Here is a 45,147-nt window from a genome sequence, read left to right as displayed (position 1 = left end):
GGCGAATGCGCCACGAAGTCCGTCGCCGGAATCCGCCACCGCAACACCTTGCGCGAAGCCAACTCACGCTCGAACTCCGACAACGCCTCCGGCTCACCCGACACCACCACCGCAGCCGGGCCATTCACCGCCGCCACCGACAGGCGCTCGCCCCAACCCTCGACGATCTCCCGCACCGCCTGCGACGGCATCACCACCGACACCATCGAACCCTGCACCGACAAACTCGTCAGCGCCCGAGCCCGCACCGCCACCACACGCGCACCGTCCTCCAGACTGAGCATCCCCGCGACCGTCGCCGCCGCGATCTCACCCTGCGAATGACCCACCACCGCATCGGGCGTGACGCCCGCGGCCTCCCACACCGCCGCCAGCGACACCATCACCGCCCACAGCACCGGCTGCACCACATCAGCCGCGTCCAGACCCGGCGCACCCTCGGCACCCGCCAGAACCTCACTCAACGACCAGTCCACATACGGCGCCAGCGCCGCCTCACACTCCGCCAACCGCGCCGCGAACACCGGACTGCACAAAGCCAGTTCACGGCCCATGCCAACCCACTGCGCACCCTGACCCGCGAACACGAACGCCGTCCGACCACCCGAACGGGCAACCCCCGACACCACCCCGGCCGCACCCGACCCGGCCACCAGGCCACCCAGCCCCGACACCAACTCCTCACGACCACCACCGACCACCACCGCCCGGTGCTCGAACACCGACCGCGTCGCCGCCAACGACCACGCCACACCCACCGGATCCACCGACGGCCGCGCCGACACCCACTCCCGAAGCCGATCCGCCTGACCCGCCAACGCCTCCGACGACTGCGCCGACACCGGCCACGCCACCGGCCCGGCCGGCTCCAGCACCGCCACCGCCCCGGCCTCACCGACCGGCTCGTCCAGGGCGTCCGCCTCCTCGGCGACCGCGGCCGGCGCCTCCTCCAGGATGACGTGCACGTTGGTGCCGCTCATCCCGAAGCCGGACACACCGGCCCGGCGGACGTGCTCGCCGGTGGGCCACGCCACCGGCTCGGTCAGCAACCGCACCTCGCCCGCCGACCAGTCCACGTGCGGGGTCGGCTCGTCCACGTGCAGCGTCTGCGGGAGCTGCTCGTTCTGCAGCGCCAGCACCATCTTCATCACCCCGGCCACACCGGCCGCGGCCTGGGTGTGCCCGATGTTCGACTTCACCGAACCCAGCCACAACGGCCGGCCCTCCGGCCGGTCCTGGCCGTAGGTGGCGATCAGCGCCTGCGCCTCGATCGGGTCGCCCAGCGTGGTCGCCGAACCGTGCGCCTCGACCACGTCCACGTCGGCGGGCGACACCCGGGCGCTGGCCAGCGCCGCGCGGATCACCCGCTGCTGTGAGGGGCCGTTGGGGGCGGTCAGACCGTTGGACGCACCGTCCTGGTTGATCGCCGAACCGCGGATCACCGCGAGCACCTTGTGCCCGTTGCGCCGCGCGTCCGACAGCCGCTCCACCACGAGCATGCCCGCGCCCTCGGCGAAGCCGGAGCCGTCGGCCGCCGCGGCGAAGGACTTGCAGTGCCCGTCCATCGAGATGCCGCCGGCCTTGGCGAAGGCCACGAACACCCCGGGGGTGGCGGTGACGGTGGCCCCGCCGGCCAGGGCGAGCGAGCACTCACCGGAACGCAGCGCCTGGGCGGCCAGGTGCAGCGCCACCAGCGAGGAGGAGCACGCCGTGTCCACCGTGACCGCCGGGCCCTCCAGGCCGAAGGTGTAGGACAGCCGGCCCGAGAGCACGCTGGTCGCGTTCCCGGTCACCAGGTGGCCCTCGACGACCTCGGTGCCCTCCAGTTGGACGTCGGTCGCGTACCGGGAGCTGTAGCCGCCGACGAAGGCGCCGGTCTGGCTGCCGCGCAGCGTCGCGGGGTCGATCCCGGCCCGCTCGAACGCCTCCCAGGAGGTCTCCAGCAGCAGCCGCTGCTGCGGGTCCATCGCCAGCGCCTCACGCGGCGAGATGCCGAAGAACCCCGCGTCGAAGGCGCTGGCGTCCTGGACGAAGCCGCCGGCCTGGGTGTACGACTCGCCGTGCGGGTCGGTGTCCGGGTAGAGGCTCTCCAAGTCCCAGCCGCGGTCGCGCGGGAACGGGCCGATCGCGTCCGAGCCCGAGGCCAGCAGGCGCCACAGCTCCTCCGGGCTGGCCGCGCCGCCGGGGAAGCGACAGGCCATGCCGACGATCGCGATGGGCTCGTCCGCGGCGCCGGTGGCCACCGGCGCGGCGGGCGCCGCGACGGCGGGCAGGTCGCCCGCCAGCTCGCCGCGCAGCAGCGTGGCGAGCGCGGTCGGGGTGGGGTAGTCGAAGACCAGCGTCGCGGGCAGCCGCAGGCCGGTCTCGGCGTTCAGACGGTTGCGCAGCTCGACGGCGGTCAGCGAGTCGAAGCCGACGTCGGTGAACGGGCGGCCGGTGTCGATCGCGTCCGCCGAGGCGTGCCCCAGCGTGGCGGCGACATGGGCGAGGACGAGGTCCAGCAGCACCCGGTCCCGCGCGGGGCCGGAGACCGCCGCGAGCCGGCGCCGGAGCGCCTCGGCCGCGTCGGCGCCGGTGCCGGTGGCGGCGGCCGAGACGGCCGTGCGCCGGACGGACACCCCGGCCAGCGTGCGCCACAGCGGCGGGACGTCCGCGCTGCCGGCGGCCTGCGCCCGCAGCGCCGCCAGATCGAGGCGGGCGGGCATCAGCACCGCCTCGTCCCGGGCCAGCGCCACGTCCAGGACGACCAGGCCGTCCTCGGCGCCGAGCGGGACGAAGCCGCGGTCGATCCGCGACAGCGAGGTCCGGTCCAGGTTCCGGCCGATGCCCGCCTCGTGCATCCACGGGCCGAGCTGCAGCGACATCCCCGCGAGGCCGGCGGCCCGGCGGTACCCGGCCAGGGCGTCCAGGAAGGAGTTCGACGCCACGTAGCTGGCCTGGCCGGCCGCGCCGAAGGTGGAGGCCGCGGACGAGAACAGGACGAAGCGCTCCAGGTCCAGCCCGGCCGTCAGCTCGTGCAGGTTCCAGGCCGCGTCGACCTTCGGCCGCATGACGGCCGCCAGCCGCTCCGGCGTCAGCGACGCGATCACGCCGTCGTCGACGACGCCCGCCGAGTGGACCACGGAGCCCAGCGGGTTCTCGGCCGGGATCCGGTCCAGCACCTCGGCCAGCGCGTCCCGGTCGGCCGCGTCGCACGCGACGATCCGGACCCAGACGCCCAGCTCCGCCAGCTCGGCCGCCAGCGCGGCGGCTCCGGCGGCGGCCGGGCCGGAGCGGCTGGTCAGCACTGCACCACCGGCCCGGCCGGTCGCCACCAGGTGCTTGGCGACCAGCCCGCCCAGCGTCCCGGTGCCGCCCGTCACCAGCAGCGAACGCGCCGCCGGGTCGGCCACCGCGTCGGCCGGCCAGATGACCGGCTCCAGCTCGCCCGAGGGGCGGGTCAGGCGCCGGCCGTAGGCGGCCTCGCCGCGGATCGCCAGCTCGGGCTCGTCGCCGCCGACCACGGTGGCCAGCAGCGCGCTTCGGGCGCCGGCCTCGACGGCCGGGAGATCGGCCAGGACCAGCCGGCCCGGGTTCTCGGCCTGGGCGGACCGCAGCAGCCCCCGTACGGAGGCCGCCGCCAGGTCCGTCACCGCCTCGCCGCCGGCGTCCACGGCGCCCCGGGTGACGACCACCAACCGCGCGGCGTCCAGGCGTGGTTCGTCCAGCCACTCGCGCACCAGCCGCAGTGCCTCGGCACCGGCCCGGCGCACCGTGTCCGGGAGGCCGGCGCCCTGGTCCGCGACCCCGCCGAGCAGGGCGTCCGCGCACAGCAGGACGGTGCCGGGAGCGGCCTCGCCCGTCTCGACGGCGGCGGCCAGCTCGGCGATGCCGGCGAAGGCGCGCACCGGCACAGCGGCGGCGCCCAGCTCGTCGACCAGCCCGAAGCGGTCGGCGCCGATCAGCGCCCACTCGCCGGCCGGGGCGGCCCCGGCTGGCACCTCGGTCCACTCCTGGACGAACAGCGAGTCGTTCAACTCGTTCTGCGCGGAGCGCAGTTGGTCCATCGCGACGAGTCGCTTCACCAGCGACCCCACCGACACCACGGGTGCGCCGGTGGCGTCCGCCGCGGTCAGCGACACACCGCCCTGGGCGTCCTGGCGCAGCCGCACCCGCAGCACCGACGCGCCACCGGCGTGCAGCTCGACCCCGGTCCACGCGAACGGCATCGGCACCTGGCCCGGCTCGGCCTCGACGACCGGCTCCGCCAGCAGCGAGGCGTGCAGGGCGGCGTCGAGCAGCGCCGGGTGCAGGCCGAACGCGCCGGCCTCGGCCGCCGCCTCCTCGGGCAGCGCGACCTCGGCGAAGACGTCCTCGCCCCGGCGCCAGGCGGCCCGCAGGCCGTGGAACGTCGGGCCGTACACCTCGGCGAGGTGCACCGCGTACACGTCGGTGATGTCCACCGGTGCGGCGTCCTTCGGCGGCCACACCACGAAGTCCTCGTCGGTCCGCCCGGCCGCGGTGGCGGGGGCGACCACACCGCTCGCGTGCAGGACCCAGGCCTGCGGGGCGGCCGTCTCCTCGGGGCGGGAGAACACCTCGACCCCGCGGCGGCCCTCGGCGTCGGGCGCGGCCACGACCACCTGGAGCTGGACCCCGCCGCGGTCGGCGGGCAGCACCAGCGGTGCGTGCAGCGTCAGTTCCTCCAGCAGGCCGCAGCCCACCTGGTCACCGGCGCGCACCGCGAGCTCCACGAAGCCGGTGCCGGGCAGCAGGACGACGCCGCCGACGGCGTGGTCGGCCAGCCAGGCGTGCGTGCGCAGCGACACCCGGCCCATGCACACCAGGCCCGCGCCACCGGCCAGTTCCACCACCGCGCCGAGCATGGGGTGGCCCACCGCGCCCAGGCCGAGCGACAGCGCGTCGCCGCCGCCCGGGCGCGCGGAGCGCAGCTCGCCCAGCGTGCCCTTGGGCCAGAACCGTTCGTGCTGGAAGGCGTAGGTCGGCAGGTCCACTCCCGGTCCGGCCGGGAGCACGGCGGCCCAGTCGACGGCCGCGCCGCTGACGAAGGCCTCGGCGAAGGAGGTGACCAGGCGGGTCGCACCGCCGTCGTCACGCCGCAGGGTGCCGCAGACGGCGGCGGGCACCGCGCCCGGCCCAGCCTCCTGGGTGACCTCCTCCAGCGACTCGGTCATCGCGCCGAGCAGCACCGGGTGCGGGGAGACCTCGACGAACACCCGGTGCCCCTGACCCGCCAGGGTCCGCACCGCGCGGTCGAAGTGCACCGTCGCCCGCAGGCTGCCGTACCAGTAGGCGGCGTCCAACTCCTCACCGGTCAGCGTCTCCCCGGTCATCGCGGACACCATCGGGATCCGGCCCGGGCGCGGTTCCACCGCGGCCAGCACGGACATGATCTCCGCTTCCAGCCGCTCGACCTGCGCACTGTGCGAGGCGTAGTCCACCGCGACCATCCGAGCCCGGACACCCTCGGCCTCGAACTCCGCCTTCAACTCCTCCAGGGCCTCCGGCTCACCCGAAACCACCACCGCCGAAGGCCCGTTGACCGCCGCCAGCGACAGCCGCTCACCGAACCGGGCGATCCGCTCCTCCACCACCGCGGCGCTCCGGCTCACCGACAGCATCCCGCCGAGCCCGGCCAGCACCTTCAACGACTTCGAACGCAGCGCCACCACCCGGGCGCCGTCCTCCAGCGACAGCATCCCGGCCACCGTCGCCGCCGCGATCTCACCCTGCGAATGCCCGACCACCGCCTCGGGCACCACCCCGGCGGCCTCCCAGACCGCCGCCAGCGACACCATCACCGCCCACAGCGCGGGCTGGACGACATCCGCCGCCTTCAGCTCCGGCGCGCCCTCGGCGCCCGCCAGGACCTCACCCAGCGACCAGTCCACATACGGCGCCAGCGCCGCCTCGCACTCCGCCAGCCGTGCCGCGAACACCGGGCTCGACCGCGCCAACTCCTGGCCCATGCCGAGCCATTGCGAACCCTGACCGGGGAAGACGAAGACCGGCCGCGCGTCGGCCCGGGCCACGCCCGCGACGACGGCGCCGCTGGGCACGCCGTCGGCCAGGCTCTCCAGCCCGGCCGCCAGCTCCGCGCCGTCCCCGCCCACGACCACGGCGCGGTGCTCGAAGGTCGCGCGCATGGTCGCCAGCGACCACGCCACGTCCGCGGGCTCCGCCTCCGGCCGCGCCGCCACCCAGTCCCGCAGCCGGCCGGCCTGCGCCGCCAGCCCCTCGGCCGAGCGGCCCGACACCGGCCACGCGCCGGCGCCCGAGACGACCCGCGGCGCGGCCTCCACCGGCTCCGCGTCCTCCTCGGCGGGTGCCTCCTCCAGGATCAGGTGGGCGTTGGTGCCGCTGCCACCGAAGGACGACACGCCCGCGCGGCGGACCCGCTCGCCGGCCGGCCACGGGACGGACTCGGTCAGCAGCTCCACCTCACCGGCGGACCAGTCGACGTGCGGGGTGGGCTCGTTGACGTGCAGCGTCCGCGGCAACCGGCCGTTGCGCAGCGCCATCACCATCTTGATCACGCCGGCCACCCCGGAGGCGGCCTGGGTGTGTCCGAGGTTGGACTTCACCGACCCCAGCCAGAGCGGCTGCCCGCCGCCGCGCTCCTGGCCGTACGTCGCCAGCAGCGCCTGCGCCTCGATCGGGTCGCCGAGCTTGGTGCCGGTGCCGTGGGCCTCCACCGCGTCGATGTCGGCGGCGGACAGCCGGGAGCTCTCCAGCGCGGCGCGGATCACCCGCTGCTGCGAGGGGCCGTTGGGGGCGGTCAGACCGTTGGACGCGCCGTCCTGGTTGATCGCCGAGCCGCGGATCACCGCGAGCACCTTGTGCCCGTTGCGGCGCGCGTCGGAGAGCTTCTCCACGACGAGCATGCCGGTGCCCTCGGCCCAGCCGGTGCCGTTCGCGTCGTCGGAGAAGGCGCGGCAGCGGCCGTCCACCGACAGGCCCTGCTGGCGGGAGAACTCGACGAACATGCCGGGCTGCGCCAGCACGGTCACACCGCCGGCGAGTGCCATCGAGCACTCCCCGGCGCGGATCGCCTGGCAGGCCAGGTGCAGCGCGACCAGCGAGGAGGAGCACGCCGTGTCCACCGTGACGGCGGGGCCCTCCAGGCCCATGACGTAGGAGACCCGGCCGGAGAGCACGGCGGTCAGGTTGCCGGTCATCATGTGGCCTTCCAGCCCGGCCGTGCCCCCTTCCGCCAGCTCCAGGTTCACCAGGTAGTTCGAGGTGAAACCACCGACGAAAACGCCCGTCCGGCTGCCCTTCAGCGTTCCCGCGTCGATTCCCGCGCGCTCCAGCGCCTCCCAGGCGACTTCGAGCAGCAGGCGCTGCTGCGGGTCCATCGCGACGGCTTCCCGCGGGCTGATCCCGAAGAACGCGGCGTCGAATCCGCTGGCGTCCTTCACGAAGGCCCCGGACTGGGTGTACGACCGGCCGGACTTCTCCGGGTCCGGGTCGTAGATGCTCTCCAGGTCCCAGCCGCGGTCGGTGGGGAACTCGCCCACCGCGTCGCCGCCGGCCGCCAGCAGCTCCCAGAGGTCCTCCGGGGTCTCCACGTTGCCCGGGTAGCGGCACGCCATGCCGACGATCGCCAGCGGCTCGTACTCGCCGGCCTCCAGCTTGTGCAGGCGCTTGCGCGTCTCCTGGAGCTCGGCCGCGGTCTTCTTGAGGTAGTCGAAGAGTTTCTCTTGGTTATCCACAGTGACCCCTTACCAAAACATGCCGTCAATTAGCGCGAAGTAACTAGTTGGACAGACCAAGTTCCTTGTCGAGAAACTCAAACACCTGGTCGGGTGTCGCCGATTCGAGTTCAACCTCGCCGCTGCCGGATTCCGCTTCGCCCTGCTTCTCGATCCACTTCGACAGAATGCTCTGCAGCCGCCTCGTGATTCGCTCGCTCGTGTCCTGGTCGGGTGCCGGACCGGACAGGCTGGATTCGAGCCGGTCGAGGTCGTCGAGCACCGGCACCGAGTCCGCCTCGTCCGGGGCGAGTTCGGTGCGCAGCCAGGCGGCCACCGCCACCGGGGTGGGGTAGTCGAAAATCAACGTAGCGGGCACCCGCAGTCCGGTCGCGGTGTTCAACCGGTTGCGGATCTCCACCGCGGTCAGCGAGTCGAACCCGAGGTCCTTGAAGGCCTGCTGGGCCTGGACGCCGTCCGCCGACGCGTGGCCCAGGACCACGGCCGCCTCGGCCCGTACGAGGTCCGACAGCAGCCGCTCCTGCTCGGCCCGGTCCAGGCCCGCCAGCCGCCGGCCCAGCTCGCCCTCCCCCGCGCCGGCCGCCTCGGCGGGCCGGGCGGCGGCGGTGGTGGCGATCCGGCGGACCTCCGGCAGGTCCCGCACCAGCGGGGCCTTCGGCAGGTCCACCGCGGTCTGCGCCAGCAGGGCCCAGTCCACGTCCATCACCGTCACCACGGCGTCGGGGCCGCGCAGCGACTCGTCCAGGGCCCGGACCGCCAGCTGCGGGTCCATCGCCGACATCGGGAGCTTCTTCATCCGCTCCCGGATCGCCTCCTTGGACTCCGCCAGGCCGCCGCCGCCCCACTGGCCCCAGGCCACCGACAGACCGGTCAGCCCGCGGGCCCGCCGGTTCTCGGCCAGGGCGTCGAGGTGGGCGTTGGCGGCCGCGTAGTTGCCCTGCCCGGCGGAGCCGAGGGTCGACGCCGCGGAGGAGAACAGCACGAAGGCGTCCAGGTCCAGGTCGGCGGTCAGCTCGTCGAGGTGGGCGGCGCTCGCGGCCTTGGCGGCCAGCACCGTCTCCAGTCGGGCCGGGGTGAGGCGGTCGACCACGCCGTCGTCCAGGACAGCGGCGGTGTGCAGCACCGAGGACAGCGCCGGACCGGTCTTCCCGATCCGGTCCACCAGCCCGGCCAGCGCCGCGCGGTCGCTCACGTCGCAGGAGACGACGTCCACCGCGGTGCCGCGCTCCGCCAGTTCGGCGACCGTGGCCGCGACCCCGGCGGCCGCCGGGCCGGAACGGCCCGTCAGCACGACGCGCGGCGCGCCCCCTTCGGCCAGCCAGCGGGCCACGTGCCCGGCGATGGCGCCGGTGCCGCCGGTGATCAGCACGCTGCCGCGCGGGGTCCAGCGGTCCTCACCGGCCCGCACCCCGGCGGCCCGGCTCATCCGGCGGCCCAGCATCCCGGCCGGGCGGATGGCGACCTGGTCCTCGCCGCAGCCGGCGAGCACCGCGACCAGCCGGGCGCCGGCCCGGTCGTCCAGCACCTCGGGCAGGTCGATCAGACCGCCCCAGCGGTCCGGGTGCTCCAGGCCGACGACCCGGCCGAGGCCCCAGACCTGTGCCTGCGCCGGAGCGGTCGGCAGCTCGCCGGGCGTGGCCGCGACCGCGCCGCGGGTGGCCGGCCAGAGCGGTGCCTCGATCCCGGCGTCGCCGAGCGCCTGGATGAGGGTCAGGGTGGCGGCCAGCCCGCCGGTCACCACCGGGTGGTCCGGCAGCGGTGTCCCGTCCAGCGCCAGCAGCGACAGCACGCCGGTCACGCCGGACGGCTCCGCGCCCGCCTCCCGGAGCGCCCGTGCGAGCAGCGCGGACAGGACGACGCGGTCCGTCGTCCCGGCCGGGACCTCGACCGGCACGACCTCGGCCCCGCGCACACCCAGCGCGACCGCGCAGCCCTGCGCCAGGTCGCCGGCGGCGTCCGCCTCGGGCACCGCGACGAGCCAGGTGCCGGTGAGCACGCCCGGGTCGGGCTCGGCGACCGGCGCCCAGCCCATCCGGTAGCGCCAGCTCGCGGTGGTCGAGCGGTCCAGGTCGTGGCGCCGCCACGTCGTCAGCGCGGGCAGCAGTTCGCCGAGCCGCTCGCGTCCGTCCTCGATCGCCAGGGTGTCCGCGAGCTGCTCCAGGTCGCCGCCCTCGACGGCCGCCCAGAACGCGGACTCGGCCGGTGTGGCCGCCCCGTCCCGGCCGGTGGCCGGGCCGCCCGCCGGCAGCGCCGAGGGGACCTTCGGCCAGAAGCGGTCGTGCCGGAAGGCGTACGTCGGCAGGTCCACCCGCCGGCCGGCCGGGAGGACGGCCGTCCAGTCGACGGCCGCGCCGTTCACGAAGGCCTCGGCGAGCGAGGTCAGCAGGCGCTGGGCGCCGCCGTCGTCACGCCGCAGGGTGCCGCAGACGGCGGCGGGCACGGCGGCCGCGCCCGCCTGCTGCGCGACCTCCTCCAGGGACTCGGTCATCGCGCCGAGCAGCACCGGGTGCGGGGAGACCTCGACGAACACCCGGTGCCCCTGACCGGCGAGCGTGCGCACCGCCCGGTCGAAGTGCACCGTCGCCCGCAGGCTGCCGTACCAGTAGGCGGCGTCCAACTCCTCACCGGTCAGCGTCTCACCGGTCATCGCGGACACCATCGGGATCCGGCCCGGGCGCGGTTCCACCGCGGCCAGCACGGACATGATCTCCGCTTCCAGCCGCTCGACCTGCGCACTGTGCGAGGCGTAGTCCACCGCGACAAGGCGGGCACGCACGCCCTCGGCCTCGAACTCCGCCTTCAGCTCCTCCAGCGCCTCCGGCTCACCCGAAACCACCACCGCGGACGGGCCGTTGACGGCCGCCAGCGACAGCCGCTCACCGAACCGCGCGATCCGCTCCTCCACCACGGCCGCCGACCGGCTCACCGACAGCATCCCGCCCAGGCCCGCCAGCACCTTCAACGACCGCGAACGCAGCGCCACCACCCGGGCGCCGTCCTCCAGCGACAGCATCCCCGCGACGGTCGCCGCCGCGATCTCGCCCTGCGAATGCCCGACCACCGCCTCGGGCACCACCCCGGCGGCCTCCCAGACCGCCGCCAGCGACACCATCACCGCCCACAGCGCCGGTTGGACGACATCCGCCGCCTTCAACTCCGTCACACCCGCGAGGACATCGGCCAGCGACCAGTCCACATACGGCGCCAGCGCCGCCTCGCACTCCGCCAGCCGCGCCGCGAACACCGGGTTCACCGCGGCCAGTTCACGGCCCATCCCGACCCACTGCGAGCCCTGGCCGGGGAAGGCGAACACCGGCCGCGCGTCGGCCCGGGCCACCCCCGACACCACCGACCCCGCGGACACGCCCGCCGCCAGGCTCTCCAGCCCGGCCGCCAGCTCCGCGCCGTCCCCGCCCACGACCACGGCCCGGTACTCGAACAGCGACCGGGTCGCGACCAGCGACCAGGCCAGATCGGCCGGCTCCGCCCCGGGCCGGGCGGCCACCCACTCGCGCAGCCGGCCCGCCTGGCCCGCCAGCGCCTTGGGCGAGCGGCCCGACAGCACCCACGCGCCGGCCCCGGACGGCGCCGGCGCCGCGGGCTCGACGGCGTCGGCCGCCCCGGCCGCCGGTGCCTCCTCCAGGATGATGTGCGCGTTGGTGCCGCTGATCCCGAACGAGGAGACGCCCGCCCGGCGCGGCCGCCCGTTCGCCCGCCACGGCACCGGCTCGGTGAGCAGCCGCACGTGCCCGGCCGACCAGTCGATGTGCGGGGACGGCTCGTCCACGTGCAGCGTCCGCGGCAGTTCCTCGTGCTGGAGCGCCAGCAGCATCTTCATCACCCCGGCCACCCCGGCGGCCGCCTGGGTGTGCCCGAGGTTGGACTTCACCGACCCCAGCCAGACCGGACGGTCCTCGGGGCGGTCCTGCCCGTAGGTCGCCAGCAGCGCCTGGGCCTCGATCGGGTCGCCGAGCTTGGTGCCCGTGCCGTGCGACTCGACCGCGTCCACGTCGGCGGCCGTCAGCCCGCCACTGGCCAGCGCGGCCCGGATCACCCGCTGCTGCGAAGGCCCGTTGGGGGCGGTGAGGCCGTTGGACGCGCCGTCCTGGTTGATCGCCGAACCGCGCACCACCGCGAGCACCGGGTGCCCGTTGCGGCGCGCGTCGGACAGCCGCTCCACCACGAGCATGCCGACGCCCTCGGCCATGCCCATCCCGTCGGCGGACGCGGCGAACGCCTTGGACCGGCCGTCCACAGCCAGCCCGCGCGCCTGGGAGAAGGCGATGAAGCCGTCCGGGGCCGCCATGACGGTGATGCCGCCCGCGAGCGCGAGCGAGCACTCCCCCGCCCGGACCGACTGGCAGGCCAGGTGCAGCGCCACCAGCGACGAGGAGCACGCCGTGTCCATCGTGACGGCGGGCCCCTCCAGGCCGAAGGTGTAGGACAGCCGGCCCGAGAGCACGCTGGTCGCGTTCCCGGTCATCACATGGCCGTCGATGCCCTCGAACTCGGACTCGCCTTCGAGGCTCATCCCGGCGTACCCCGACCCGTAGCCGCCGACGAAGGCGCCGGTCAGGCTGCCGCGCAGGGCGGCCGGGTCGATCCCGGCCCGCTCGAAGGCCTCCCAGGACACTTCGAGGAGCAGCCGCTGCTGCGGGTCCATCGCCAGCGCCTCGCGCGGCGAGATCCCGAAGAACGCCGGGTCGAAGCCGCTGACGTCCCGGACGAAGCCGCCCTCGCGGGTGTAGGACGTCCCGGCGTGCTCGGTGTCCGGGTCGTACAGGGCGTCGAGGTCCCAGCCGCGGTCCTGCGGGAACGGGCCGATCGCGTCCCGGCCCGAGGCCAGCAGCTCCCACAGCTCCTCCGGGCCGGCGGCGCCGCCGGGGAACCGGCAGGCCATGCCGACGATCGCGATCGGCTCGTCCGCCACCGCGGCGGACGGCCGGACCGCCGGGGCCGCGGCGGGCAGGCCGCCCGCGAGCTCGCCGCGCAGCAGCGCGGCCAGCGCGACGGGGGTGGGGTGGTCGAAGACCAGCGTGGCCGGCAGCCGCAGCCCGGTCTCGGTCCGCAGCCGGTTCCGGAGCTCCACCGCGGTCAGCGAGTCGAAGCCCAGGTCGGTGAAGGCCCGGGTGGGCTCGACCGCCTCGGCGGAGGCGTGCCCGAGCACCGCGGCCACGTGCGCCCGGACCAGGTCCAGCAGCGCCCGGTCACGGTCCTGGCCGGATAGCCCGGCCAGCCGGTGCCGCAGCGCCTCGCCGGCCTCGGCCCCGGTCCCGGCCGCAGCGGCGGCCCGCCGGACCCGGCCACCGGCCAGCGCCCGCCACAGCGGCGGGACGTCCCCGCTGCGGGCGGCCCGCGCCCGCAGGTCCGCCAGGTCCAGCCGGGCCGGCACCAGGACCGCCTCGCCGCGGGTGAGCGCCTCGTCCAGCACGGCCAGGCCCTCGTCCGCGCCCAGCGCCGCGACCCCGGACCTGCTGATCCGGGTCAGCAGCCGCTCGCCCAGCTCCCGGCCGATGCCCGCCTCGTGCACCCAGGGGCCCCAGGCCAGCGACAGGCCCGCCAGGCCGGCGGCCCGGCGGTACCCGGCCAGCGCGTCCAGGAAGGAGTTGGCGGCGACGTAGTTGCCCTGCCCCGGTGCGCCGAAGACGGCGGCGGCCGAGGAGAACAGGACGAAGTGCGCCAGGTCCAGGTCCCGGGTGAGTTCGTGCAGGTGCCAGGCCGCATCGACCTTCGGCCGCATGACCGCCGCCAGCCGGTCGGCGGTGAGGGTGCCGATCACGCCGTCGTCGATGATCCCGGCGGCGTGGAAGACGGAACCCAGCGGGCGGTCGGCCGGGATCGTGGCCAGCAGCGCGGCCAGCGCGTCCCGGTCCGCCACGTCGCACGCCACGATCCGGACCGGGGCGCCCAGCTGCGCCAGCTCGGCCGCCAGCGCGGCCGCCCCGGCGGCGGCGGGGCCCGAACGGCTGGTCAGCACCACGCCGTTGACCTGCCCGGTCACCACCAGGTGCCGGGCCACCAGGCCGCCCAGGGTGCCCGTCCCGCCGGTCACCAGGAGCGTCCGCGGGCCGTCGGCCGCGCGGCCCGCGAGGCGTTCAACCGCTGCTCCAGCGCCGGACGGACGGCCCAGCCGCCGGCCCAGCACGGCCGTGTCACGGAGGGCCAGCTCCGGTTCGCCGGTGGCGAGGACGCCCGGGAGAACGGCGATCCGCTCGGCCGTACCGGTGGCGGGCAGGTCCACCAGGACCAGCCGGCCGGGGTTCTCCGACTGCGCCGAGCGCAGCAGACCCCGGACGGCGGCGGCGGCCAGGTCGGCCACGGCCTCGCCCTCCCCGGCGGCCACGCCGCCCCGGGTGACGACCACCAGCCGGGCGTTCTCCAGGCGCTCCTCGGCCAGCCACTCCTGGGCCAGCGCCAGCGCGTCGGCGGTGCGGCGGCGGGCGGCCCCGGCCACGTCGCCGTCCTCGGCCTCCTCGGCCCCCGCACAGACCAGCACGACCTGCGGCTCGGCCCCGGCCGCCTCGGCCGGACCGGTGAAGGACCGGACCGGCACACCGGCCGCGGCCAGCGCCTCGACCAGACCGAACCGGTCGGCGCCGATCAGCGCCCAGTCCCCGGTCGGCTCCTCGGCCACCGGGACCTCGGCCACCGGGGCCCACTCCTCCACGAACAGCGCGTCCGACACCCCGCTGTCGGCGGCCCGCAGCTGCGCGGCCGACACCGGCCGGCTGACCAGCGACTCCACCGACACCACCGGGGAGCCGGCCGGGTCCACGGCCGTCAGCGCCAGCGCGCCCCGGGCGTCCCGCCGCAGCCGCACCCGCAGGACGGTCGCCCCGCTCGCGTGCAGCTCGACGCCCGTCCAGGCGAACGGCATCCGGACCTCGCCAGGCCCGCCGTCCGCGTCCGCGTCCGCCGGGGCCGTGCCCTCCAGCAGCGCGGCGTGCAGGGCCGCGTCGAGCAGCGCCGGGTGCAGACCGAACGCACCCGCCTCGCGCGCCACCGGCTCCGGCAGCGCCACCTCGGCGAAGACGTCCTCGCCGCGCCGCCAGGCGGCCCGCAGCCCGTGGAACGCCGGACCGTACACCTCCGCCAGCCGGACGGCGTACACCTCGCCGACGTCGAGCGCGGTCGCGCCCTCCGGCGGCCAGACCGACAGCTCCCCGGGGGCCGGCCGCTCCGCCGGGGCCGCGGCCACCGCGCCGCTCGCGTGCCGCGTCCAGTCCTGCTGCGGGTCGGACACGTCGGGGCGGGAGAACACCTCGACCGCGCGGCGGCCCTCGGAGTCCGCCTCGGCCAGCACCACCTGGACCTGGACCCCGCCGCCGTCGGCGGGCAGCACCAGCGGCGCCTGGAGCGTCAGTTCCTCCAGCAGGCCGCAGCCCACCTGGTCACCGGCCCGGACCACCAGCTCGACGAAGCCGGTCCCCGGCAGCAGCACCGTCCCGCCCACCGTGTGGTCGGCCAGCCAGGGGTGGGTCCGCACGGAGAGCCGCCCGGTGCAGACCAGGCCCGCGCCGCCGGCCAGTTCGACCGCCGCGCCCAGCAGCGGATGGTCCACCGCGCCCAGGCCCAGCGACGCCGCGTCCCGGCCCGCACCCACCGGCGACAGGGGCAGCATCCCCTGCGGCCAGTACCGCTCGTGCTGGAAGGCGTACGTCGGCAGCTCGACCCGCTCGGCGGCGGGGAGGACGGTGCGCCAGTCCACCGGAGCGCCCTGGACGAAGGCCTCGGCGAACGAGGTGACCAGCCGGGTCACGCCGCCCTCGTCACGGCGCAGCGTGCCGCAGACCGCGGCGGGCACGATGCCCGGGCCGGCCTCCTGGGCGACCTCCTCCAGCGTGTCGTTCATCGCGCCCAGCAGCACCGGGTGCGGCGTCACCTCGATAAACAGCTGGTGCCCCTGGCCCGCCAGCGTGCGCACCGCGCGGTCGTAGTGCACCGTGGCGCGCAGGCTGCCGTACCAGTAGGCGGCGTCCAACTCCTCGCCGGTCAGCGTCTCACCGGTCATCGCGGACACCATCGGGATCCGGCCCCGGCGCGGCGCGATACCGGCCAGGACCTCGGTGATCTCCGCTTCGAGGCGGTCCACCTGGGCCGAGTGCGAGGCGTAGTCCACCGCGACCATCCGGGCCCGGACACCCTCCGCCTCGAACTCCGCCTTCAGCTCCTCCAGGGCCTCGGGCTCACCCGAAACCACCACCGCCGACGGCCCGTTGACGGCTGCCAGAGCAACACGCTCACCGAAGCGGGCGATCCGCTCCTCCACCACCGCGGCCGACCGGCTCACCGACAACATCCCGCCCAGGCCCGCCAGCACCTTCAACGACCGCGAACGCAGCGCCACCACCCGGGCACCGTCTTCCAGCGACAGCATCCCCGCGACGGTCGCCGCCGCGATCTCACCCTGCGAATGCCCCACCACGGCGTCCGGCGCGACACCGGCGGCCTCCCAGACCGCCGCCAGCGACACCATCACCGCCCACAACGCCGGCTGGACGACATCCGCCGCCGTCAACTCCGGCACACCCGCCAGGACATCGGCCAGCGACCAGTCCACAAAAGGCGCCAGCGCCGCCTCGCACTCCGCGAGCCGTGCCGCGAACACCGGGCTCGACAGAGCCAGTTCACGACCCATCCCCACCCACTGCGAACCCTGCCCCGCGAACGCGAACACCACCCGCGCACCCGGCCGCGCCACACCCGACACCACCGACCCCGACGGCACACCGGCCGCCAGGCTCTGCAGGCCCGCGACCAGCTCCGCGCGGTCGGTACCGACCACCACCGACCGGCGCTCGAAGGCCGACCGCGTCGTCGCCAGCGACCACGCCACCTCCGCCGGCTCCACCGACGGCCGCGCCGACACCCACTCCCGCAGCCGCTCCGCCTGCGCCGTCAGCCCCTCGGCCGACTGGCCCGACACCAGCCAGGCACCGGCCCCTGACACCACCGGCGCCACGGCCTCGACCACCTCGGCGGCCTCGACGACCGCCGGTGCCTCCTCGACGATGACGTGCGCGTTGGTCCCGCTCATCCCGAACGAGGAGACCGCCGCCCGGCGCGGCCGCTCCCCCACCGGCCACGGCACCGACTCGGCCAGCAGCCGCACCTCACCCATCGACCAGTCCACGTGCGAGGAGGGCTCGTCCGCGTGCAGGGTCTTCGGCAGTTCCTCGTGCTGAAGGGCGAGGATCATCTTGATCACGCCCGCCACACCGGCGGCCGCCTGGGTGTGCCCGATGTTGGACTTCACCGAGCCGAGCAGCAGCGGCCGCCCCTCCGGCCGCTCCCGGCCGTAGGTGGCCAGCAGCGCCTGCGCCTCGATCGGGTCACCCAGCGTGGTCCCTGTCCCGTGCGCCTCCACCACGTCCACGTCGGCGGCCGACAGCCGCGCGTTCGCCAGCGCGGACCGGATCACCCGCTGCTGCGAAGGCCCGTTCGGCGCGGTCAGACCGTTGGACGCGCCGTCCTGGTTGATCGCCGAGCCGCGCAGCACCGCGAGTACCGGGTGGCCGTTGCGCCGGGCGTCGGAGAGCCGCTCGACCACGAGCATGCCCGCGCCCTCGGCCCAGCCGGTCCCGTCGGCGTCCTCGGAGAACGCCCGGCAGCGGCCGTCGGCCGACAGCCCCTGCTGCCGCGAGAAGTCGATGAACATGCCGGGCGTGGCCATCACCGTGGCACCACCGGCCAGCGCCAGCGTGCACTCGCCCGAGCGCAGCGCCTGGGCCGCCAGGTGCAGTGCGACCAGCGAGGACGAGCACGCGGTGTCGATGGTCACCGCCGGGCCCTCCAGGCCCAGCACGTAGGAGACCCGGCCGGACAGCACGCTGGTCGCGTTCCCGGTCAGCAGGTGGCCCTCGACACCGGCCCCGCCCTCACCCGCCAGGGTGAAGCCGTACCCGGACGCGTAGCCGCCGGCGAAGACGCCCGTCGCACTGCCGTGCAGCGCCGCCGGGTCGATGCCCGCCCGCTCCAGCGCCTCCCAGGAGGTCTCCAGCAGCAGCCGCTGCTGCGGGTCCATGGCCAGCGCCTCGCGCGGCGAGATCCCGAAGAACCCGGCGTCGAACTCCGTGGCGTCCCGCACGAAGGCGCCCTGCGCCACGTACGAGGTGCCCTCGCGTTCGCCGTCCGGGTCGTAGACGCCGTCCAGGTCCCAGCCGCGGTCGGTCGGGAAGGCGCCCACCGCGTCACCGCCCGAGGCCAACAGCTCCCAGAACTCCTCGGGGCTGCCGGCCCCGCCCGGGAAGCGGCAGGCCATGCCCACGATCGCCAGCGGTTCGTCCACGGCCGCGGCCGCCACGAGGACCGGCCCCGGTCCGGCCGCGTCCCCGGTCAGTTCGCCCCGCAGGTAGCCGGCCAGCAGCAGCGGGGTGGGGTAGTCGAAGACCAGGGTTGCGGGCAGCCGGATGCCGGTCGCCACGCCCAGCCGGTTGCGCAGTTCGACGGCGGTCAGCGAGTCGAAGCCCAGGTCCTTGAACGACCGCCGGTCCTCGACCGCGTCCGCGGAGGCGTGCCCGAGTACGACGGCCACCTCGGCCCGGACGATGTCGGTGAGCGCCCGCTCCTGCTCGGCCCGGGTGAGACCGGCCAGTCGCCGGGGCAGTTCACCCTCGGTCCGGGTGCCGTCCCCGTTCCCGGCTCCCCGGGCGGTCAGCCGGCGGACCTCCGGCAGCTCGCGGAAGAGCGGTGCCTCCCGCAGGTCCGCCGTGCCCTGCGCGGACGCCAGCTGGGCCCAGTCGACGTCCATCACGGTGACGACGGCGTCCGGCCCCTCCAGTGCCCCGCCCAGGGCGCGGGCGGCGAGCTGCGGGTCCAGCGGCGGCATCGGGCCGCGCTCGACCCGCGCCCGGGCCGCCGCGCTGGACTCGGCGAACCCGCCGCCGCCCCAGGCGCCCCACGCGACCGACAGGCCCGGCAGGCCGCGGCCGCGGCGGTTCTCGGCGAGGGCGTCCAGGTAGGCGTTGGCCGCCGCGTAGTTGCCCTGACCGGCGGCGCCCAGCGTGGACGCGGCCGAGGAGAACAGCACGAAGGCGTCGAGATCGAGGTCGGCGGTCAACTCGTCGAGCAGCAGCGCGCCTTCGGCCTTCACCCCGAGCACGGACGCCAGGCGGGCCGCCGAGAGGCGGTCGACCACGCCGTCGTCCAGCACCGCGGCGGTGTGCAGCACCGAGGACAGCGCCGCACCGGTCTCCCCGATCCGGGCCAGCAGCCCGGTCAGCGCCGACCGGTCGCCGACGTCGCACGCCACGACGTCCACTCCCGTACCCCGGGCGGCCAGTTCGGCGGCCGTGGCCGCGACCCCGGCGGCCGCGGGGCCGGAGCGGCTGGTCAGCACCAGCCGCTCGGCTCCGCGCTCGGCCAGCCACCGCGACACGTGCCCGGCGATGGCGCCGGTACCGCCGGTGATCAGCACGCTGCCGCGCGGCGACCAGCGGTCCCGGTCGCGAGTCTGCCCGGCCCGCCTGAGCCGGCGGCCGAGGATCCCGTCGGCCCGGATCGCGACCTCGTTCTCCCCGGCACCGGCCAGCACCGCGACCAGCCGGGCACCGGCCCGGTCGTCCAGCACCTCGGGCAGGTCGATCAACCCGCCCCAGCGCTCGGGGTGTTCCAGACCGACGACCCGGCCGAGCCCCCAGACCTGCGCCTGCACGGGGTGCGCCAGCGCCTCGCCCGGACCGGCCGCCACGGCGCCGCGCGTCGCCGGCCAGAGCGGCGCGCCGATCCCGGCGTCGCCCAGCGCCTGGACCAGCGCCAGGGTGGCCGCCAGCCCGGCGGTCACCCCCGGGTGGTCCGGCACGCGCGTCTCGTCCAGGGCCAGCAGTGACAGCACACCGGAGACGGCGGAAGGCTCGACCGCCGCGGCCAGCAGCGCGGCCACCTCGGCCCGGTCCACGGCACCGGCCGGGACCTCGACCACGACGACCTCCGCACCACGGGCGGCCAGCGCGGCCGCGCACGGCTGCTCGCCCGCGCCGGCCGGCACCACCACCAGCCACGTCCCCGACAGCACCCGCGCGTCGGGCTCCGCCACGGCCGCCCAGGCCGTCCGGTAGCGCCAGTCCGTGGTCACCAGGCGGTCCAGCTCGCGGCGCCGCCAGGACGCCAGCGCCGGCAGTACCTCGGCGAGCTGCCGCTGGTCCTCGATGGCCAGCGTGTCGGCGATGCTCGCCAGGTCCCCGTCCTCGACGGCCGCCCAGAACCGCGCCTCCCCCGCCGTGCCCGCACCGTCGCCGCCGCCCGCCGCCGGCGGCGTGAGCGGCACCACGCCCTCCGGCCAGAAGCGCTGCTGACGGAAGGCATAGGTGGGCAGCTCGACAGGCTTACCGGCCGGCAGAACCGAACTCCAGTTCACCGGCACGCCGTGCACGAAGACGCGGGCGAGACCCGTGACGAAACTCGCGACGCCCTCCGCGTCGCGCCGCTGGAGGGGGACGAACACGGGCTCGTCCCCGTCGATCCCCGCCACCGCGTCCGGGCCGAGTGAGGAGAGCGACCCGTCCGGGCCGACCTCGACGAACACCGAGACACCCTGGCGGGCCAGCGTCGCCACCGCGTCCGCGAAGCGCACCGCTCCCCGCGTCTGCGCCGGCCAGTAGCCCGCCCCGGGCTCGGTGACCAGCTCACCGGTGACCGCGCCCGCCCACAGCACAGCCGGCCGGTGGTACTCCAACCCATCGGCCACGGACGTGAGTTCCTCCAGCACCGGGTCCATCGCCGGGGAGTGGAAGGCGTGCGAGACCCGCAGCCGCCGCACCCGGCGACCCCGCTCCCGCCACAGCTCCACCACCTCATCGACGGCCTCGACCGAGCCGGAGACCACCACCGACTCCGGCCCGTTCACCGAGGCGATCACCACCCCGGGCACCAGCTCGGCCAGCACCTCGGACTCCGAGACGTTGACCGCCGCCATCGCCCCGCCGTCCGGCAGCGCCTGCATCAACCGAGCCCGCGCCGCCACCAGCCGCACCGCGTCCGGCAGCGCCAGCACCCCGGCCACATAAGCGGCCGCGACCTCACCCACCGAATGACCCACCACCGCGTCCGGCGTCACACCCACGGCTTCCAGCACCGCCGCGACAGCGACCTCGAAGGCGAACAGCCCGGCCTGCGCGTACAGCGTCTGCTGCGCCAGCGCCTCGTCCACACCCTCGGCGCCGAGCACGACGTCCCGGACCGAGACGCCCAACTCCAGTTCCAGCAGCCCGCACACCCGGTCGAAGACCTCGGCGAAGACCGTGCTCGCCGTGTACAGACCCCGGCCCATGCCGACCCACTGCGAACCCTGACCGGCGAAGACCAGACCCACCCGGGCACCCGGCCGCGCCACACCCGACACCACCGCGGCCGAGGAGACCCCGGCGGCCAGGCTCTCGATGCCACCGACCAGTTCGGCCCGCTCGGTGCCCACCACCACGGCCCGGTGCTCGAACGCCGAACGCGTCGCCGCCAGCGACCACGCCACGTCCACCGGCGCCAGCTCCGGACGCGCCACCGTCCAGGCGCGCAGCCGGCCTGCCTGCGCCGTCAGACTCTCGGCCGTCCGGCCCGACACCAGCCACGCACCGGCACCCGCCAGCACCGGTGCCACGGCCTCGGCCCGGGCCGTCTCGGGAGCCGGCGCCTCCTCCACGATGACGTGCGCGTTGGTGCCGCTGATCCCGAACGAGGAGACCGCCGCCCGGCGCGGCCGCTCCCCGGCGGGCCACGGCACCGGCGCCGTCAGCAGCTCGATCTCACCGGCCGTCCAGTCCACGTGCGAGGACGGCACCTCGGCGTGCAGGGTCTTCGGCAGCTCCTCGTGCTGCATCGCCAGCACCATCTTGATCACGCCCGCCACCCCGGCGGCCGCCTGGGTGTGCCCGATGTTGGACTTCACCGAGCCCAGCCACAACGGCCGGCCCTCCGGCCGCTCCCGGCCGTAGGTGGCCAGCAGCGCCTGCGCCTCGATCGGGTCACCCAGTGTGGTCCCCGTTCCGTGCGCCTCCACCACGTCCACGTCGGCGGCCGACAGCCGCGCGTTCGCCAGCGCGGCGCGGATCACCCGCCGTTGCGAAGGCCCGTTCGGCGCGGTCAGACCGTTCGACGCGCCGTCCTGGTTCACCGCCGAGCCGCGCAGCACCGCGAGCACCCGGTGCCCGTTGCGGCGCGCGTCCGACAGCCGCTCCACGACGAGCATGCCCACGCCCTCGGCCCAGCCCGTGCCGTCCGCGTCCTCGGAGAACGCCCGGCACCGGCCGTCCGCCGACAGACCCTGCTGCCGCGAGAACTCCACGAAGGTCCCCGGCGACACCAGGACGGTGACACCGCCGGCCAGGGCCAGCGTGCACTCGCCCGAGCGCAGCGCCTGGGCCGCCAGGTGCAGTGCGACCAGCGAGGACGAGCAGGCGGTGTCGATGGTCACCGCCGGGCCCTCCAGGCCCAGTGCGTAGGAGACCCGGCCGGACAGCACGCTGGTCGCGTTGCCGGTCATCAGGTGGCCCTCGACGCCGGACCCGGCCTCGGCGGACCAGGAGACCCCGATCCCGTAGTTGGACGCGAAGCCGCCCGCGAACACCCCGGTCGCGCTCTCCCGCAGGGTCGCCGGGTCGATGCCCGCCCGCTCCAGCGCCTCCCACGAGGTCTCCAGCAGGAGCCGCTGCTGCGGGTCCATCGCCATGGCCTCGCGCGGTGAGATGCCGAAGAACCCGGCGTCGAACCGGGTCGCGTTCCGCAGGAACGCCCCCTGCGCCACGTACGAGGTGCCCTCGCGCTCGCCGTCCGGGTCGTAGACGCCGTCCAGGTCCCAGCCGCGGTCGGTCGGGAAGGCGCCCACCGCGTCACCGCCCGAGGCCAGCAGCTCCCAGAACTCCTCGGGGGTGTCCGCACCCCCCGGGAAGCGGCACGCCATTCCGACGATCGCCACCGGCTCCGCCGTCTGCTCCTGCACCTCGCGCAGTCGGGCGCGGGCGTCCTGGGCGTCTGCGATGGCCCGCTTCAGGTAACTACGGAGCTTGTCCTCGTCGGACACGGTCATCTCCCAGCAATGGTGTTTTTCGGCAGAGTCAGGGGCGGGCTGCCCCGCACGGTGTGTGCGGGGCAGCCCGGGTTCGAACGGAGCCCGTCAGGGCCTGGCAGGCGTCACTCCAGTTCGTCGACGAGAGCGAACAGCTCGTCGTCGGTCGCTTCCCGGAGTTCCGCTTCGCGCCGTTCCTTGCTCTTGTCGGCGGCCTGGTCACCGATGGCGTCCAGCAGCCGGCGCAGCCGGTCGGTGGCCTCCTCCCGCACCTGGTCCGCCATCGACCCGGTGCGGAGGGCGGCTTCGAGCCGGTCGAGCTCCGCGAGGACCGGCACCGGCACCGCTTCGTCCGAGACAACCTCGGTTCGCAGCCACGCGGCAAGGGCGTTCGGGGTGGGGTAGTCGAACACCAGCGTGGCGGGCAGCCGGAGCCCCGTCACACCGTTCAGCCGGTTGCGCAGTTCGACCGAGGTCAGCGAGTCGAAGCCGAGGTCCTTGAACGCGCGCCGGTCCTCGACCGCGTCGGCCGAGGCGTGCCCCAGCACGACGGCCACCTCGGCCCGCACCAGCTCGGTGAGCACCCGCTCCTGCTCGGCCCGGCCGAGCCCGGCCAGCTGCCGGGCCAGTCCGCCCTCCTCGCGGACCGCGCCGCCGCTCGCACCCGCCGCGGCCAGCCGGCGGATCTCGGGCAGGTCCCGCACCAGCGGCATCTCCCGCGGGTCCACCGGGCCCGGCGAGGCCACCAGCTCGGCCCAGTTGACGTCCATCACCGTGACCACGGCGTCCGGGCCGTCCAGCGACTCGCCCAGCGCGCGCACCGCGAGCTGCGGGTCCATCGCCGGCATCGGGGCCCGCTCGACCCTCGCCCGGACCACCTTGCTGGACCCGGCCATTCCGCCACCGGCCCAGGCACCCCAGGCGACGGTGAGCGCGGCCAGGCCACGGCTGCGGCGGTTCTCCGCCAGGGCGTCCAGGAAGGCGTTCGCCGCCGCGTAGTTGCCCTGCCCGGCGGCGCCCAGCGTGGACGCGGCCGAGGAGAACAGCACGAAGGCGTCCAGGTCGAGATCGGCCGTGAGCTCGTCCAGGTGGACCGCGCTCGCCGCCTTGGCGGCCAGCACCGTCTCCAGCCGCTCCACCGACAGCCGGTCCACGACGCCGTCGTCCAGGACGGCGGCCGTGTGCAGCACCGAGGACAGCGCCGGACCGGTCTTCCCCGTCCACTCCACCAGCCCGGCCAGCGCCGAGCGGTCGGTCACGTCGCAGGACACCACGTCGACGTCCATGCCCCGGGCGGCGAGGTCCGCGACCGTCGCCGCGACCCCGGTGGCCGCCGGACCGGAACGACCGGTCAGCACCAGCCGCTGCGCCTCGCGGCCGGCCAGCCACCGCGACACGTGCCCGGCGATGGCGCCGGTGCCGCCGGTGATCAGCACGCTTCCGCGCGGTGTCCACCGGGCGGTGCCGCGGGGCTGGGCGGCCCGGGTGAGCCGACGGCCGAGGATCCCGGCCGTCCGGATCGCGACCTGGTTCTCGCCGCAGCCGGCGAGCACCGCGACCAGTCGCGCACCCGCCCGCTCGTCGACGGTCTCCGGCAGGTCGACCAACCCGCCCCAGCGGTCCGGCTGTTCCAGGCCGACGACCCGGCCCAGCCCCCAGGCCTGCGCCTGCACCGGGTGGGCCAGCGCCTCACCCGGACCGGCCGCCACGGCGCCGCGCGTCGCCAGCCAGAGCGGCGCGCCGATCCCGGCGTCGCCCAGCGCCTGGACGAGTGCCAGCGTCGCGGCCATGCCGCCGGTCACCGCGGGGTGGCCCGGCACCGGCGTCTCGTCGAGCGCCAGCAGCGACAGCACGCCCGCCACCGCCGACGGCTCGACCGCCGCGCCCAGCAGCCCGGCCACCTCGGCCCGGTCCACGGCACCCGCCGGGACCTCGACCGTGACGACCTCGGCACCACGGTCGGCGAGCGCGGCAGCGCACGCCTGCTCGGCCGCTCCGGCCGGCACGACCACCAGCCAGGTGCCGGACAGCACCCGGGCGTCGGGCTCGGCGATCGCCGCCCAGCCGCCCCGGTAGCGCCAGTTCGCGGTCATCGACCGGTCCTGCTCCCGGCGCCGCCAGGACGCCAGCGCCGGCAGCACCTCGCCGAGCCGGTGCTGGTCCTCGATGGCCAGCGTGTCGGCGATGCTCGCCAGGTCCCCGTCCTCGACGGCCGCCCAGAACCGGGCCTCCGCCTCGGTGCTCGTACCGTCCCCGCCGATCGCCGGCGCGGCCGTCGGCAGCGAGAGGATGCCCTCCGGCCAGAACCGCTGGTGCCGGAACGCGTAGGTGGGCAGCTCGACCGGCTTACCGGTCGGCAGCACCGAACTCCAGTTCACGGCAGCGCCGTTGACGTAGGCCTGGGCGAGACCGCCCAGCAGGCCGGTCCCCCCCTGCTCGTCGCGCCGCTGGAGCGGGACGAACACGGCCTCGTCACCGTCGACGCCTGCCACCGTGTCCGGGCCCAGCGAGGAGAGCGACCCGTCGGGGCCGACCTCGACGAACACCGAGACACCCTGGCGGGCCAGCGTCGCCACCGCATCGGCGAACCGCACCGCTCCCCGCGTCTGGGCCGGCCAGTAGCCCGCCTCGGGCTCGGTGACCAGCTCACCCGAAAGCGCGCCCGCCCACATCAGGTTCGGCCGGTGGTACTCCAACCCGGCCGCGATGGCGGTGAGTTCGTCCAGCACCGGGTCCATCGCCGGCGAGTGGAAGGCGTGCGAGACCCGCAGCCGCCGCACCCGGCGACCCCGCTCCCGCCACAGCTCCACCACGTGGTCCACCGCGTCGGCCTCACCCGAAACCACCACGGACTCCGGGCCGTTGACCGCCGCGATCACCACACCGGGCACCAGCTCGGCCAGCACCTCGGACTCCGAGACGTTGACCGCCGCCATCGCCCCGCCCACCGGCAGCGCCTGCATCAACCGAGCCCGCGCCGCCACCAGCCGCACCGCGTCCTCCAGTGAGAGGACCCCGGCCACGTAAGCGGCCACGACCTCACCCACCGAATGACCGACCACCGCGTCCGGCGTCAGACCGGCGGCCTCCAGGACCGCCGCGACGGCGACCTCGAAGGCGAACAGACCCGTCTGGGCGTACAGCGTCTGCTGCGCCAGCGCCTCGTCCACACCCTCGGCGCCGAGCACGACGTCCCGGACCGAGACACCCAACTCCAGCTCCAGCAGCCCGGACACCCGGTCGAAGACCTCGGCGAACACGGCGCTGCCCTCGTAGAGCCCCCGGCCCATCCCGACCCACTGCGAACCCTGACCCGCGAAGACCAGACCCACCCGGGCACCCGGCCGAGCCACACCCGACACCACCGAGGCCGACGAGGCCCCGGCGGCCAGGCTCCCCAGCCCCGCCATCAGCTCGCCGCGCTCGGCCCCGAGCACCACGGCCCGGTGCTCGAACGCCGACCGGGTCGCCGCCAGCGACCACGCGACATCCGCCGGATCCACCGACGGCCGCGCCACCATCCACTCGCGCAGCCGACCCGCCTGGGCCGTCAGCCCCTCGGCCGTCCGGCCCGACACCAGCCACGCACCGGCGTCCGAGAGGACCGGCTCTGTCACCGTCTCGGTAGCCTCGACGGCCGCCGGCGCCTCCTCGACGATGACGTGCGCGTTGGTACCGCTCATCCCGAAGGCCGACACACCCGCACGACGCGGACGCCCGTCCGACGGCCACGGCACCGGCTCCGTCAGCAGGCTGACCTCACCCGCCGACCAGTCCACGTGCGAGGACGGCACCTCGGCGTGCAGCGTCCGCGGCAGCTCCTCGTGCTGAAGGGCGAGGATCATCTTGATCACGCCCGCCACACCGGCGGCCGCCTGGGTGTGCCCGATGTTGGACTTCACCGAGCCGAGCAGCAACGGCCGCCCCTCCGGCCGCTCCTGGCCATAGGTGGCCAGCAGCGCCTGCGCCTCGATCGGGTCACCCAGCGTGGTACCCGTCCCGTGCGCCTCCACCACGTCCACGTCCGCGGCGGTCAGCCGGCCACTGGCCAGCGCCGCCCGGATCACCCGCTGCTGCGACGGACCATTGGGCGCCGTCAGACCGTTGGACGCGCCGTCCTGGTTGACGGCGGAGCCGCGCAGCACCGCGAGCACCTTGTGCCCGTTGCGGCGCGCGTCCGACAGGCGCTCGACCACGAGCATGCCCGCGCCCTCGGCCCAGCCGGTCCCGTCGGCGTCCTCGGAGAACGCCCGGCAGCGGCCGTCCGCCGCCAGACCCTGCTGCCGCGAGAAGTCGATGAACGTCCCCGGCGTAGCCATCACAGTGACACCGCCGGCCAGCGCGAGCGAGCACTCGCCCGAGCGCACCGCCTGGGCCGCCAGGTGCAGCGCCACCAGCGACGAGGAGCACGCCGTGTCCACCGTCACCGCCGGGCCCTCCAGACCCAGCACGTAGGAGACCCGGCCGGACAGCACGCTCGTCGCGTTCCCGGTCATCACGTGGCCCTCGGAGCCGGAGTCGCCCTGGCTCGCCAGCGTCACCCCGAAGCCGTAGCCCGAGGCGAAGCCGCCGGCGAACACACCGGTCGACGATCCCCGCAGCGAGGCCGGATCGATGCCCGCCCGCTCCAGCGCCTCCCACGAGGTCTCCAGGAGCTGCCGCTGCTGCGGGTCCATCGCCAGCGCCTCGCGCGGCGAGATCCCGAAGAAGCCGGCGTCGAACTCGGCCGCGTCCCGCAGGAAGGCACCCGACCGGGTGTAGGACGTCCCCGCGTTGCCGCGCTCCGGGTCGTAGAAGCCCTCCAGGTCCCAGCCGCGGTCGGTCGGGAAGGCGCCCACCGCGTCACCGCCCGAGGCCAGCAGCCGCCAGAACTCCTCCGGGCTGCCCGCACCCCCCGGGAAGCGGCAGGCCATCCCGACGATCGCCAGCGGCTCGTCCGCCGCCGCGACCGCCACGGCGGTGGACACCGGAGCGGCGGAGTCCGCCACCCTCCCGGTCAGCTCGCCGCGCAGGAACTCGGCGAGGACCACCGGGGTCGGGTAGTCGAACACCAGCGTGGCGGGCAGCCGGATGCCGGTCGCCACGCCCAGGCGGTTGCGCAGCTCGACCGCGGTCAGCGAGTCGAAGCCCAGGTCCTTGAAGGCGCGCCGGTCCTCGACCGCGTCGACCGAAGCGTGCCCCAGCACGACCGCGACCTCGGCCCGCACCACCTCGGTGAGCACCCGCTCCTGCTCGGCCCGGGCGAGCCCGGCCAGCCGGTGGGCCAGCTCTCCCTCGGCGTGGACCACGGCCGCCGCGCTCCCGCCGGCCGAGGCCAGCTGCCGGATCTCCGGCAGGTCCCGGACGAGCGGGCGCTTCGGCAGGTCCGCCGCGCCCGGTCCGGAGGCCAGCAGCGCCCAGTCCACGTCCATCACCGTCACCAGGGCGTCCGGGCCCTCCAGGGCCTCGCCCAGGGCGCGGGCGGCGAGCTGCGGGTCCATCGCCGGCATCGGGCCGCGCTTGACCCGGGCCTGCACCACGCTGCTGGACTCCGCCATGCCACCGCCGGCCCAGGCACCCCAGGCGACGGTGAGCGCGGCCAGCCCCCGTCCCCGGCGGTTCTCCGCCAGGGCGTCCAGGTAGGCGTTCGCCGCCGCGTAGTTGCCCTGACCGGCGGCGCCGATCGTCGAGGACACCGAGGAGAAGAGTACGAAGGCGTCCAGGTCCAGGTCCGCGGTGAGCTCGTCCAGGTGGGCCGCGCTCAACGCCTTCGCGGCCAGCACCGTCTCCAGTCGCTCGACCGAGAGCCGGTCCACGACACCGTCGTCCAGCACCGCCGCGGTGTGCAGCACCGAGGACAGCGCCGGACCGGTCCCGCCGATCCAGCTCACCAGCCCGGCCAGCGCCGAGCGGTCGGTCACGTCGCAGGCGACGACGTCGACCGCGGAGCCGGCCGTCGCGAGCTCGGCGGCGAGCGCCGCCGCCCCCCTCGCGGCGGGGCCGGAACGGCTGGTCAGCACCTGGCGGGGCGCGTCGCGACCGGCCAGCCACCGGGCGACGTGTCCGGCGATGGCGCCGGTGCCGCCGGTGATCAGCACGCTGCCGCGCGGTGCCCAGCGGTCCTTGCCGCGGAGCTGGGCGGCCCGGGTGAGCCGGCGGCCGAGGATCCCGGCCGTCCGGATCGCGATCTCGTTCTCGCCGCAACCGGCGAGCACGGCGACCAGTCGGGCACCGGCCCGGTCGTCCAGCACCTCGGGCAGGTCGACCAACCCGCCCCAGCGGTCCGGCTGTTCCAGGCCGACGACCCGGCCCAGACCCCAGACGAGCGCCTGCCGCGGGTGGGCCAGGGCCTCACCCGGACCGGCCGCCACGGCGCCGCGCGTCGCCAGCCAGAGCGGGGCGGCGATCCCGGCGTCGCCCAGCGCCTGGACGAGTGCCAGGGTGGCGGCCATGCCGCCGGTCACCGCGGGGTGGCCGGGCACCGGCGTCTCGTCGAGCGCCAGCAGCGACAGCACACCCGCCACCGCCGACGGCTCGACCGCCGCGGCCAGCAGTGCGGCCACCTCGGCCCGGTCCACGGCACCCGTCGGGACCTCGACCACGACCACCTCCGCGCCACGCGCCGCCAGCGCGGCCGCGCACGCCTGCTCGGTCGCTCCGGTCGGCACCACCGCCAGCCACGTCCCCGACAGCACGCCGGAGTCGGGCTCGGCGACGGCGGACCAGGCGGTCCGGTAGCGCCAGTTGGCGGTCAGCGAGCGGTCCTGCTCCCGGCGCCGCCAGGACGCCAGGGCCGGCAGCACCTCGTTGAACGGACGACCGCCGTCGAAGGCCAGCGTGTCGGCCAGCTGCGTGAGGTCCCCGCCCTCGACGGCCGCCCAGAACCGGGCCTCCGCCTCGGTGCTCGCCCCGTCCCCACCGGCGACCGGCAGGGCCAGGATGCCTTCCGGCCAGAACCGCTGGTGCCGGAAAGCGTAGGTGGGCAGCTCGACCGGCGTACCGGTCGGCAGCACCGAACTCCACTCCACCCCGGCGCCGTTGACGAAGGCCTGAGCGAGACCGCCCAGCAGGCCGGTCACCCCCTGCTCGTCGCGCCGCTGGAGCGGGACGAAGACGGGCTCCTCGCTCCCGATGCCGGCCACGGCGTCGGGGCCCAGCGAGGAGAGCGATCCGTCGGGGCCGACCTCGATGAACACCGAGACGCCCTCGCGGGCCAGCGCGGCGACCGCGTCGGCGAAGCGCACCGCCCCCCGCGTCTGCGCCGGCCAGTAGCCCGCCTCGGGCTCGGTGACGAGCTCACCGGTGAGCGCGCCCGCCCACATCATGTCCGGGCGGCGGTACTCCAACCCAGCCGCGACGGCGGTGAGTTCGTCCAGCACCGGGTCCATCGCCGGGGAGTGGAAGGCGTGCGAGACCCGCAGCCGCCGCACCCGGCGACCCCGCTCCCGCCACAGCTCCACCACCTGATCGACGGCCTCGACCTCACCCGAAACCACCACGGACTCCGGGCCGTTGACCGCCGCGATCACCACACCGGGCACCAGCTCCGCCAGCACCTCGGCCTCCGGGACGTTGACCGCCGCCATCGCCCCGCCCGCCGGCAGCGCCTGCATCAACCGAGCCCGCGCCGCCACCAGCCGCGACGCCTCGGACAGCGACAGCACCCCGGCCACATAAGCGGCCGCGACCTCACCCACCGAATGACCCACCACCGCGTCCGGCGTCACACCCGCGGCATCCAGCACCGCCGCGACGCCCACCTCGAAGGCGAACAGACCGGCCTGCGCATACAGCGTCTGGTTCGCCAGCGCCTCGTCCACACCCTCGGCGCCGAGCACGACGTCCCGGACCGAGACGCCCAACTCCAGCTCCAGCAGCCCGCACACCCGGTCGAAGACCTCGGCGAAGACCGCGCTGCCCTCATAGAGGCCCCGGCCCATCCCGACCCACTGCGAACCCTGACCGGCGAAGACCAGACCCACCCGGGCACCCGGCCGCGCCACACCCGACACCACCGACCCCGAAGAGGCCCCGGTGGCCAGGCTCCCCAGCCCCGCCATCAGCTCACCGCGCCCGACCCCGAGCACCACGGCCCGGTGCTCGAACGCCGACCGGGTCGCCGCCAGCGACCACGCGACATCCACCGGCGCCAGGTCGGAGCGCACCGACATCCATTCGCGCAGGCGGCCCGCCTGGGCCGTCAGCCCCTCGGCCGACCGGCCCGAGACGATCCACGCACCGGCACCCGACACCACCGGAGCCGACACCGTCGCGGAAGCCTCGACGGCAGCCGGCGCCTCCTCGACGATGACGTGCGCGTTGGTCCCGCTGATCCCGAAGGCCGACACACCCGCTCGGCGCGGACGCCCGTCGGACGGCCACGGCACCGACTCGGTCAGCAGCCTGACGTCACCGGCCGTCCAGTCCACGTGCGAGGACGGCACCTCGGCGTGCAGCGTCCGCGGCAGCCGCTCGTTCTGCAGCGCCAGCACCATCTTGATCACGCCCGCCACACCGGCGGCCGCCTGGGTGTGCCCGATGTTGGACTTCACCGACCCCAGCCACAGCGGCTGCCCGCCGGCCCGCTCCTGGCCGTAGGTGGCCAGCAGCGCCTGCGCCTCGATCGGGTCGCCCAGCGTCGTACCGGTGCCGTGCGCCTCGACCACGTCGACGTCGGCGGCGGTCAGCCGGCCACTGGCCAGCGCCGCCCGGATCACCCGCTGCTGCGACGGGCCGTTCGGCGCGGACAGGCCGTTGGAGGCGCCGTCCTGGTTGATCGCCGAACCGCGGATCACCGCGAGCACCTTGTGGCCCTTGCGCTGCGCGTCCGACAGCCGCTCCACCACCAGCACGCCGGCGCCCTCGGCCCAGCCCGTCCCGTTGGCGTCCTCGGAGAACGCCCGGCACCGGCCGTCCGTCGCCAGACCCTGCTGGCGCGAGAACTCGACGAAGGAGAACGGCGTCGCCATCACGGTGACACCGCCGGCCAGCGCGAGCGAGCACTCGCCCGAGCGCACCGCCTGGGCCGCCAGGTGCAGCGCCACCAGCGAGGACGAGCACGCGGTGTCCACGGTCACCGCCGGGCCCTCCAGGCCCAGCACGTAGGAGACCCGGCCGGACAGCACGCTCGTCGAGTTGCCGGTCATCAGGTGGCCCTCGACGCCCGAGGAGTCCTGGCCCGTCAACGCCATGCCGATGGCGTAGCCGGACCCGAAGCCGCCGGCGAACACACCGGTCGACGATCCCCGCAGCGAGGTCGGGTCGATGCCCGCCCGCTCCAGCGCCTCCCACGAGGTCTCCAGCATCAGTCGCTGCTGCGGGTCCATCGCCAGCGCCTCGCGCGGCGAGATCCCGAAGAACCCCGCGTCGAACTCCGCGGCACCGCGCAGGAACGCGCCCGACTGGGTGGACGACGTCCCCGCCGTCCCCCCGTCCGGGTCGAAGAAACCGTCGAGGTCCCAGCCGCGGTCGGTCGGGAAGCCGCCCACCGCGTCGCCGCCCGAGGCCAGCAGCTGCCAGAACTCCTCCGGAGTGCCCGCACCGCCGGGGAAGCGGCACGCCATCCCGACGATCGCCAGCGGTTCGTCCACCACCGGGGCCACCACGGCGGCCACCGGGGCGGGAGTCCCGCCCGTCTGCTCCCCGACCAGCTCGCCGCGCAGGAACTCCGCCATGGCCACCGGGGTGGGGTAGTCGAACACCAGCGTGGCGGGCAGCCGCAGCCTGGTCGCCGCGTTCAGCTGGTTGCGCAGCTCGACCGCGGTCAGCGAGTCGAAGCCCAGGTCCTTGAACGCCTGCCTGGCCTGCACCATCTCCGCCGAGGAGTGGCCCAGCACGGCGGCGGCCTGCGCCCGGACCATGTCGGTGAGCACCCGGTCCTGCTCGGCCCGGCCCAACCCGGCGAGCCGGTGGGCCAGTTCGCCGTCGTTGCGGGTGGTGTCCGCGGCGCCCGCCCGGTCGGCGGCCAGCCGGCGGATCTCGGGCATGTCGCGCACCAGCGGCATGTCCAGCACGTCGGCCGTGCCCGGCGCGGTGCCGAGCTGCCGCCAGTCGACGTCCATCACCGTGACGACGGGCTCCGGACCGTCCAGCGACTCGGCCAGCGCCCGGACGGCCAGCTGCGGGTCCATCGGCGGCATCGGGATCCGGCGCATCCGCGACCGGATCGCCTCGTTGGACTCCGCGAGTCCGCCGCCGCCCCACAGGCCCCAGGCCACCGCGAGACCGGCCAGGCCGCGGCTGCGGCGGTTCTCCGCCAGGGCGTCGAGGAAGGCGTTCGCCGCCGCGTAGTTGCCCTGCCCGGGCCCGCCCAGCGTGGACGCGGCCGAGGAGAACAGCACGAAGGCGTCCAGGTCCAGGCCGGCGGTGAGCTCGTCCAGGTGGACCGCGCTCGCCGCCTTGGCGGCCAGCACCGTCTCCAGCCGCTCCACCGACAGCCGGTCGACCACGCCGTCGTCCAGGACGGCGGCCGTGTGGAACACCGAGGACAGCGCCGGTCCGGTCCCGCCGATCCAGTCGACCAGCCCGGCCAGCGCCGAGCGGTCGGTCACGTCGCAGGACACCACGTCGACGTCCATGCCCCGGGCGGCGAGGTCCGCGACCGTCGCGGCGACCCCGGTGGCCGCCGGGCCGGAGCGACCGGTCAGCACCAGCCGCGCGGCACCGAGGCCGGCCAGCCACCGCGACACGTGCCCGGCGATGGCGCCGGTGCCGCCGGTGATCAGTACGCTGCCGCGCGGCGCCCAGCTCCGCTCGGAGCCGCGCTGCGGGACCCGCGACAGCCGGCGGCCGAGGATCCCGGCCGTCCGGATCGCGATCTGCTCCTCGCCGCAGCCGGCCAGCACCGCGACCAGCCGCACACCCGCACGCTCGTCCAGCACCTCGGGCAGGTCGACCAACCCGCCCCAGCGCTCCGGGTGTTCCAGGCCGACCACCCGGCCCAGCCCCCAGACCTGCGCCTGCACCGGACTGGCCAGGGCCTCACCCGGACCGGCCGCCACGGCGCCGCGCGTCGCCAGCCAGAGCGGCGCGCCGATCCGGGCGTCGCCCAGCGCCTGGACGAGCGCCAGCGTCGCGGCCAGACCACCGGCCACAACCGGGAACTCCGCGACCGGCGCCTCGTCGAGCGCCAGCAGCGACAGCACACCCGCCACCGCCGACGGCTCGACCGCGCCGGCCAGCAGCGCGGCCACCTCGGCCCGGTCCACAGCACCCGCCGGGACCTCGACCACGACCACCTCCGCGCCACGCGCCGCCAGCGCGGCCGCGCACGCCTGCTCGCCCGCACCGGCCGGCACCGCCAGCACCCACGTGCCGGACAGCACCCGGGCATCGGGCTCGGCGATCGCCGCCCAGTTCACCCGGTAGCGCCAGCCGGCCGTCACCGACCGGTCCTGCTCCCGGCGCCGCCAGGACGCCAGGGCCGGCAGCACCTCGTTGAACGGACGACCGCCGTCGAAGGCCAGCGTGTCGGCCAGCTGCGTGAGGTCCCCGCCCTCGACGGCCGCCCAGAACTGGGCCTCCGCCGCCGTGCTCGCCCCGTCCCCACCGAGGACCGGTCCGGCCGCCGGCAGCGCCAGGGCGCCCTGCGGCCAGTACCGCTGATGGCGGAAGGCATAGGTGGGCAGCTCGACCGGTTCGGCGGCGGTCAGCACCGCGCGCCAGTTGACGGTCGCGCCCTGGACGAAGGCCTCGGCGAGCGAAACCAGCAGGCGCTGGGCGCCGCCGTCGTCGCGGCGCAGGGTGCCGCAGACGGCGGCCGTCACGGCGCCCGGCCCGGCCGCCTGGGCGACCTCCTCCAGGGTGTCGTTCATCGCACCGAGCAGCACCGGGTGCGGCGTGGACTCGACGAAGACCTGGTAGCCCTGACCGGCGAGCGTGCGCACCGCGCGGTCGAAGTGGACCGTGGCGCGCAGGCTGCCGTACCAGTAGGCGGCGTCCAGCTCCTCGCCGGTCAGCGTCTCGCCGGTCATCGCCGAGACCATCGGGATCCGGCCCCGGCGCGGCGCGATACCGGCCAGGACCTCGGTGATCTCCGCTTCGAGGCGGTCGACCTGCGCCGAGTGCGAGGCGTAGTCCACCGCGACCATCCGGGCGCGCACGCCCTCCGCCTCGAACTCGGCCTTCAGCTCCTCCAGGGCCTCGGGCTCACCCGAAACCACCACCGCCGAAGGGCCGTTGACGGCTGCCAGGGCAACACGCTCACCGAAGCGGGCGATCCGCTCCTCCACCACCGCGGCGCTCCGGCTCACCGACAGCATCCCGCCGAGACCGGCCAGCACCTTCAACGACTGCGAACGCAGCGCCACCACCCGGGCGCCGTCCTCCAGCGACAGCATCCCCGCCACCGTCGCCGCCGCTATCTCGCCCTGCGAGTGACCGACCACGGCGTCCGGCGCGACACCGGCGGCCTCCCAGAGCGCCGCCAGCGACACCATCACCGCCCACAGGGCGGGCTGGACGACATCCGCCGCCTCCAGTGCGGGGGCACCCTCGGCACCCGCCAGGACGTCGCTCAGCGACCACTCGACGTACGGCGCCAGCGCCGCCTCGCACTCCGCGAGGCGCGCGGCGAACACCGGGCTGCACGCAGCGAGTTCACGCCCCATGCCGACCCACTGCGAACCCTGACCGGCGAAGGCGAAGACCACCCGCGCACCCGGGCGGGCCACACCCGACACCACCGCACCCGACGGCGCACCGGCGGCCAGGCTCTGCAGGCCCGCGACCAGCTCGGCGCGCTCGGTGCCAACCACCACCGACCGGTGCTCGAACACCGACCGCGTCGTCGCCAGCGACCAGGCCACCTCGGCCGGCGCCTGGTCCGGCCGCGCCGCGACCCACTCCCGCAGCCGGCCCGCCTGGGCGGTCAGCCCCTCGGCCGTCCGGCCCGAGACCAGCCACGCGGCCGGCCCGTCCAGCTCCACCACCGCGGCGGACCGAACGTCCTCGGCCGGCCCGTCCACGGTCTCCACCGCTTCGGGCTCCTCGGCCGGGGCCTCCTCCACGATGACGTGCACATTGGTGCCGCTGATGCCGAAGGCCGACACACCGGCCCGGCGCACCCGCTCCCCGGTGGGCCACGGCACCGGCTCGTTCAGCAGCCTGATGTCACCGGCCTCCCAGTCCACGTGCGAGGAGGGCACGTCCGCGTAGAGCGTCCGCGGCAGCTGCTCGTGCTGGAGCGCCAGCACCATCTTCATCACCCCGGCGACACCCGCGGCCGCCTGGGTGTGTCCGAGGTTCGACTTCACCGAGCCCAGCCAGAGCGACCCGCGGTCGCCGCGGTCCTGGCCGTAGGTGGCCAGCAGCGCCTGCGCCTCGATCGGGTCGCCCAGCGTGGTGCCCGTGCCGTGCGCCTCCACCACGTCCACATCGGCCGTGGAGAGCCGGGAGTTGGCCAGCGCGGCGCGGATCACCCGCTGCTGCGAGGGGCCGTTCGGCGCGGTCAGACCGTTGGACGCGCCGTCCTGGTTGATCGCCGAGCCGCGCAGCACCGCGAGTACCGGGTGGCCGTTGCGCCGGGCGTCGGAGAGCCGCTCGACCACGAGCATGCCCGCGCCCTCGGCCATGCCCATGCCGTCGGCCGCGTCCGAGAACGCCTTGGAGCGCCCGTCCTCCGCGAGACCGCGGGCGTGCGAGAACGCGCGGAAGCCGTCCGGGCTCGCCATGATCGTGACGCCGCCGGCCAGCGCCAGCGTGCACTCGCCCTGACGCAGCGCCTGGGCCGCCAGGTGCAGGGCCACCAGCGAGGACGAGCAGGCCGTGTCGATGGTCACCGCCGGACCCTCCAGGCCCAGCACGTAGGAGACCCGGCCGGAGAGCACGCTGGCCGCGTTCCCGGTCATCAGGTGCGCCCCGAGGCTCTCCACCTCCTCCTCGTCGGCCATCGTGACGGCCAGGTACGAGGAGCCGTACCCGCCCACGAACGCGCCGGTCTGGCTGCCGCGCAGCGTCGCGGGGTCGATGCCGGACCGCTCCAGCGCCTCCCACGAGGTCTCCAGCAGCAGCCGCTGCTGCGGGTCCATCGCCAGCGCCTCGCGGGGGCTGATCCCGAAGAAGCCGGCGTCGAAGCCGCTGGCCTCCTGGACGAATCCGCCGACCTGCGTGTACGAGGTCCCGACGTTGTCCACGTCCGGGTTGTAGAGGGAGTCGAGGTCCCAGCCGCGGTCGGTCGGGAAGGTCGACAGCCCGTCCGTGCCGGTGGCCAGCATCTGCCACAGCTCCTCCGGGCTGGTCGCGCCGCCCGGGAAGCGGCAGGCCATGCCGACGATCGCGACCGGCTCGTCCATGGCGAGCGCCGCCGTCGCCGCGGGACCGCCGAGGTCCACGATGTCGGACAGGTCGCCGGCGAGCTGTTCGCGCAGCAGCGCGGCGAGCGCGACCGGGTTGGGGTAGTCGAAGACCAGGGTGGCGGGCAGCCGCAGCCCGGTCGCCGGGTTCATCCGGTTGCGGAACTCGACCGCGATCAGCGAGTCGAAGCCCAGGTCGGTGAACGGACGGCCGGCCTCGATCGCGTCGCCCGAGGCGTGTCCGAGCACCGCCGCGGCGTGGGTGCGCACCAGGTCCAGCAGCACCCGGTCGCGTTCGGTGCCCGGCAGCCCGGCCAGCTGCTGGCGCAGCACGTCCGCGGCGCCGGCGCCGGTCGCCCCGGCGGCCGAGGTGACGGCCGCCCGGCGCGGGATGAAGTCGTCCGCGAGCACCTGCCAGAGCGGCGGGATGCCGGTGGCGGCCGCCTGCGCCCGCAGGCCGGCCTTGTCCAGCCGGGCCGGGACCAGGATGGACTCGGCCCGCTCCAGGGCGAGGTCCAGCAGGACCAGACCCTCCTGCTCGTTCAGCGCGGCGAGGCCCGAACCGGTCATCCGGCGGAGCATCACCTCGTCCAGGCCGCGGCCGATACCGGCCTCGGGCATCCACGGGCCCCAGGCGAGCGCGGTGCCCGCCAGTCCGGCGGCCCGCCGGGCGCCCGCCAGCGCGTCCAGGAAGGCGTTGGCCGCCGCGTAGTTGGCCTGGCCCGCACCACCGAACGCGGCCGCGACCGAGGAGAACAGCACGAAGTGGTCGAGGTCCAGGCCCTGGGTCAGCTCGTGCAGGTGCCAGGCCGCGTCCACCTTGGGACGCATGACCGCCGACACGCGCTCGGCGCTCAGCGAGTCGACCATGCCGTCGTCGATGATGCCCGCGGCGTGGAACACGGAGCCCAGCGGGCAGTCGGCCGGCAGCGAGTCCAGCACCCCGGCCAGCGCGTCCCGGTCGGCCACGTCGCACGCGACCACCCGGACCCACCCGCCCAGCTCGGCCACCTCGGCGGCCAGCGCGGCCACCCCGGCGGCGCCCGGGCCGGAGCGGCTGAGCAGCACGGCCCCGCCGGCCCGTCCGGTGGCCACCATGTGCTTGGCGACCACACCGCCGAGCGTTCCGGTGCCACCGGTGACGAGCACCGTCCGCGGGTCCTGGTCGGCCGGCCGCTCCGCCGCCGTCCGGTCGGGGACCACCAGGTCGCCCGACGGGCGGGTCAGGCGCCGGCCGTAGCCCTTCCGATCGCGGACGGCCACCTCGGGCTCTCCGCTGCCCAGCACGGCCGGCAGCGCGGCCACCTCGCCGTCACCGCCGTCCGCGGGGAGGTCGGCCAGGACGAACCGGCCGGGGTTCTCCAGCTGGGCCGAGCGCAGCAGGCCCCAGACCGCGCCCACGGCCGGGTCCGCCACCGCGTCGCCGGCCTGCACGGCCACGCCGCCACGGGTGACGACCACCAGCTGCGCGGGCTCCAGCTCGGCCGCGGCCAGCCAGTCCTGCGCCAGCTCCAGGGCCTCGCCGGCGACCTGACGGGCGGCCACGGCCGTCCCGTCGACGCCCTCGCCGCTCACGCAGGCGATCACCACGCGGGGCGAGACCTCCCCCTCCGCGGTGGCGGCGGCCAGTTCGGCGATGCCGGGGTAGCCGTGCACCGGGATCCCGGCGGCGGCCAGCTGCTCGGCCACGGCGAAGCGGTCGGCACCGACCAGCGCCCACGGTCCCTCCTGCACCGCGCCCTGCGGCAGCGGCGCCCACTCCACGGTGAACAGCGCGTCGCGGATCCAGTCGTCGGCGCTCTGCAGCTGCTCCGGCGAGACCGGGCGGGTGATCAGCGAGTCCACCGTCACCACCGGCCGGCCTGTGGCGTCGGCCGCGGTCAGCGTCAGGCTGCCCTGGGCGTCCCGGCGCAGCCGGGCCCGCAGGACCGGCGCCCCGGCGGCGTGCAGCGCGACGCCCGTCCAGGCGAACGGCATCCGGATCTGACCCTGCTGGGCGTCGCCGGACTCCTGCGCCTCGGCCGCCTCGGCCACCACGCCCGCGAGCAGCGCCGCGTCCAGCAGGACCGGGTGCAGCCCGTACGAGGCCGGGTCCCCGGCCTCCTCCGGCAGGGCCACCTCGGCGAAGATGTCCTCGCCGCGGCGCCAGACGGCCTGCAGGCCCTGGAACGCCGGTCCGTAGATGTCGGCCAGGTGCACGGTGTACAGGTCGCTGATGTCGAGCGCCTCGGCCCCGCGCGGCGGCCAGACCGTGAGGTCCTCCTCCGGTTCGGCGGCGGCCGGGGCGGGGGCGATCACCGCGGCGGCGTGCTTCACCCAGACCTGCTCCTCCTCGGGGCGGTCGGGGCGGGAGAACACGTCCACCTGGCGCCGGCCCTCGGCGTCGGCCGCGGTCACCACCACCTGGACCTGGACGCCGGCGCCGTCCGCGGGCAGCACCAGCGGCGACTGCAGGGTCAGCTCCTCCAGCAGCGAGCAGCCCACCTGGTGGCCGGCGCTCACCACCATCTCGACGAAGCCGGTGCCGGGCAGCAGCACCACGCCGCCGACCGCGTGGTCGGCGAGCCAGGCGTGCGTGCGCAGCGACAGCCGTCCGGTGCACACCAGTTCGGCGTCGCCGGCGAGTTCGACCACGGCGCGCAGCAGCGGGTGGGTGACGGTGCCCAGGCCCAGCGAGGCCGGGTCGCCGCTCCCTGCCCTGGCCGCGCCGGGCAGCGCGAGCATGCCCTTCGGCCAGTACCGCTCGTGGCGGAAGGCGTAGGTGGGCAGTTCCACCTGGTCGGCGGCGGGCAGCACCCGCGCCCAGTCGACGGGCACCCCGGCCACGAAGGCCTCGGCGAGCGAGGTGAGCAGGCGCAGCGCCCCACCGTCGTCCCGGCGCAGGGTGCCGCAGACCCGCCCGGCCTGGACGGCCGGGCCGGCGTCGACGGCGGCCTCCTCCAGGGTGTCGGTGATCGGCGCGATCAGCACCGGGTGCGGGGAGACCTCGATGAACACCTGGTGGCCGAGGCCGGCCAGGGTCCGCACCGCCCGCTCGAACCGGACGGTGGCCCGCAGGCTCGCGTACCAGTACCCGGCGCCCAGCTCCTCGCCGGTCAGCATCTCGCCGGTGACCGCCGAGATCATCGGGATCCGCCCGGCGCGCGGCGTCACCCCGGCCAGCAGGGAGGTGATCTCCTCCTCCAGCCGCTCCACCTGCGCGCAGTGCGAGGCGTAGTCGACCGCGACCATCCGCTCGCGCACGCCGTCGGCCTTCAGCTCCTCCTGGAGCTCCCGCAGGGCGGCCGCCTCGCCGGAGACCACCACCGCCGAGGGGCCGTTGACGCAGGCCAGCGAGAGCCGGCCCGCCCAGCGTCCGAGCCGCTCCTCCACCCGGGCGGCCGGCTCGGTCACCGACAGCATCCCGCCGATGCCGGTGATCGCCCGCAGCGCCCGGGACCGCAGCGCGACGACCTTGGCCGCGTCCTCCAGGCTCAGCATGCCCGCGACGGTGGCCGCGGCGATCTCGCCCTGCGAGTGGCCCACCACCGCTTCGGGGGTCACGCCGGCGGCCTCCCAGACCGCCGCCAGTGAGACCATGACCGCCCACAGCACGGGCTGCACGACATCGGCCGCCTCCAGCGCGGGCGCGCCCTCGGCGCCGGCCAGCACGTCGGCGAGCGACCAGTCCACGTACGGCGCCAGCGCCGCCGCGCACTCGGCCAGCCGCGCGGCGAACACCGGGCTGCCGGCCGCCAGTTCGGTGGCCATGCCGAGCCACTGCGAGCCCTGGCCCGGGAAGACGAAGACCGCCCGCGCGCTCGCGTGCGCCACCCCCGCGACGACCGAGGCGGTCTGCTGACCGCCGGCCAACTGGCCCAGGCCGCCCATGAGTCCGGCCCGGTCGGTGCCCAGCACCACGGCCCGGTGCTCGAAGGCCGCGCGCGTGGTCACCAGTGACCGCGCCACCGCGGCCGGCTCCAGGGCCGGTCGCGCGGCGATCCAGTCGCGCAGCCGGTCCGCCTGGGCGACCAGCCCGTCCGCCGAGCGGCCCGACACCAGCCACGCCTCGGCGCCCGACACCAGTGGTGCCACGACCTCCGCGACGACCGGCGCCCCGCCCTCCGGGGCGCCGGGCTCGGCCGGCGCCCCGGCGTCGACGGCCTCCGCCGGCTCGGCCTCCTCGGCCGGGGCCTCCTCGATGATGACGTGCGCGTTGGTGCCGCTGACGCCGAACGAGGAGACGCCACCGCGGCGCACCCGCTCGCCGGCGGGCCAGGACTCGGCCTCGTTCAGCAGCCGGACGTCACCCGCCGACCAGTCGATGTGCGGCGACGGCTCCTGCGCGTGCAGGGTCTGCGGCATCCGCTGGTTCTGCAGCGCCAGCACCATCTTGATGACGCCCGCGACGCCGGCCGCGGCCTGGGTGTGCCCGATGTTGGACTTCACCGAGCCGAGGAAGACCGGACGGTCCTCCGGGCGGCCCTGGCCGTAGGTGGCGATCACCGCCTGGGCCTCGATCGGGTCGCCCAGTGTGGTGCCCGTGCCGTGCGCCTCGACCACGTCCACGTCGGCGGCCGACAGCCGGGAGTTGGCCAGCGCCGCGCGGATCACCCGCTGCTGCGAGGGGCCGTTCGGCGCGGCCAGGCCGTTGGAGGCGCCGTCCTGGTTGATCGCCGAGCCGCGGATGACCGCGAGCACCGGGTGCCCGTTGCGCCGGGCGTCGGACAGCTTCTCCAGGACGACCATGCCCGCGCCCTCGGCGATGCCCATGCCGTCGGCCTCCGCCGAGAACGCCTTGCAGCGTCCGTCGTGGGCCAGCCCGAGCTGCTTGGAGAACTGGGTGAACATGATCGGGATGGCGGTCACCGTGACACCGCCGGCCAGGGCCAGCGTGCACTCGCCCGAGCGCACCGCCTGGGCGGCCAGGTGCAGCGCCACCAGGGACGACGAGCAGGCGGTGTCCACCGTCACCGCCGGGCCCTCCAGGCCCAGCGAGTACGACACCCGGCCGGAGATGACGCTGGTCGACGTCCCGGTCATCAGGTGGACGTCCAGGTCCTCGTCCGTGCCGAAGCCGTAGCCGGACAGCGCGGCGCCGGCGAACACACCGGTCAGCGAGCCGCGCAGCGAGGTCGGGTCGATGCCCGCCCGCTCCAGCGCCTCCCAGCAGACCTCCAGCAGCACGCGCTGCTGCGGGTCCATCGCCACCGCTTCCCGCGGGCTGACACCGAAGAACCCCGCGTCGAATCCGCTGGCGTCCGCGATGAACCCGGCCTCGCGCACCTGCGATATGCCGTCCGGGTCCTCCGCGTAGAGCTCCTCGATGTTCCAGCCGCGGTCGGTCGGAATTCCGGCGACCCCGTCCCGGCCGGTGGAGAGCAGATTCCAGAAGTCCTCCGGAGCCTGGATTCCACCGGGGTACCGGCAGCCGATTCCGACGATCGCTATCGGTTCGTGGCTGCGTTCCTCCACCTCACGCAGTCGCTGACGCGTGTTGTAGAGATCGGTCGTCACCCATTTGAGGTAGTCGCGGAGAGTCTCTTCGTTCGCCATCGGATCTCACCATTCCAGTCTGTGAAACGCATGCCTGCCATCCGCGCACACGGACAACCACTTACCTGCCGAGTTCCTTGTGGATGAACTCGAATATCTCGTCGTCCGTCGCGGACCCGATCTTCTCCGCGACCGCCTGGGTTTCCGTGGGAGCACCAACCTCCATCCACTGGGAAAGGAGCTCCTGCAGGCGATCGGTGATCAATTGGTGCGTCTTCTCGTCCGGCGCCGCCCCGGTCAGCACCGACCCGAGCCGGTCGACCTCCTCCACCAGGGACACCGGACCGGACCCGTCCCGGAACTCCTCGTTCCAGAGGTACTCGGCCAGCACCGCCGGGGTGGGGCAGTCGAACAGCAGCGTGGCCGGCAGCTGCAGGCCGGTGGCGGCGCCGAGCCGGTTGCGCAGCTCCACCGAGGTCAGCGAGTCGAAGCCCAGGTCGCTGAAGGCCCGGGTGGCCTCGACGGCCTCGGGGGACGCGTAGTCGAGCACCGCGGCCGCCTGCGCCTGGACCAGCTTGACCAGCGTCCGGTTCTGCTCGGCCCGGGTCAGGCCCGCCAGTTGCTCCCGCAGGGACGCGCCCGCGTCCGGGTCGGCGGCCGCACCGGCCCCCGCCCCGGCCAGCGCCGCGACGACCTCGGGCAGCCCCTCGATCAGCGGGCTGCGCCGGCGCAGCGTGAACGGCGGGGCGAACCGCGCCCAGTCCACGTCGGCGATCGTGACGGAGCCCTCGCGGCCGTCCAGGATCTGGGCCAGCGCCTGGACGGCGTGGTCCTGGTCCATGACCATCAGGCCGCCCCGGGCCATCCAGGCGCCGGTGTCGGCGTCGGTCATCCCGCCGCCGCCCCACGGCCCCCAGGCCACCGATGTGGCGGGCAGGCCCTGCGCCCGGCGGTGCTCGGCCAGACCGTCCAGGAAGGTGTTGGCCGCGGCGTAGGCGGGCTGGACGCTGCTGCCCCAGGTCGCCGAGATCGACGAGAAGAGCACGAACGCGTCCAGGTCCAGGCCCCTGGTCAGCTCGTCCAGGTGCACGGCGCCCCCGGCCTTGGCGGCCAGTACGGCGGCCGTCTCGGCCAGGTCGGTGTCCTCGACCGTGGTGGCCTGTCCGAGGCCCGCGGTGTGCATCACCGCGGACAGCGCGGGGCCCGTCGCGGCGATCCGGTCGAGCAGCCCGGCCAGCCCGGACCGGTCGCTCACGTCGCACGCGACGACGTCCACCCGGCTGCCCCGGGCGGCCAGTTCGGCCGCCTGTGCGGCGACCCCGGCGGCGCCGGCGCCGGACCTGCTGGTCAGCACGAGCCGCCGCGCGCCCCGACCGGCCAGCCAGCGGGCCACGTGCCCGCCGATCGCGCCGGTGCCTCCGGTGACCAGGACGGTCCCGGTCGGCGTCCACGGCCGCTCCGCCGGGCGGGGGTGCGGGGCGCGGGTCAGCCGCCGGGCCAGGATCCCGGCCGGCCGGATCGCGACCTGGTCCTCGCCGCAGCCGGCCAGCACCGCGGCCAGCCGTCCCGCGGCCTGCTCGTCGACCGTCCCGGGGAGGTCGATCGACCCGCCCCAGCGGTCCGGGTGCTCCAGGGCGACGACCCGCCCCAGACCCCACACCTGCGTCTGCACCGGGCTCGCCGGTCCGGTGCCCGGCCCACCGGCCACCGCACCGGACGTGACCACCCAGAGCGGCGCGTCCACCTCGGCTGAGCCCAGCGCCTGCACCAGGCTCAGCGTGGCGGCGAGGCCCCGGGGCACCACCGGGTGCGCCGGCACCGGCGTCTCGTCCAGGCCCAGCAGCGACAGCACCCCGGCGAAGCCGGACTCCGGCCGCACCGCGCGGATCCGCTCGGCCAGCTGCTTCCGGTCGGTCTCGGCCGTGACCTCCAGGACGACGGGCTCGGCGCCGCGGGCGCTCAGCGCCGCCGTGCAGCCCCGGGCCACATCGCCGTCGGTCTCCCCGGCGGGGAGCACCACCAGCCACCGGCCGGACAGCCGGGCGGGAACGGGGTCGGCGACCGGTGCCCAGGTGACGCGGTAGCGCCAGTTCTCCGTGACCGAGCGGTCCTGCTCCCGGCGGCGCCAGGTCGCCAGGGCGGGCAGCACGGTGCTGAGCTGCTGCTGGTCCTCGATCGCCAGGGTGTCCGCGAGCCGGGCCAGGTCGCCGCCCTCGACGGCGGCCCAGAACTGCGCTTCCGCCGCCGTGCTCGCACCGTCGCCACCGACGGGGGATGCCGTCGCAGCGGACTGGAGCCAGTAGTGCTGGTGCTGGAAGGCGTAGGTCGGCAGCTCCAGCGCCTCGGCGGCGGGCAGCACCGTCTTCCAGTCGACCGACAGGCCGCCGACGTAGGCCTGGGCGAGCGAGGTGAGGAGGCGGGTGGCGCCCGCGTTGTCACGCTCCAGCGAGCCCACCGTCAGGACATCGGCGACACCGGCGTCCTCGGCCGTCTCCGCCACCGCCGCCGTCAGCACCGGGTGCGTCGACACCTCGACGAACGAGCCGTAACCACCACCCAGCAGGGTGCGCACCGCCTCCTCGAAACGGACCATCCGACGCAGGTTCGCGAACCAGTAGCCCGCGTCCACCTCCGTACCGGACAACCACTCGCCCGTCACCGTCGAGATCATCGGAACACGACCCGCCCGCGG

4 protein-coding genes are annotated in these 45,147 nt (G+C 75.6%); all 4 read right to left on the bottom strand.

Annotated elements, in window-relative coordinates:
- Positions 1–7,715 (bottom strand): type I polyketide synthase (locus ABZ495_RS30230; protein WP_359839073.1); only part of this gene is annotated, 7,715 nt, incomplete at its 3' end.
- Between the two features lie 43 nt (positions 7,716–7,758).
- Positions 7,759–22,731, bottom strand: a complete 14,973-nt coding sequence (locus ABZ495_RS30225; protein WP_359839071.1) for a type I polyketide synthase — start codon at positions 22,729–22,731, stop codon at positions 7,759–7,761.
- Between the two features lie 104 nt (positions 22,732–22,835).
- The gene (locus tag ABZ495_RS30220; RefSeq protein ID WP_359839069.1) at positions 22,836–42,515 is read right to left on the bottom strand and encodes a type I polyketide synthase; all 19,680 of its coding nucleotides are present in this window, start codon (positions 42,513–42,515) and stop codon (positions 22,836–22,838) included.
- Between the two features lie 61 nt (positions 42,516–42,576).
- The coding region (locus ABZ495_RS30215; RefSeq protein WP_359839067.1) for an SDR family NAD(P)-dependent oxidoreductase at positions 42,577–45,147 on the bottom strand (2,571 nt) is incomplete at its 5' end.

Origin of the sequence: Kitasatospora sp. NPDC005748 (genome assembly GCF_040630735.1) — a bacterium.
Taxonomy (GTDB): Bacteria; Actinomycetota; Actinomycetes; order Streptomycetales; family Streptomycetaceae; genus Kitasatospora.
Note: the sequence above shows the minus strand (reverse complement) of the source record. Positions and strands in the feature narration are given on the sequence as shown.

Coding starts and splice junctions, on each gene's coding strand:
- ABZ495_RS30225 (WP_359839071.1), bottom strand. CDS start 22,731: ATGACCGTGTCCGACGAGGACAAGCTCCGTAGTTACCTGAAGCGGGCC.
- ABZ495_RS30220 (WP_359839069.1), bottom strand. CDS start 42,515: ATGGCGAACGAAGAGACTCTCCGCGACTACCTCAAATGGGTGACGACC.